Consider the following 56547-nt stretch of genomic DNA (forward strand, 5'->3'; position numbering starts at 1 on the left):
CGACGATATCTTGCCCCTCGTAATGCGCCGAAAGGGCCGCGTGGATGTCGCCCATCGAAGGCGTGCCAGTGAGGTCGGTAAGGTGCAATGGCACCTGTACGATCATGCCCTGGGCAAAGCGCCCGACAGAAGGCGCAAAGATCGGGCGCCGATCAAGCAGACCGTGCTGCTTCATCTCGGCGACGTGCTTGTGCATCAGCGGCAGCCCGTAGAGGAAATGTGGCGAGGCGATATGGTCGGGACGCGAGGCGTCCTCCATCTGGCCGATCATCTGCTTGCCGCCGCCGGTGTAGCCGGAGACGGCATTGACGCTCACCGGATAATCGGCGGGCAGGATGCCGGCTGCCACAAGTGGGCGGATCAGCGAGATCGCACCGGTGGGATAGCAGCCCGGGTTGGCGACGAGGCGCGCGTCTGCGATGCGCTTGCGCTGTGCAGCGTCCATTTCGGCGAATCCATAGGCCCAATCGGGATGAATACGATGCGCCGTCGACGTGTCGATGATGCGGGTAGAATTGTTGCCTTCGAGGATGCGCACCGCCTCTTTCGAGGCGTCGTCGGGCAGGCAGAGGATGGCGACGTCCGCCTCGTGCAGCCGCTCTGCTCTGAGGTCGAGGTTGCGGCGCTCGGCCTCGGGAATAGACAGGACCGCAAGATCGTCGCGGGCGGCGAGGCGCGTGCGGATCTGCAGGCCGGTGGTGCCGTGTTCGCCGTCGATGAAGATTTTCGGTTTCATGGTCTGTCGTTCCGTCGAAAGAATTGTCATTTCAGAAGCTTATGGCCGAATTCGGACTCAATCCGGCAAGTCGTGAAATCGGCGTCTCAGGCCTTTTCGCGCGCCTTCTTCTCGGCCAGCAGGCCGAGATATTGCATGGCGACGGTGGAGCCGGCGATAGCGGTAATATCGGCATGATCATAGGCCGGCGCAACCTCGACAATGTCGGCGCCGACAATATCGATCTGGGTCATCTGGCGCAGCAGCGAGAGAATCTTGGCAGAGGAGGGGCCGCCCGCCACCGGCGTTCCTGTCCCAGGCGCGTAGGCCGGGTCGAGGCAGTCGATGTCGAAGGTAACATAGGTCTTCTTGCCGCCGGTGCGCTCGGCAATCACATAGGCGATGTCGGCAGCACGCATCTCTTCGACCTCGTGCCCGTAGAGGATCTTGATGCCGAAATCTTCCGGCGCATGCGTGCGGATGCCGATCTGGATCGAGCGGTCGGGGTCGATGATCCCATCCTTGACCGCGCGCCCGACAAAAGAGCCGTGGTCGATGCGCTTGCCGTCGTCCGGCCAGGTGTCCTGGTGGGCGTCGAACTGGACCAGGGCCATTGGGCCGTGGATGGCCGCATGCGCTTTAAGTACCGGCCAGGTCACGTAATGGTCGCCCCCGAGTGTCAGCAGGAACGCGCCCGACTTGAGGATCTTTGCCGCCTCGCGTTCTATCGTCGCCGGCGTCTTCTGGTGATTGCCGCTGTCGAGCAGGCAGTCGCCATAGTCGACCACCGCGAGATCCTCGAACAGGTCGCGCTGGAACGGATACTGCGGGTCGCAATCGAAGATGGCCGACGCCCGGCGTATCGCCTGCGGGCCGAACCGCGCGCCAGGCCGATTGGTGACGGCCGCGTCGAAGGGAATGCCCCAGACCACAGCATCGGCGCCCGCAACGTTCTTCGAATATTTGCGGCGCATGAAGGACAATGCCCCTGCATAGGTCGGATCACCCGAGCGGCCGGTGTTTGTCCGTGCCGTAAAGGCGTGATCGATCGATGAAGCGGGCATGGGCAGTCTCCTCAGTCGGTCTATCGGAATTCGAGGCGCAAGAACTACAGAAACCGGCCTCAACATGCCAGCCCCGAAGTGCAGCGTGAGGACCGCCGAAATTCCGCGCGTTCATGCCCTTGTCATCCGTCTTACATTCCCCTGTCATCGCCGCCTCGTAACTCCCTGCCCATCCTCGGGCCATGGAGCGATTCCCATGCGGGCAGTTCTGGCAGGCGCAGTCCTCGCTTTCCTTCTTGGCGGCATTTCAGCCGGGCATGCGGGAACGCGGGCCGAGCAGATCCTGGAGCGTTTCGGAAATGCCAACAAATGGCGTGACCATGTGATGGTCGTGGCCCATCGCGGCGGGCTCGCCGCCGGCAAGACGCTGTATCCCGAAAACTCCATCGCTTCGGTGCGTGGCGTTATCGCTTTGGGCGCGGAGATGGTGGAAATCGACGTTCGTCGTTCCAGGGATGGCGAACTGGTCGTCATGCATGACAGCTGGCTCGATAGGACGACAAGTTGCAAGGGCGAGGTCATCGCACGCACACTGGAAGAATTGCGGCGCTGCTATCTCGTCGTCGAGGGAACCGGCAGGGTGACGAGCGAGCCTGTGCCGACCTTGCGCGAGATGCTTGGCGTCACCAAAGGCAGGATTCTGGTCAATCTCGACAACAAGCTCGAAACCGCCGATCTCGTAGACATGGTTGCCCTGGCGCGCGACATGGGCATGGAAGAGCAGGTCGTGGTCAAGGCGAACCTGTGGGATGCCGAACGTGCTGCCACCGTCAAGGAAACCATGCGGCAGGTCGGCGCGGGCTTCCAGTTCATGCCGATCATTGCCGACGATGCGGTGCGCGATGCCAGCTTCGTAGAGGCCGTAAGCCACAAGTTTTCCGCCAGCGCCGTCGAGATGATCGCATGGCGCGGCGATGCCAAGGCGATGACCGACACGGGTGGGCCGTTGTTCTCGGGAAAGATGAGGGCGGCCGCCATACGTGGAAACTGGCATATCTGGGTCGATACCCACGCCATCGTCAACAAGCCCGGCGGCTTTCTGTCGGGCGGCCGTGGCGACGAGCTTGCGGTAGCTGCTGGCTTTCCCGACGAGACCTTCGGTTTCTGGGCCGAGCGCGGAGCGACGATGATCCAGACCGACGAACCCGATGCGGCTATACAATGGCTGGCGGCCAATGGGTACCGCGCGCCCTATGCGGACGTGGACGAGGCGATAGCGTCGGTAACAGGGCAGGGCACGCCCGGACCTCACGAGCAGCCGACCAATTGAGCCACCCACTGTCAGTCGATCGTCTGCCTGAGGGACCTCTGCCGGTCCTTGATGTCGTATTTTGAGCCGCCGGCGCTCAATAGCTTCTTCGACAGTTTCTTGCAGTGGCTGTTAGCCTTCTTGGCTGCCTTCTTCGCATCGGTGCCTTTGGCAATGGCCTTGTCGGCCGTCCGTTTCCAGCAGCTGTCGTAGTAGCTGGCGCCCTTCTGATACTTGCTGTTCGGCGCCGCCTGAGCGGCCGCCGAGGAGGCGACGAAAATGGCCATCGCGATCGCAACAGGATTGCGGGACATGACGGTTCCCATCGTTGGTGCCATCCGACCGACTGCAGTGATTATACGACATTTGCGCAAAGCCACAAAAAGAAAGGGGCCGGTCTGGACCGGCCCCTTGTGATTTCGCGAAGACAGTCTCGGCGCTTAGCGCTTCGAGAACTGGAAGCTACGACGGGCCTTGGCCTTACCGTACTTCTTACGCTCGACGACACGGCTGTCGCGGGTCAGGAAGCCGCCCTTCTTGAGCACGCCGCGCAGCGTCGGCTCGTAGTAGGTCAGGGCCTTGGAGATGCCGTGACGAACAGCACCGGCCTGGCCCGAGAGACCGCCGCCGACGACGGTGGCGATGACATCGTACTGGCCGACGCGGTTAGCCGCGACGATTGGCTGGTTCAGGATCATCTGCAGCACCGGGCGCGCGAAGTAAGCCGCGAATTCCTTGCCGTTGACGATGATCTTGCCGGTGCCCGGCTTCACCCAGACGCGGGCGATGGCGTCCTTGCGCTTGCCGGTGGCATAGGCGCGGCCGCTCTTGTCGAGCTTCTGGACGTGGACCGGAGCTGCCGGCTGTGCGGCTGCAGCGACGGTGCCGAGTTCTGCGAGCGAGCTGAGATCAGCCATGATTACGAGGCCTTCTTGTTCTTGGCGTTCAGCGCGCCGACGTCGAGCGTAACGGGCTGCTGAGCGACATGCGGATGGTCGGCGCCTGCATAGACGCGGAGATTCTTCATCTGGCGACGGCCGAGCGGACCGCGCGGGATCATGCGCTCAACGGCCTTCTCGAGGACGCGCTCCGGGAAACGGCCTTCGAGCAGCTGGCGCGCAGTGCGCTCCTTGATGCCGCCGGGATGGCCGGTGTGCCAGTAGTACACCTTGTCGGTGAACTTCTTGCCGGTGAACACGACCTTGTCGGCATTGATGATGATGACATTGTCACCGTCGTCGACGTGAGGCGTGAAAGTGGGCTTGTTCTTGCCGCGGAGGATGTTGGCGACGATGGTGGCGAGACGGCCGACGACGAGACCTTCGGCGTCGATCAGCACCCACTTCTTCACCACGTCCGCAGGCTTCTGCGAAAAGGTTGTCATGGTTATATGCTTTCGGTTCGGACCTTCCGGAGAAGGCGTTTCTTGTTGCTTTTATTGGCTCCGGGCAGCAGCCTTGGCCAATAACAAAAGCGGCGACCGTTTCGGGTCGCTGCTTTGGATGGGCTTATAGGTGAGCGTTAACGACGCGTCAAGCGCACGGAGTTGGCGTCCAAGACGAAAAGGATAGTGAAAACAATACGATAATGAATAGGTATTATTTTACCACATCGCCGTTACGCTTAGGTGGGATCGAATAGGTACCCGTGGCGTGCGCAACGGTGTGCCGGTCAGGTCCAGCGACGATGTCGATGTCGAACACCATCAGGCTCCTGCCCAGCTTCAAGATGCGGCAGTGGCCGTCGATCGGCCCGGCTTCGGCCTTGCGCATGAAATTGATGTTGAGATTGGTCGTGACCGACAGCGCGTCGGGGCCGGCGTGGCTGAGCACGCAGACATAGCCGCCTATGTCGGCAAGCGTGAAAAGCGACGGACCGGAGACAGTTCCGCCCGGCCTTAGATGGCGCTCATCGGCATTGAGCCGCACTGTGCAGCCACCCGGAAACACCTCGGTCACCTGATAGAAGTCATAGTGCTCGTTGAGTTGCGGGTAGACCTCCTCCAGCAGTCGGTTGACCTCGGCGGCTGTCATCAGCGGCTTCAACCCATTCTGCTCTGGCATGTTCGATCATTTCCCCCGGGCCGGATGCTGCGTTCCGGAATCTGCTTCTCACCAGTCGTTACCAAGACATAGTTGGGAACTAAGGTTCAAGGCTGCGCGTATAAGCCTATGGTTCGACACAGGCGATTCTTTCGCCTCTCGAATCCAAAGAGGGACACTATGGCAGAAATCGTCGCTATCAAGCGCAGCGAACCGGAGGGGCCGGTCTGGTCCAGGCTTGAGAAGGGCGTCTTGCGCCTGACGCTCGCCAATCCGCCGGCCAATGCACTGTCGCTCGAGACCATGGCAGCGCTTCAATCGCAACTCGATGGCGCCCGCGACGACCAGGCGGTTCGGGTGATCGTGCTCGCCGCGACCGGCAAGGTGTTCTGCGCAGGGCACGATCTCAAGGAAATGACCGCGCATCGAGGTGACGCGGATCGCGGACGCGCCTTTTTCGAACTCACTCTGCAGCGTTGCTCGACGCTGGTGCAGTCAATCGTCCGACACCCCAAGCCGGTGATCGCCGAAGTCGATGGGCTGGCGACAGCGGCCGGCCTGCAACTGGTGGCCAGTTGCGATCTCGCGATCGCTTCGGATCAGTCCACCTTCTGCACCCCAGGCGTCAATATCGGCCTGTTCTGCTCGACGCCGATGGTCGCGTTGTCGCGGAACGTTTCGCGCAAGCAGGCGATGGAAATGCTTCTGACCGGCGAGACGATCGATGCCACGGCCGCGCGCGATTTCGGTCTGGTCAATCGCGTGGTGCCGCGGGAGTACCTGAATCATATTGTCGGGAAATACGTTCAAACCATTGTTTCGAAATCACCCTTGACGCTGAAGATCGGCAAGGAGGCGTTCTACGCCCAGGCCGAGATGGGATTGGCGCAAGCCTACGATCATGCCTCGCGGGTAATGGTCGAAAACATGCTGGCAAAGGATGCCGAGGAAGGAATCGGCGCTTTCATCGAAAAGCGCGAAGCGGAGTGGAAGGGGGAATAGGCGTGGAACAGCGGATTTCGCTTGTGACCCTGGGGGTCGACAACCTTGATCGTGCCATACGCTTTTACGAAGCGATGGGACTGCAGCGGAATACGACGATCACGGAAGGAGTTGCGTTCTTTCAGATGGGTGGGCTGGTGCTCGGTCTCTGGGGACGTGACCAACTGGCCACTGACGCGGGTGTTGTGGGTTCCAAAGGTAGTTTTTCAGGCATGTCGCTTGCCTACAACACGCGTTCCGAGGCCGAGGTGGACGAGGTTCTGGCCCATGCCGAGCGCGCCGGTGGGCGTATCGTAAAGCCGGCGCAGCGCGCGTTCTGGGGCGGCTGGTACGGCTATTTCGCCGACACCGAGGGCCATCTGTGGGAGGTGGCGCACAATCCCGATTTCCCGATCGCCGAGGACGGCAGTATCTCGTTACCGTGATGCGCGTCGCCTTTGCGTGGCCCGCTGAAAACCGGTATTCCAAACCGGCGAACGAGGACGGCCATGAACCACGACGCCTATGACAATGCCTATATCGCCGGCATCTTGAATTCGGTCCGCACGATAGCGGTGGTCGGGGCCTCGCCCAACGACGTCAGGCCGAGCTTTTTCGTCACCAAATATCTGATCGACAAGGGCTACGAGGTGTTTCCGGTCAATCCGGGTCATGCCGGCAAGGAGATTCTGGGTCGCACGGCATATGCCAGTCTCGCTGACATCCCCACCGCAATCGAGATGGTCGACATCTTCCGGGCGTCGGCTGCGGTGCCCGGCATCGTCGATGAGGTGCTCGATCTCGATCCACTGCCAAAGGTAATCTGGATGCAGCTGACCGTGCGCCATGACGAGGCGGCAGCGCGCGCCGAGGCGGCCGGCATCAGGGTCGTCATGAACCGCTGCCCCAAGATCGAATACGCCAGGCTTGCCGGGGAAATCGGCTGGACTGGCGTCAATTCAGGCGTGCTTTCGTCGAAACGGCCGATGATGCGCGAAGGTTTCCAAAGCTACGGCATTCGCGAAAAATAGTCGCAGCAATATCCGCTCTCGCCGCAGTGCAATAGAAAAACCGTGCGGCAAGTCAGGTGCGAGCTGGAATATTCGTCTTTGCTTTCTGGCACCGGCTCCGCCAAAGATAACCGCCGAATTCGACTGACATACCCTTGGAGGAACAAATGTCCCAGCGCGCTCCTGGTTTCAACACGCTTGCGGTCCACGCCGGCGCAAAGCCCGACCCGGCAACCGGCGCTCGCGCCACGCCGATCTACCAGACCACATCTTATGTGTTCGACGATGCCGATCACGCCGCTTCCCTGTTCGGGCTGAAGGCCTTCGGCAACATCTACACCCGCATCATGAACCCGACTCAGGCGGTGCTCGAAGAGCGTATTGCGGCCCTTGAAGGCGGCACCGCTGCCCTCGCGACCGCCTCGGGCCACGCTGCGCAGTTGCTCGTGTTCCACAACCTGATGCGCCCGGGCGACAATTTCGTCGCAGCAACCAGGCTCTACGGCGGTTCCATCAACCAGTTCGGCCATGCCTTCAAGAATTTCGGCTGGGAAGCCCGCTGGGCCGACACCAACGACATCTCGAGCTTCGACAAGCAGATCGACGGCAAGACCAAGGCCATTTTCATCGAGAGCCTGGCCAATCCCGGCGGCACTTTCGTCGACATCGAAAAGGTGGCCGACATCGCGCGCAAGCATGGCCTGCCGCTGATCGTCGACAACACGCTGGCGAGCCCGTATCTGATCCGCCCGATCGAGCATGGCGCCGACATCGTCGTTCATTCGCTTACCAAGTTCATCGGCGGCCACGGCAATTCGATCGGCGGCGTCATCGTCGATGGCGGTACCTTCGATTGGTCGAAATCGGGCAAGTATCCGATGCTGTCGGAGCCGCGCCCTGAATATGGCGGCGTCGTGCTGCATGAGACTTTCGGCAATTTCGCCTTCGCCATCGCCGCGCGCGTGCTCGGCCTGCGCGACCTTGGGCCGGCGATCTCGCCGTTCAACTCGTTCCTGATCCTGACCGGTCTCGAGACGCTTCCGCTGCGCATGCAGCGCCATTGCGACAACGCACTCACCGTCGCTGGCTGGCTCTCCGACCATCCCAAGGTCGAATGGGTGGCCTATCCCGGCCTCAAGAGCGACAAGAACCATGCGCTGATGAAGAAGTACTCGCCCAAGGGCGCCGGTGCCGTCTTCACCTTTGGTCTCAAGGGCGGCTACGAAGCCGGCGTCAAGTTCGTCGAGGGGCTTGAGCTGTTCTCGCACCTTGCCAATATCGGCGACACCAAGTCGCTCGTCATCCACCCGGCCTCGACCACCCATCGCCAGCTCTCCGATGAACAGAAGGTAGCTGCCGGTGCCGGACCGGATGTTGTTCGCCTCTCGGTCGGCATTGAGGATGTCAGCGACATCGTCGCAGACCTCGAACAGGCGCTGGCCAAGGTCTGAGCGGCCATGCAAGAATTGGCCCCGGCAGCGTTGCGCTGCCGGGGCCTTTTGCTGTTTGGGAGCTGGATATTGCCGAGATTTCTCACCATCGACGTTAGCGGTATCGAGCCGGAAAATGGCGCCCCTGCCGAAGGCCGATTGATTTCGGGCGATCCGAAATTTCGAACCTGGAATACCGAGGAAGCCGATGGCGGGCTTTATGCCGGCATATGGGAGTCGACGCCCGGCAAATGGCTCATCGAATATGACGAATGGGAATTCTGCCACATCCTGTCGGGTGTCTCGGTGATCTCCGAAGACGGCGGCGAGGCCCGCACGGTGCGGGCCGGCGACAGTTTCGTGCTGAGGCCTGGCTTCAAGGGAAGCTGGGAAGTGCTTGAAACGACTCGCAAGCAGTACGTGATCCGGCTCTGAGCTTCAGTTCTGTTCAGCGTCGAATTCTCCGGACGCTGCTACCAGTGCATCGATCTTGCTAGCGCATAGCTGCGACTTCAGCGCCTCGAATTTATCCGCCGGCCATTGGTAGACCTGCAGCGCGAGCAGTTTGTCGACCGTGGCTTGGGGAAAACGGGTCTTGATCGGGGTGGCCGGATTTCCCGCGACGATCGTGTAGGGCGCCACATCCTTCGTCACGATGGCGCCGGAAGCGACGATCGCGCCTTCGCCGATGTTCACACCGGGCATGATCATCGCACGCATGCCAATCCAGGCACCGTCGCCGATGATCGTGTCGCCCTTGCCGGCATAGGCATCAACGATGAACTCCGGGAAGGGATAGAGGCTGAACCAGTCAGTCCGGTGGGTGTGGTTGCCACCGAGCAGGATCACCGCCTCGGCGCCGATGCAGACATAGTCGCCGACATGCAACTGGTCGATCGGCCAAGCGGGTTCCCACGCTTTCAGGCTGTAGTCGTCGCCATAGAGATAGCGCACTACGCTTTGCTCGAACGAACCCGTCCAGGCATCGCTGTAGTAGCTGTGCGTCCCGCGAATATGGATGTTCGGATTTGTCACGGTCTCGTGGAGATATTCCACTTTGGACCAGTGCTTGCTGCTGTCTTGCTCGGCCATGCCAGGTTCCTGTCGATATGGAGTGCCCACGCTCCCGCGGTCAGGCGCTGCCATGTACCTGTGGGGGACGAACCCATCAACCCTCCTTACTCCAGCCTCCCAGCCAGGGAAGGCAGAGCATCCACGGTATTGTGCGAGTGCCACCTTCATTGCGGCTTGCAAACGACCTGCGGCCGGGTGGTGAGGTTTGGATGCTCGGCCAGGGATTCTGGTAGAAATGCCTGGTTGCGGTAGGACCAGTTCAGGATGTCGCGCCCAACGCCGGTGTCGACCACCAGAAGGCCATGATTTTTCAGGAACCTCGGGCCGTTTCGGCCTCTGTTGCGCGGCTCGCGGAAGGTAAGCAGCGACAGATCCAAGGCGTTTTCAGCGGTTTGAGGTCCCGATTGAATGCAATACGGACGACCGTTTGCGCTCCTTTGCGCCTCTTCGAGTACGACGGACGCGGTGAAGCCGGCGAGGGCAATCGAGGCGGTCGCCGCCAGTGCGACTACGACGCAGCTGACGCTATAGGGGTCTTCGGCCAGTGGCTTCGACGCACCGCGCCTGCGCCAAATCGCTTGCTGCAAAGACGCTACAGCGCAAGCCGTGAGCAGGACGAATACCACGTCTCCTCGCCAGCGATTGAAGATGCCGAGCCCAAACAGAAGCACCGGGATGGCTGGAGTTGTGGCAAGCAAAGCCAATAGTCGGTCACGGTGAGAGGTGGGTGCTTTGGCCGCGCGGAACAGAAGCAGCACCGACCCCGCAGCAAACATTGCTAGGAGTCCGAGCACCACAGCGCTGGCGGCAAGCGAGGCCAAGCCCAGGCGGTCATCTGCGGCAATTAGAGACCCATACAGCACTGCTGCGATCAGGCATGCGTTTAGCGTGAACATTGCGAAGGATATCGGCCACCTTGCAACTGCGAGACTGAAGGTCGTCAGCAGCAGAGGCACGTAGATGATCAGGAGTGTTGTGAAAATAATGTCGACATGCATGTTCCACCATTATCAGGTGCGCCATTTAAGTGTAGCTTCGAAAGAGTCTTGGAGATGTCTTCGCGCCGTGATTGTCTTGATGGCGGTTAGAACCGCATCTTTGGCGAAGTCTGCGATCGAGCCTGGTTCTTGCCGATCGGGCCAAAAGTTGCCGGCAACGGCGCAAGTACCAAACTAACGCATTGCTGGAACTGCAATCGAGCCGGGGGCAATCGCAGGCCGTCCTTGCCATCGAGCCAGCTGTAGCGCCGAAAGTTAGCGGAAGCTGAAATCATGCGTGCTTACCGGCCTTGCGCAATGGTGAGGCGGCATCCTATTTACAGGGCAAAGCCTCTGAACCGATTCTGCCCGTCCGGCGCCGGAATCCCATCACGATAAAGGGATAGTCGATGAAGAACCCCGTCGAAACATACATGAACCTCGTTCCGATGGTGGTCGAGCAGACCAACAGGGGCGAGCGCGCCTACGATATCTTCTCGCGCCTCCTCAAGGAGCGCATCATCTTCATCACCGGCCCGGTCGAGGATGGCATGGCAACGCTCGTCTGCGCGCAGTTGCTTTTCCTTGAAGCCGAAAACCCGAAAAAAGAGATCAACCTCTACATCAACTCGCCAGGCGGCGTGGTGACTTCGGGCATGGCGATCTACGACACCATGCAGTTCATCAAGCCGGCTGTTTCCACCCTGTGCATCGGTCAGGCGGCCTCGATGGGCTCGCTGCTGCTTTGCGCCGGTCACAAGGACATGCGCTTTGCCACGCCGAACGCCCGCATCATGGTGCACCAGCCTTCGGGCGGCTTCCAGGGCCAGGCCTCGGATATCGAGCGTCACGCCCAGGACATCATCAAGCTCAAGCGCCGTCTCAACGAGGTCTATGTCAAGCACACCGGCAAGGACTATGAGACCATTGAAAAGACGCTCGACCGCGACCATTTCATGACGGCTGATGAGGCACGCGACTTCGGCCTCATCGACAAAGTCATTGAAAGCCGCGACGCCGCTGAGGGTGCTACCGCTTCGTGATTGGGCCCTGCGACCTGCCAACGAGGTCACATCTCGCATTTTTGAGGTGCTCTGCGGCATTTCGGACACATTTTGCTGTTCCCTCGGCGAAAGCGGCAGCCTACGTTAAGGCTGCGTTGAGCTTCGACGGCTTAGCGTTGTTCAAGGGTGCCGCGACTCGTTGCAGCGACTTCTGGAATGTGAGTGATACGGAGCTCGTTGCGGCGGCCAGGGAATGGCGGTGGCGGCGTCCGTCGTTAGATTGCATATGCGCCCACGAGCCAGTCCATCGGCCGGGCGGCAGTGAAAGGACTTGGACAAGATGAGCAAGGTCAGCAACGGCGGCGGCGACTCCAAGAACACGCTCTATTGCTCGTTCTGCGGCAAGAGCCAGCATGAGGTACGCAAACTCATAGCCGGTCCGACCGTCTTCATCTGCGATGAATGCGTCGAACTGTGCATGGACATCATCCGCGAGGAAAACAAAACCTCGATGGTGAAGTCGCGCGAGGGCGTGCCGACACCGCAGGAAATTCTCAAGGTTCTGGACGACTACGTCATTGGTCAGCCCTACGCCAAGCGCGTGCTGTCGGTGGCCGTCCACAATCACTACAAGCGCCTGGCGCACGCCTCGAAGAGCAATGACGTCGAATTGGCGAAGTCCAACATCCTGCTGATCGGCCCGACGGGCTGCGGCAAGACGCTGCTTGCCCAGACGCTCGCCCGCATCATCGACGTGCCGTTCACCATGGCGGACGCCACGACGCTTACCGAAGCCGGCTATGTCGGTGAGGATGTCGAAAACATCATCCTCAAGCTCCTGCAGTCGGCCGACTACAATGTCGAACGCGCTCAGCGCGGCATCGTCTACATCGACGAAATCGACAAGATTTCGCGCAAGTCGGACAACCCGTCGATAACCCGCGACGTGTCGGGCGAGGGCGTGCAGCAGGCGCTTCTGAAGATCATGGAAGGCACTGTCGCTTCCGTGCCGCCCCAGGGTGGCCGCAAGCATCCGCAGCAGGAGTTCCTGCAGGTCGACACGGCCAACATCCTGTTCATCTGCGGCGGCGCCTTCGCAGGCCTAGACAAGATCATCTCGGATCGCGGCCGCAAGACCTCGATCGGCTTCGGTGCCACGGTCGCTTCGCCGGAGGATCGTCGCAGCGGTGAGGTGTTCCGCCTCGTCGAGCCCGAGGATTTGCTGAAGTTCGGCCTGATCCCCGAATTCGTCGGCCGTCTGCCTGTTCTGGCGACACTCGAAGACCTGGATGAGCCCGCGCTGATCCAGATCCTGACCGAGCCGAAGAACGCACTGGTCAAGCAGTACCAGCGTCTGTTCGAGATGGAAAATGTCGACCTGACCTTCCACGAGAACGCGCTGTCGGCGATCGCCAAGCGCGCCATCGAGCGCAAGACCGGCGCACGCGGCCTGCGTTCGATCATGGAAGCAATCCTGCTCGACACGATGTTTGAACTTCCCGCGCTCGAAGGCGTGCAGGAAGTGGTGATTTCGGAAGAGGTGGTGACCGGCAGTGCTCGGCCGCTCTACATCTATTCCGAGCAGTTGGAAAAGAAGGGCAACGTCAGCGCCTGAGGCCTGGCAGTCTCGCCTTGAACCGCTCCAGCGAACGGCGCCCCAGCGGCGCCGTTCGGCGTTTTGAGGTCCGCCAGGCAAGGTCTTGTACACGGCAGCGTGTTTGGCCTTGATGTTTACCCGGCGAAGCTCCAACTAACGGAGAAGAGGCGATGGGTGGGTTTTCGTGCTGTAATGCCGCGCGGTAATCGGCGGTAGGCGGAACCGTCCATGGTCGTTAATATGAGATTCGCGGTTGGCGCTCGCGCGGCTGCGAAATGAAAGGTTGGACAATGGCCAAAATATCCCGCTCTTCCAGCGAAGGTACCTTCGCGGTCCTGCCGTTGCGCGACATTGTCGTGTTCCCGCACATGATCGTCCCGCTTTTTGTGGGACGTGAAAAGTCGATCAAGGCTCTGGAAGAGGTGATGGGTCAGGAAAAGCAGATCCTGCTTGCGACCCAGATGAATGCCGCCGACGATGATCCCGAGCCGGACGCCATCTACGACATCGGCACGCTCGCCAATGTGCTGCAGCTGCTGAAGCTGCCGGACGGCACCGTCAAGGTGCTGGTCGAAGGCACGACGCGCGCCAAGATTCAGTCCTTCACCGACAAGTCCGACTTCCACGAGGCCCACGCTCTCATCCTGAGCGAGCCGGCGGAGGAAGAGGTCGAGGTCGAGGCGCTTGCCCGTTCGGTGGTTTCCGACTTCGAAAACTACGTCAAGCTGAACAAGAAGATTTCGCCCGAAGTGGTTGGTGCTGCCAGCCAGATCGAGGATTACTCCAAGCTCGCCGATACGGTGGCCTCGCATCTTGCCATCAAGATCACCGAGAAGCAGGAGATGCTCGGCACGCTGTCCGTCAAGGAACGGCTCGAGAAGGCCATGGGCTTCATGGAAGCCGAAATCTCCGTCCTGCAGGTGGAAAAGCGCATCCGTAGCCGCGTCAAGCGGCAGATGGAGAAGACCCAGCGCGAGTACTATCTCAACGAGCAGATGAAGGCGATCCAGAAGGAGCTCGGCGAAGGCGAGGACGGTCGCGACGAGGCTGCCGAGATCGAGGCGCGCATCAAGAAGACGAAGCTGACCAAGGAGGCCCGCGAGAAGGCGGATGCCGAGCTGAAGAAGCTGCGTTCAATGTCGCCTATGTCGGCCGAGGCCACCGTCGTGCGCAACTACCTCGACTGGATCCTGTCGATTCCGTGGGGCAAGAACTCCAAGGTCAAGCAGGACCTCAACTTTGCCCAGCAGGTGCTTGATACCGACCACTACGGCCTCGACAAGGTCAAGGACCGCATCGTCGAGTATCTGGCGGTGCAGAGCCGCCAGAAGAAGCTGAAGGGCCCGATCCTGTGCCTCGTTGGCCCTCCCGGCGTCGGCAAGACCTCGCTCGGCAAGTCGATCGCCAAGGCGACCGGCCGTGAGTTCGTGCGCATGGCGCTCGGTGGCGTCCGTGACGAGGCCGAGATCCGCGGTCACCGCCGCACCTATATCGGCTCGATGCCCGGCAAGGTCATCCAGTCGATGAAGAAGGCCAAGAAGTCCAACCCGCTCTTCCTGCTCGACGAGATCGACAAGATGGGCCAGGACTTCCGTGGCGACCCTTCGTCGGCGCTGCTTGAGGTGCTCGATCCGGAACAGAACGCAACGTTCATGGACCACTATCTGGAGGTCGAGTATGACCTTTCGAGCGTGATGTTCGTGACGACGGCGAATACGCTGAACATTCCTGCGCCCTTGATGGACCGAATGGAACTGATCCGCATCGCCGGCTACACCGAAGACGAGAAGGTCGAGATCGCCAAGCGGCACCTGATGCCGAAGGTGATCCGCGATCACGCGCTCCAGCCCAAGGAGTTCTCCGTCTCCGATGAAGCGATCCGCGCCATCATCCAGACCTACACGCGTGAAGCGGGTGTCCGTAGCCTCGAGCGCGAGCTGATGAAGCTCGGGCGCAAGGCGGTCACCGAGATCATCAAGACCAAGAAGAAGTCGGTGAAGGTCACCGCTGCAAACTTGGACGATTATCTCGGCGTGCAGCGCTATCGCTTTGGCCAGGTCGAAGCTGATGACCAGGTTGGCGTTGTGACCGGACTGGCTTGGACCGAGGTTGGTGGCGAATTGCTGACGATCGAAGGCGTGATGATGCCCGGCAAGGGCCGCATGACCGTCACCGGTAACCTGCGTGAGGTCATGAAGGAGTCGATCTCGGCGGCGGCATCTTATGTCCGCAGCCGCGCCATCGACTTCGGCATCGAGCCGCCGACATTCGACAAGCGCGACATCCACGTGCACGTGCCGGAAGGCGCTACGCCCAAGGACGGCCCCTCGGCCGGCGTCGGAATGGCGACCGCAATCGTCTCGGTGATGACCGGCATTCCGGTGAAGGCCGATGTCGCGATGACGGGCGAGATAACGCTCCGTGGTCGCGTGCTGCCGATTGGCGGGCTCAAGGAGAAGCTGCTTGCAGCGCTTCGCGGCGGCATCAAGAAGGTGCTGATCCCGGAAGAAAACGCCAAGGACCTGGCGGAAATTCCGGAGAACGTGAAGAGCGGCATGGAGATCATCCCTGTCAGCCGCATGGGCGAGGTGATCAAGCATGCTCTCGTGCGCATGCCCGAGCCGATCGAATGGACTGAGCCGGTCGATGTGCCTGCTGCCACGTCGGATGCGGGTGAGGACGCGGGCAAGAGTTTTGCTCATTAAGTCGCATCTAAAGTTGCACTGACAAACGGAAAAGCCGGGCTCAAGCCCGGCTTTTTCATGTGAAAAACCCCGGAATTCCGGGATTCTTGACCCTTTTCGACTTGGTTGTGCCAGAACTTTTTTCTAAAGTCCCTGTCCAACCGGCTGAGTCTAATGTCCCGGTTTTCTCATGGAAGGGAATTTGAATGAACAAGAACGAACTAGTGTCCGCCGTTGCCGAGGCTTCCAAGCTCTCGAAGGGTGACGCGCAGTCCGCTGTCGACGCTGTTTTTTCCGTCATCACCGGCGAACTGAAGAACGGCGGCGACGTCCGGCTTGTCGGTTTCGGAAATTTCACCGTGTCAAAACGTGCGGAGTCGACTGGCCGTAACCCGCAGACGGGTGCGGAAGTGAAGATCCCGGCGCGCACGGTGCCGAAGTTCTCGGCTGGCAAAGGCCTCAAGGACGCGGTCAACTGATCGCTCTGCAGCCGATGTAAATGATTGAAAAGCCGGGCACGCCCGGCTTTTCTTTTGCCCGCAATTTCGAGGGATCAGTGGACCTCGGTCTTTGACCTGCTGATGAAAAAGCCGTGGCCGTCGTTACGGTTGCAGCGCAGCCCGGTCTTTGTCGACGTGCAGCTGAACGGCCCCTTTTTCCAGCTGTTGCCGTATTCGAGTGTGTGCGAGCCGTCGCAGCAGCCGGTGTCGCCGACATTGTCGTAACGCTTGGCCTTGCCTGCCTTTCCTAGGATGAACCTGAGATAGGTCGGCTCGATGCGGTCACAGCCGAGTTCCGGGCCGCCGTCCTCGGGCATGTAGACGTCCGAACCGCCTGCGGGCGTGTATTGGCAGCCGACATTGCCTGAGGGCATGTTGAAATAGACGAGGCCGCCATCGGCCGGAAATGTCTGCTCCGCCGCATGCGCCTCGAGCGACACCAGCGCGACAACTGCCAAGAGAAATGAACGCACAACTCCCCCGCTGCAACCGCTGCCATTGTTCGCGACGATATCATTTGCGTCGGGAGGTTGAACAGTCGGCCGTTCATACCGCCGCGGTAAGGGGCAGCCGGCATTCGGGCACAAAAAAAGGGCCGCTGATGCGGCCCTTCATGTGAGGTGGCTGCTACAGGCTCAGGCCTTGACTACGAATGCCTCGCGCGGCAAGTCCGACAGCACTTCCGCACGATTGCCGCGCAGGATGACGATCTCCTCGAGGCGCAGGCCGAACCGGCCCTGCAGGTAGATACCCGGTTCGATCGAGAACACATTGCCTTCGGTAAGGATCGTCTCGGACGTTCCAGTGATGTAAGGCGGCTCGTGGATGTCGATGCCGAGGCCGTGGCCGGTCCGGTGCAGGAAGAAGTCGCCATATCCTGCGGCCGCGATGACATCGCGAGCGGCCTTGTCGACCTCCTTGGCGGCGACACCCGGCTTGGCTGCGGCAATCGCTGCCTGCACGGCGCGCTCCAGAACGCCATGAACCTCGTCGAAGCCTTCCGGCTTTTCGCCGAACACCCCGACGCGCGTCATGTCGGAGGGATAGCCGTCCTTGCGGCCGCCGATGTCGATCAACACGGCCTCGTTGGCCTTGAGCTTGCGGTCGCCGGTGTGATGGTGCGGGAAGGCGCCGTTCTCGCCGAAGCAGACGCTGGTGAACTCCGGCTTGGCGCCATTGGCGGCGTAGAAGTCGCGGATGGCCTGTGCAACTTCGAGCTCGGTCACGCCTTCCCTGAGGGCTGCGAAGCCAGCCCGCATGGCGGCGTCATTGAGCACGGCGTTCATCTTGAGCAGCGCGTATTCGGCCTCGTCCTTCTGGCCGCGCAGGAAGCTCACCGTATCGGTGAGGAAGCCACGCTTGGCACCGGGCAAGGCGTCGATGACCAGCAGCGCGAAATCGGCGCGCATGGTTTCGTCGAGCGCGATCTTGAGGTTGCCGCGCTCAGCGCCGCAATCCTTGAGCAGCTTGGAAAGTGCCGCGCCGGGGCCATCAGCGTCGGACCAGGGGTAGAACGGAAGCTTTGTGTAGGGGCGCTGGCTGTCGACATTGAGTGCCGGCATCAGGAAGCCGGCGTGATCTTTGGCGACAATCAGCAGCACTGGACGTTCGTCGCCATGCGGCGACATGCCTGCAAGCCAGACAAGGTGCGAAGAGGGGCCGACGACCACAAGGTCGGTCCCGGTTTCAGCCATGCGCTCGCGCAGCCGCGCCATCCGCTCTTCGTACATTGTCTCTGCCTTCTTGGAGTTGGGTAGGGGGAGGAATTGGGACCGCGCGCGAGGAGCGGTCCCGGTAGCTGTTTGTGTTCGTCAGTTCTTCTTGACGAGACGGTAGTAGACGAAGTCGGAGGTCGCCCCGTTGACGTAGCCTTCGACGTTCTTCGCCCGCGCCACCTGGGTCGCGGCCTGGAACATGATGACGATCGGCGACTTCTCCTGCACCTTCTTTTGAAGGTCGACATACATGGCATTGCGCTTTGCCTGGTCAGGCTCGGCAAGTGCCGCCTTGGTTGCCTTGTTCAGCTCCTCAGGAACGGCCCATCCATTCCGCCACGTGGTGGTCGACTGATAGTGGCCGTCGGAGTTGTCTTCGTTGTAGGCGAAGGCCTTGGCGTTGGAGTGCGGGTCCATGAAGTCCGGACCCCAGTAGAGCAGCATCGCCTCGTGGGTGCGGGCACGGTACTTGGTGATCACCTGCGAGCCGGTGCCCGGGATGATGTTGAAGTTGATGCCGGCCTCGGCGAAGCTTGCCTGCAGCGACTGCGCCATGTCGGTGAACGGCGTCGAGTTGATGACGTCGAGCGTGACGTTGATCGGCGTCTTGATGCCGGCATCGGCCAGGATCTGCTTGGCCTTGGCCGGATCGTAGGTGTAGGGCGTCTCGTCGAGCGAACCGGGGAAGCCCGACGGCCAGAATGCCTGATGCGTCTGCATCTGGCCCTTCAGGAATGTGTCGGTCATGCCCTTGTAGTTGACTAGGTAGCGCGCGGCATCCCACACCGCTTCCGGCTGCAGGGCTGCATCTTTCTGGTTGAAGCTCAGGAAGTGCACGGCGGCCTGCGGATACGTCTCGGTGACCAGCGTGTCCTTGCCGGCGATCGTTGCGATCTGGTCCGAGGTCAGGTTCTTGGCCATGTCGACGTCACCCGATTCCAGCAGCAATTGCTGGGTCGCGGCTTCTGCGACGTGGCGGATGATGACGCCCTTGATCTCAGGCGCGCCGTTGAAATAGTCCGGGTTGGCGGCGAGGTTGATGATCTCGCCCGGGCGGAACGCCTTGAGCACGAACGGGCCGGTGCCTGCCGAGTTGGACTTCAGCCAGCCATTGCCCATGTCGCCACTGGCCTCATTGGCCTGAAGCGTCACGGCGTCGACCACCGAAGCCGGGCGAGCGGCGAGAACGTTCAGAACGAAGGCAGAGGCGAAGTCGCCTTCATACTTGATCACGACCTTGTTGCCGTCGGCCTTGACCATGGAATCGAAGTTTTCCGGGGTCCAGCCGAGCTGGGTCAGGATGAAGGCGGGCGCCTTGTTGAGCACGATCACGCGCTTGAACGAATAGACCACGTCTTCGGCGCGCAGCGGGTTGCCGGAGGTGAACTTGACGCCGTCGCGCAGCGTGAATGTGATGGTCTTGTTGGCGTCGTCCGCAGTCCATTCCTTGGCCAGGCCAGCCGCCAGCGTCTTGGTGTCGGCCGCATCGTATTGCACCAGGCGATCATAGGTCTGGGCGACATACTCGCCCGACGAGAACTCATAAGCCTCTGCAGGGTCGATACTGACGATGTCGTCGATGTTTTGCGCCACCACGAGCACGCCCGCAGGCGTCGCCGCAAGGCTGATTCCAGGCGTCATCGGCATCGCCAGAGCCGCTGCGAGCAGCGCGGCCTTGAACAGTTTCATCATTTTGTCTCCTTTTTGGTTCCCGTTATCTTCTCTTCGGCCCTTGAACCGCGAAGGGCCGGATGCTCCGTGCGTGACCTGAACATCGGCAAGGTGCCGGTCCAGAGCATGCGCGCGAACTTGTCGGTGTCGTTGGACCATGAATGCGGACTATTGCCGCGGAAGTGCAGGCTGTCGCCGGCCGAAAGTTCCATCTCCTGGTCCTCGAGGCGCTGGGTAATCGAGCCCTCGAGAATGAACAGGATCTCTTCGCCCTCATGGCTGACCGTCTCGGAGCGATAGCCAGGTGGAACGTTGAGGATGAAGGAGGACAAGACGTTGCCGGTGAAGTCGGCGGCAATGCGCTCGTAGACGATCGAAGAGCCGTCGACGGAGAATCGATTGCGTTCGGCGGAACGGGTCAGTCCGTCCTCCATGCTCGGCGTGGCGATGAAGTAATCCACACCCACATCGAGGCTGCGCGCAATTTGTGCAAGCGTACCGAGCGAAGGGGTGGCATGATCGCGCTCGACCTGGCTGAGGTAACCGACCGAAATGCCCGCGGCGTCACACAATTCCTGCAAGGTCATCGACAACTGCCGGCGGCGCGCACGGATCAGCGCGCCCACCTTGGGCTGGCTCGACGCCGCGTTCTTGCTGGCCTCCGAGGACACGCTTTTTTGCTCCCATCAAAATTTTTTTGATCTAAGCAAAATTATTTGTATAGTCCAAGCGGAATTTTGAGCGACAGAAGACATCCGTGCCGCGTCGTCGGCGCGCCAGAGGTGGTGGGAACAAAAACCGCGTGGCATCAGAAACCGACTCCGCCGTACAGGCGCTTCCAACAGGGCCCGGCGGCCCGTCGCGAAATGCGCGCAACGCCTGGAAATCAGTGAAAGGCGTGCTGGGTTTCCTGGTCGCTATCGCGTTTACCTTCCTTGGCCTGCTTGCCATCACCTTCTTCATCGGCCGCGTCGTGCCGATCGATCCTGTGCTTGCCGTAGTCGGTGACCGCGCCCCGCGCGCCGTCTACGAGGCCGCGCGTATCGAGATGGGCCTCGACAAGCCCCTGATCGTCCAGTTCTTCCACTATGTCGGCAATGTTCTGACTGGCGACCTCGGCATGTCGGTCTCCACCGGCAAGCCGGTTGTCGAAGACCTCAAGCGGGTTTTCCCGGCAACGCTGGAGATGGCGACGCTTGGCATCATGATCGGTGTGCTGCTCGGCGTGCCGATGGGTGTCTATGCCGCCAGCCGCCAGGGCAGCCTGCTCGACCAGGTCATCCGCGTTGTCGGACTGCTCGGCTATTCGATCCCGGCTTTCTGGCTCGGACTGGTCGGCCTGGCGCTGTTTTACGCCAAGCTGCAGTGGGTTGGAGGTCCCGGACGTCTCGACATCTTCTATGACGGCATGGTCGATCCGGTCACCGGGCTTGTGCTGATCGACTCCCTGATCGCCGGGGAAACCGAGATCTTCTTCAACGCCTTGAGCCATATCGCGCTGCCCGCTGCCGTGCTCGGCTTCTTCAGCCTGGCCTATATCGCCCGCATGACGCGTTCCTTCATGCTCGACCAGCTGGCGCAGGAATATGTCACCACAGCTCGTGTCAAGGGCGTGTCAGAGCGGCTTGTGCTGTGGCGCCATGCCTTCCGGCCGATCCTCGTGCCGCTCATCACTGTCATCGGCCTGTCTTATGCCGGCCTGCTTGAAGGCTCGGTCATGATCGAGACCGTGTTCTCCTGGCCCGGCATCGGCAACTACCTGACCACCGCATTGCTCAACGCAGACATGAATGCCGTGCTGGGGGCAACGTTGGTGATCGGCGCCGTGTTCATCGGCATCAACAAGATTTCGGACGTGCTCTACCGCGTCCTCGACCCGAGGGCACGCTGATGGCGACGACACGCGACTGGCTTCTCGACGATTCCCCGTCCTCACGCCTGCAGGCACGGCTCGGCCGCAGCTATCGCCTGAGCCATGCCCTTGCGCGCAATCCCTTGGCCATGGTCGGCGCGATCATCGTGCTGACGCTCATCCTGGTGGCGCTGTTTGCGCCATGGATCGCGACCCATTCGCCGATCGGTCAGGATCTCGCCATGCGGCTCAAGCCACCGAGCTGGGACAACTGGATGGGGACCGACGAACTCGGCCGCGACATCTGGAGCCGTGTCGTCTACGGTGCGCGTATCACGCTGATGATCGTGGCGCTGGTGGCTGTGCTCGCGGCACCCGTCGGGCTGATCGTCGGTGCCGTTGCCGGCTATTTCGGCGGCTGGACAGACCGTATCCTGATGGGCATCACCGACATCTTCCTGTCGATGCCCAAGCTGATCCTGGCGCTGGCCTTCGTGGCTGCCCTCGGACCCGGCATCCAGAACGCCATCATCGCCATCGCGATTGCCACCTGGCCGGGTTATGCCCGCATTGCCAGGGCCGAGACGCTGACGATCCGCAATTCCGAGTTCGTAGCGGCGGTCGAGCTTCAAGGTGCCTCATCCTTCCGCGTCATCGTCAACCACATCCTACCGCTGTGCACGTCGTCGATGATCATCCGCGTCACCCTCGATATGGCTGGCATCATCCTGACCGCTGCGGGCCTCGGCTTCATCGGTCTTGGCGCACAGCCACCGTTGCCGGAGTGGGGCGCCATGATCTCGCGCGGCCGCTCGTTCATCCTCGACCAGTGGTGGGTTGCGACCATGCCTGGCTTTGCCATCGTCATCGTCAGCCTCGGCTTCTGCTTCCTCGGTGACGGACTGCGCGATGTGCTTGATCCCAAGCATGGAGATCGGCAATGAACGCGCTGCTTGAAATCCGCAATCTGAAGGTCACGTTCCCCACGGCGCGCGGCCCGGTCGACGTGGTCAAGGGCCTGTCGCTGACGCTTGGCCGCGAACGGCTTGGCATCGTCGGCGAAAGCGGCTCGGGCAAGTCGATGACTGGTCGCTCGATCCTGCGGCTTATCCGTTCGCCCGGCCAGGTCACTGCTGATGAAATGACCTTCAACGGCACCGATCTGCTGTCGCTGTCCGAAAGGCAGATGCGTGCCATCCGCGGCGCCCGCATCTCGATGGTCATGCAGGATCCGAAGTTCTCGCTGAACCCAGTCATGACCATCGGCGACCAGATCGCCGAGGCGCTCCTGACCCATCAGAAGCTTGCGCGCAGCGACATCCGCAGCCGTACGCTTGCCATGCTCGAAGCCGTGCGCATCAACGATCCGGAACGTGTGCTCGGGCTCTATCCGCACGAAGTGTCGGGCGGCATGGGTCAGCGCGTCATGATCGCCATGATGCTCATCCCCGAACCGGACCTCCTGATCGCCGATGAGCCGACCTCGGCGCTCGACGTCTCGGTCCAGGCCCAGGTGCTCGAGATCATCGACGATCTGGTCAAGCGCAAGGGCATGGGCCTGATCCTGATCAGCCACGACCTTGACCTCGTCTCGGCCTATTGCGACCGTATCCTGGTGATGCGCAGCGGCGAAGTGGTCGAGGAATGCGATGCCGGCGAGCTCAAGAACGCCAAGCATCCATATACGCGCGGCCTGCTCGCCTCGATCCCGCGCATCGACGAAAGCCGCGACGAACTTCCTGTCCTTGAACGTACTGGGGCTTCGACATGAACGCGCTGGCGATCGACAATCTCGACATCTCCTACGGCGACTCGAAGGTCACCCACGGCATCGGCTTCAATGTCGCCGAGGGCGAGAGCTTCGCTTTGGTCGGCGAGAGTGGTTCAGGCAAGACCACCGTGCTCAAGGCGATTGCCGGCATGGCCAAGAGCTGGACCGGCTCCATCTCGGTCTTCGGTGCGCCGCGCAGCCATGGCATCGACCGTGGTTTCGCCAAGCAGTGCCAGATGGTGTTCCAGGACCCTTACGGATCGCTGCATCCGCGCAAGACTGTCGACGCCACGCTCAGTGAGCCGCTTGCCATCCACGGCATTGGCGACAGCGGCGCGCGCGTCGACGAAGTCATGCAATCGGTCGGCCTCGACCGCCGCTTCCGCTTTCGTTTTCCGCACCAGCTCTCTGGCGGCCAGCGCCAGCGCGTAGCCATCGCGCGCGCCCTGATCCTCAAGCCCCAGATGCTTCTGCTCGACGAGCCGACCTCGGCGCTCGACGTGTCGGTGCAGGCGGAAATTCTCAACCTGCTCAAGCGCCTGCGCCGCGAGCAGGGGCTGACCTATCTGATGGTCACCCACAATCTGCCTGTCGTCTCGTTCCTGTGCGACCGTCTTGCCGTCATGCGCCATGGCCGTGTCGTCGAGATCGCCGACGTCGACCAGCTCAAGCGCGGCGCGCTTGTCGATCCCTATTCGCGCGAACTCACCAAGTTCAGCGCGGCTCATCTCCAGAACTGAAATAGAGGTAAGTCATGACAGAAACCAATTTCGCCGAGGCGCTCGCCGCCTTCGATGCCGCCATTGCGACCACCACCGAAGTCGAGGGCGTGTGGAAGGCGCTTCAGGCGCTGGCCGACGTCGTTGTCGGCGCCAAGCTGTTCACGGTCATGAAGCTCGATTGGGCCAATGAGCGCTCGGGCCGCACCTACACCAGCCACCCGGACGCATATCCGGTTTCCGGCACCAAGCCGATCAACCGCACGCATTGGTTTGACAAGATCCATGTCGAGCGCAAGCCCTTCGTCGCCAACACGATCAAGGACATTGCCGACGTGTTCCCAGATCATGAGACGATCTGGTCGCTCGGCTGTGGCTCGGTGCTCAACTGGCCGGTCTTCGTCGGCGACAAGCTCGTCGGCACCGTCAACATGCTGCACGAAGAGCATTTCTACACGCCGGCTCGCATTGAGGCGGCAAACCAGCTGTCGCTGGCAGCCAAGACCGCCTTCCTCGCTGTCGAGCACCTCGAGCGCGGCTAAGCACTTCAGGCCAAGGCCTGCCGCAGTCAGTGACTGCTCACCAGCGCGGGGATCGCAAGCCGCGCGCTGGTTTCGTCCAGGATCGAGAAGTTGTAGCGACCGAATTGGTCGCGGTCGACCGAATAGGTCAGCCGCTCAGCAATGCGGTTGTCCTTGTCGAAGGTCAGCACGCGCGGCTTGAGCGTGGTGATCTCGCTCTCGTTCACATAGACCGAATTGCAGATGATGACTTGGTCGCCGGCCTGGCAGGTGCGGGCGGCAGCGCCATTGAGGATGCAGCAGCGCGAACCGCGCTCGCCCAGGATCACATAGGTCGAAATCCGCGCGCCGGAACTTTTGTTCCAGATCTCGACGAACTCCATCGGTAGGATGCCGGCTTCCTCGCAATGGTCGGGGTCGAGCGTGATCGAGCCGTGATACTCGAGATTGGCTTCGGTGACGTGGATGCCATGCAGCTTGCCCGCGACAATCTTGCGCATTCGTTTCCTCCCGTTACGCCGGACGGCGTCGTATTCCTACATTCCAATCACCAGCGCCCCGCCGGTGAGGCCCGCGCCGGCGGCGGCCAGCAAGAGCTTTTCGCCCTGCTGGAACGGCCGAGCCGCATGCGCGACCGACAACGACAGAGGGATCGTCGCGGCTGACGAATTTCCGTAGTCGGCGATCGTCTTGACGATACGGTCGTCGGCGATGCCGAGCGACTTGCCGACGGCGTTGAAGATGCGGGCATTGGCCTGATGCGGCACGAAGCGGGCGATTTCAGCGGCGCTGACGTTCGCCGTCGCCAGAGCTTCCTCAGAACACCGGCTCATCATCTCGACGGCCTTGACGAAAACCTCGCGGCCATTGGCGATTGTCATGCGAGTCTCGGCGATGTCCAGTTCGTCGGCGAAGGGGCGGCTGCTGCCGCCGGCAGGGATCTGGATCAGTCCGTAGCCCGCACCCTCCGAAGCCACCGAAGCGCCGAGAATACCCTGAACGGGATCGTTCGAGGGACCCAGCATGACTGCACCCGCCGCGTCGGCGAACAGCACAGCGCTTGCTCGGTCGGCCGGGTTGATGCGGCGGCTCAGGATGTTGGCGGCAATGACGAGCGCCGGCTTGTTGTGCAGGCGCACGAAACCATCGGCGAAGGTCAGCGCATAGATGAAACCGGCGCAAGCGCCGGCAAGGTCAACACCGCCGGCAGCGGTGAGGGCAAGCCGGTGCGCCACAAGCGGCGCGCTCGGCGGCAAGAGATGGTCGGGGGTCGAGGTGGCGAGCAGCAAAAGACCAACTCCGCAACGGTCGATGCCGGCGGCTCGGAGCGCCATGTCGCCGGCCTTGGCCGCAAGTCCCGACAGCGTGTCCTGGGGCTCAGCCCAGTAACGCGAGCGGATACCCGTCCGTCCTTCGATCCAGCCGTCATCCAGTCCGAGACTGGTCTCGATCTCGGCGTTCGGTACCTTTCGCGAGGGAACGTGGTGGCCGAAACCGAGGATGCGCGCCGAACGATTCACGCCGGGCGTCCCACCAGTTCGGCTGCTTCGTCGACGGCGTCGTAGAGTCGGTCGAGTTCGCCGGAGGTCACGCAATAGGGCGGCAGCACATAGATGACATTGCCGAGTGGCCGGACCAGCAGGCCGCGTTCGAGGAAAAATGCCCGCAACTTCGGCCCGACTTCGGCGAGATAGCCCGCCTTGCCGACGCGCAGGTCTATAGCCGCAATGGTGCCGGTGCTGCGCACGTTTTCGAAGCGTGCATCGCCGTCGAAGCGCGCGATCTTCTCCGCCTGCATCCGCGACAGTTCTGTCACCCGCTCGGCCACCGGCTCGTCACGCCATATCGACACATTGGCAAGCGCCGCGGCGCAGGCGATGGGGTTCGCTGTGTAGGAACTGGAGTGGAAGAAAGTCTTGGCGCGGTCGGTCGAGAAATGCGCCTGGAAGATCGCGTCTGTCGCCAGGGTCGCCGCCAGCGGCACCGAACCGCCGGTCAGGCCCTTGGACGTGCACAAGATGTCGGGCGCAATGCCCGCTCGCTCGCAGGCGAACATCGTGCCGGTGCGGCCCCAGCCGGTCATCACTTCATCGGCGATGAGCAGCGTGCTTGAATTCTCGGCGATCCGCTTGAGTTCGGTCAGCACCCAGGCCGGATACATCAGCATGCCACCGGCGCCGAGTACCAGCGGTTCCAGTATCAGCGCCGCCGCCTTTCCATCTCGGGTCAGCGCCTCGAACCGGTTGAGCGTTTCCTGCTCGTGGCCAGGGGCCGGGAAGGGAATAGTGTCGACCTCAAACAGCAGCGGATCGTAGGCAGCGTTGAACACGCCGCGCGCACCGACGCTCATCGTGCCGATGGTGTCGCCGTGATAGCTGTGTTCCATGACGACGATGCGCGAGCGGGCAGCTCCGTTGTTGCGGTGGAAGCCGAGTGCCATCTTCAGTGCCACCTCGACGCTGGTCGAACCGCTGTCGGAATAGAATACCCAGTCGAGCCCCGCGGGCGCTATCTCGACGAGTGCCGAGGCCAACTGCTCGGCTGGCTCGTGCGTCAGCCCGGCGAAGATCACCTGATCGAGCGTTTCGGTGGCGGTGCGGATCGCCTCGACAATTCTGGGCGTGCGGTGTCCATGGGTGATGACCCACCAGGACGAGATCGCGTCGAGGATGCGCTTGCCTTCAGCCGTTTCGACATAAGCGCCGTCGGTGCGTGCTATGGTCGGCGGCACGGGTTCGGTAGCGTGCTGGGTAAATGGGTGCCAGACGGCGGAACGGCTCATGTCCTGGCCTCCAGGAAATAGGCAGTGTCGAATGACGCCTGCATGGCCCTAAGAAGCGAAGTCGACGTCAGCGGGTCGAGCCGGGGCAGGCGGCCGAGCACGCGCACCTCGCCCATTTCGGCGATGGTACGCTGGGTGTCGGCGTTTTCGTCGCCGATGAAGGCGACACCGAGCAGCGGTACTGAACGCCTGCGCAGCGCCTCGATGGAAAGCAAGGTGTGGTTGATCGTGCCGAGCCCGGTTCGGGCGCACAACACGACTGGCGCTCGCCACCGCGCAAAAATGTCGATGTAGAGCGTGCGCCGGTTGACCGGCACCATCAGCCCGCCGGCCCCCTCGACGACCAGCGGACGGTCGGTGGTGGGCAGGGTCAACGCGTCGGCATCGATCTCGACGCCGTCGAGTTCGGCGGCGCGGTGCGGCGACAAGGGCTCGTTCAGCAGCCAAGCTTCCGGCAGAACGCGTTCGGCCGGCAAGCCGGCGAGGCGGGTGACGATCGCGCTGTCGGTCTCTTCCTCGATGCCAGACTGCACCGGCTTCCAGTAAGTGCCGTCGAGCAGCACGGTAAGCCCCGCAGCAAACACTGTTTTGCCGATGCCGGTATCGGTGCCTGTAACGACGATGGCGTTGCTCATCGCTTCCATTCCTCTGCGAGCGCTTCGAACAGCGCCGAAACATCCGCTTCACCGACATTCAGCGTGAGCGAGATCCTTAGCCGCGCGGTGCCCTCGGGCACGGTCGGCGGGCGGATACCGCGTACGTCGAAGCCGCGTTGTTGAAGTGCTTCGGCCAGAGCCATGGCGCGGCCGTTGTCGCCGACGATGAGTGGCAGGATCTGGGTGCCGCTCGGCTTGAGGCCGATTGCCTCGGTCCCAGTTCCGGCCAATGTGACGAGCGCCGCGAGCTTTGCGCGGCGTTCAGGCTCGTCGGCGAGCATGTCGAGCGCCTCCATCGCCGCGACCGCCATCAGCGGCGAAGGTGCCGTGGCATAGATGAAGGGCCGGCAGCGGTTGACGATGTAGTCGGCGAGCGTTGCTGGCGCTGTGACCAGTGCGCCCGAACCGCCCAGTGCCTTGCCGCAAGTGTGCAGCACCACGACATTGTCGCGGCCTTGGAGGTAATGCGCCAACCCGCGCCCCTGAGGCCCGTAGACGCCGGTGGCATGCGCCTCGTCGACGAACAGGAAAGCGTCGTGCCGGTCGGCAACGGCCATCAACTCGGCCAGCGGGGCTCGGTCGCCATCCATGCTGTAGAGGCTTTCGGCAACGATCCATGCACGACCGATGCCGCCGCCGGCGCGCCAGGTCTTGATAGCGTCGTCCACCGCATCAGCATCATTATGCTTGACTTCCACCACCTCGGCACGGCCGGCGCGCGCGCCTTCATGGGCGCTGGCATGGATCAGTTCATCCAGAACGATCAGGTCGCCCTTTTGCGGCAAGGTGGTAAGCACGGCGAAATTGGCGACATAACCGCCACCGAAAAACAGCGCCCGCTCGGCACCGAAGAACCTAGCTGCCTTCTCCTCCAGCGCCTCGTGGTGTGGGTCATTGCCGCGTAGCAGGCGCGAGCCGGTGGCGCCGACAGGGGTTCCGTTGGCAAGCGCTGTCGCGACCGCTTCAGCCATGCGCCGGTTGCCCGCCAGGCCGAGATAGTCGTTCGAAGCGAAATCGAGCCCGGCGCGACCGCTGAGCGACCGCAGCCGGCTCTTGCGGGCCAGCCCGCGCAGGCTGGCCTCGTAGCGGTCGAGCAGGGCCCGGTCGCTCACTACTCGCCGCGCTCCATCGGCTGGATGCCGAGACGGCGGAACAGCGCTGTGTCCTTGTCTTCCCCGGGGTTTTCGGCAGTCAGAAGCGTGTCGCCGACGAAGATCGAGTTGGCGCCGGCAAAGAAGCACAACGCCTGCATCTCGTCGCTCATCGCCGTACGCCCGGCCGAAAGGCGCACATGCGACTTCGGCATCATGATGCGGGCAAGGGCGATGGTGCGGACGAATTCGATCGGCTCGATCGGCTCGGCTTCGCCCAGCGGTGTGCCCTCGATCGGGATCAGCATGTTGATCGGCACCGAGTCGGGATGCTCGGGCAGGTTCGCCAGCGTCACCAGCATGTCGACGCGGTCGGCCTTTTCCTCGCCCATGCCGACGATGCCGCCGCAGCAGACCTTGATGCCGCTGTCGCGGACATTGGCCAGCGTGTCCAGCCGGTCGGCGAAGGTGCGTGTGGTGATGATCTCGTTGTAGTAGCGCTCTGAGGTGTCGATGTTGTGGTTGTAGTAGTCGAGGCCGGCTTCTTTCAGCCGCTGCGCCTGGCCGAGATCGAGCATGCCGAGCGTCATGCAGGTCTCCATGCCCATGTCCTTGACGCCCTCGATCATGGCGACGACCGCATCCATGTCGCGTTCCTTGGGGCTGCGCCAGGCAGCACCCATGCAGTAGCGGGTAGCACCGGCGTCCTTGGCCTTCTTGGCCTCGGCCAGCACGCGCTGCACTTCCATCAGCTTCGAGGCCTTGAGGCCGGATTCATGGCGCGACGACTGGCTGCAATAGCCGCAATCCTCGGGGCAGCCGCCGGTCTTGATCGAAAGCAAGCGCGAAAGCTGGACGCGATTGGGCTCGAAATTCTGGCGATGGACCGTCTGGGCACGGAAGAGAAGGTCGTTGAAGGGCGAATCATAGATTGCTCGCGCCTCTTCAAGCGTCCAGGCCGAGCGCATGGCGTTGAACTGTTGCGAGGTGCCGTTCAAGTGCATTTCGGCGGTCATGCGATCTCCATGCCAACGTTGCTTCCCCACCCGGGGCGGGACCATTGCCTTGATCAGCCGACCGTGTCCAGCCCAATGTCCAGGATCGGAGCGCTGTGGGTCAGCCAGCCAATCGAAATCAGGTCGACACCTGTGGCGGCGATTGCCGGTGCGGTGGCTGGCGTAACACCGCCGGATGCCTCGGTGATGGCGCGCCCGCCGACCATTTTTACCGCGCGCGAAAGCTGTTCGGTGGTCATGTTGTCGAGCAGGACCGCGTCGACGCCGAGCGCCAGTGCTTCGGCCAACTGGTCCAGCGTATCGACCTCGACCTCGATCTTCACCAGATGACCGACGCCGGCCTTGGCGCGCTCGATCGCTGGGCGGACGCCACCTGCGATGGCGATGTGGTTGTCCTTGATCAGCACGGCGTCATCGAGGCCGAAGCGGTGATTGGAGCCACCGCCGCAGCGCACGGCATATTTTTCGAGCGCGCGCAGGCCAGGCGTGGTCTTGCGCGTGCACACGATGCTCGCCTTGTGATGGCGCGCGGCGTTGACAATTGCAGCCGTCGCGCTGGCGATGCCGCTGAGATGGCACAGGAAGTTGAGCGCGACGCGCTCGGCTGTCAGAAGCCCGCGTGCGGGGCCGCTCAACGTGGCGATTGTCTCGCCTGCGGCGATTGCTGAGCCGTCGGGTTTTGCAACTTTGATCTCAATGGCTGGATCGATCAGACGGAAGGCAAGGGCGGCAAGATCGAGCCCGGCAACGATGCCCGGCTGACGCGCCGCGAGCACAACTGTCGCGCGCAGGTCGGCTGGAACGATGGAATCGGTGGTCAGGTCGCCGGCGCGTCCGAGATCTTCGAGCAAGGCGGCACGAACCAGCGGTTCCAGCATGATCTGGGGCAGGGGGGGCAGGTTCATTTCAGGCGCTCCGGGCAAGCGGGGTGGCATCGAGTTCGGCAGCCGTTTCGAGGATAGAACCGAGGGTGACTTTCGACCGTCGTGCGACGACGTCGCGGAGCGGGAAATCCGTCCGGCAATGCGCGCCACGGCTCTCCTTGCGGTGAAGCGCCGAGACAACCATCATCAACCCCACTACTGCCGGATCCGCGGCAGCGGAACTTCCCGCAGCAAGCGGCCGGAAGGCGGCCGCCGCGTTTCGCAGGCCGTCGCCATCGCGCAGGATACCCATGGCATGCGAGACGATGTTGCGTGCAAGCGTTGGATCGGAACGCGCGGGCATAGTGGTTTCCGCTGGGATTTTCCGGCTGCCGGCGGTCGCGCCTCCTACGCTCTTTGCGGCCCAGCTTGCGGTTACCACGGCCTCGGTCAGGGAGTTGCTGGCAAGCCGGTTGGCACCGTGCAGCCCGGTCGAGGCGACTTCGCCGCAGGCCCACAGGCCAAACACCGAACTACGGCCCTCGGCATCCACGGCCACACCACCCATGTGGTAATGTGCAGCCGGGCGTACCGGAATGGGCTGGATCTCCGGGTCTATACCTGCTTCGCGGCAGAATGCTTCGATGGCCGGGAAGCGGCTCGCGAAGGCTTGGCCGATGCATTGCCTTGCATCAATAAAAACGCGATGCCCACGTGCGAGGTGGCGGAAAACGCCGCGCGCCACAGCATCGCGGGTGGCAAGTTCGGCACCTGGCAGGTCGGCGAGAAAACGTCGGCCGGCCTCGTCGATCAGCACAGCGCCTTCGCCGCGCACCGCCTCGCTGATCAAGGGCATCGGGCGCTGCGCTCCATCGAGCGCGGTCGGATGAAACTGCACGAATTCGAGGTCGGCGAGTTCAGCCCCGGCGCGTGCGGCAAGCGCCAGGCCCTGGCCGAAGCAGCCAAGCGGGTTGGTGGTATCTTGGAACAATTCGCCAACACCGCCTGTGGCGAGCACCACACTGGCGGTTGCCAGCGTGACATGTTCGGTGCGGCCTTCGGCGAGGACGCCTGCAATGGCTCCGTCCTCGACCACAAGCCGTCGCGCCTCGAACCCTTCGACAATCGTGATGGAAGGCGTGACGCGAACCGCAGCCATCAACGCGCGCATCAGCTCGCTTCCGGTCGCAGCACCCGCCGCATGGACGATGCGGCGGCGGCCGTGAGCTGCCTCCAGCCCGAGATGAAGCCGGCCACCGGGCGTTCTATCGAAGACAACGCCGAGGCGCTCCAGCTTCTCGATTGCCTCCGGCGCCGCTTCGACGATGCGCTTGACTACTGCTTCGTCGCACAGCCCGTCGCCGGCAGCCAGCGTATCGGCAACGTGCCGCGCGGGACTGTCGTCCAGTCCGACACTTGCGGCGAGCCCGCCCTGGGCGAGCGCACTCGATGCTCCGCTGCCCAGCGGAGCGGCAGACAATAGCACCACTGGCTCCGGCGCCAGTTCGAGTGCCGTCATCAGCCCCGCCACGCCGCCGCCGATGATGACAGGGCGACCCGCCAGGTCGCGGAGATCGCTCATACCGAGAGCATCCGCTCGACCGCCAGACGGGCGCGGGCGGCAATGGCAGGGTTGATGGTCACGGCGTGCTTGTCTAGTTCCAGAGCCTCCCGGATGTTGCCAAGCGTGATCCGCTTCATATGCGGGCACAGATTGCAGGGGCGGACGAACTCGACATCGGGGTGCTCGACCGCGACGTTGTCGCTCATCGAGCATTCGGTCACCAGCACGACCCGCGACGGTTTGTTCGCGCCGACATAGTCGGACATGGCAGCTGTCGATCCTGCGAAATCAGCCTCGGCAACGACGTCGGGCGGGCATTCGGGGTGAGCCAGCACGGTGACGCCGGGATGCGCCGCCCGCATTTCGCGGATGTCTTCGGGTGTGAAGCGCTCATGCACCTCGCAGTGGCCCTTCCAGGCGATGATCTCAACGTCGGTCTGGGTTGCGATGTTCTGCGCCAGATATTCGTCCGGCAGCATCAGCACGCGCGGCACGCCCAGCGATTCCACGACCGCCTTGGCATTGCCCGACGTGCAGCAGATATCCGATTCCGCCTTCACCGCGGCCGAGGTGTTGACGTAGGTAACGACGGGCACGCCGGGATAGCGCTGGCGCAGCAGGCGGATGTCCTCGGGCGTGATCGAATCGGCCAGCGAGCAGCCGGCGCCCATGTCGGGGATCAGCACCGTCTTGGACGGGTTCAGCAGTTTGGCGGTCTCGGCCATGAAATGCACGCCGGCGAGCACGATCACGTCGGCCTCGACCTCCATCGCCTTGCGGGCGAGTGCCAGGCTGTCGCCAACGATGTCGGCCACGCAGTGGAATATCTCGGGCGTCTGGTAGTTGTGCGCCAGGATGACCGCGTTGCGCTCACGTTTGAGCCTCAGGATAGCGTCGATGTCTTGGCAAAATGCCGGCCACTCGATTGCCGGGATGACGCGCTGGACACGGTTGTAGAGCGAGGCGGCGGAGAGAGAGATGCCGGACATTTGCCATCCTTATTATGCTCTGGATGAGTATAATAAGGATATATGCTTATCATGAGCATAAGGTCTGTCAAGCTCGATTTTGGCTATTTGGTTCCTGCGACAGTCCGCTCGTCGAGAACGGCGTGGCGGAAGCGGAACAGTTTCGCCGGCCGCCCCCCAGTGTCAGAGCTCATCTGGCCGGTCTCTTCAACCAGGTCCTGCTGCTCGATCAGGCGTCGAAAATTCTGCTTGTGGACGGTGAGCCCTGCAAGCGCCTCCACCGCACGCTGCAACTGCAGTAACGTAAATTCGGGTGGCATCAGTTCGAAAACCACGGGCCGGTATTTGATCTTGGTCCTGAGACGGGCGATGCCAGTGGCAAGGATGCGGCGGTGGTCGCCACTCATCGAGCGGCTCGGGACGGCAGACGCCTCGCCGGTGCCCTTCGCTCGAACGGCTTCTTCGACAAGATCGGCTTCGTAGAGCAATTCGTAGCGCTGGAGAACGAGCTCTTCGTTCCATTGACGGTCGTCGAAGCCAAAGGCGCTCGCGGCGCGCCGTAGGCGGTTTTGGCGCATGTCCTGCTGGCCGGCCCCGTCGGCCCATTGGCGTAGCCGCGGCACGATGATGTCCTGGATGATTTCAGGCGCGCCGGCGCGGTGGTCTTCCCATGGGAAGAACTCGTACCAGCTGCGCCAGCTGCCGGGCGGCGTGCCATGCGCCGGCTCCTCGCGCGTCAGGCCAAGATAGCTGATCGAGATTACTCGGTTGGCCATTTCGTCGCTGCTGCGGTCACGGTCGGCGAAAGTGTAGAGTTGCTCGATATAGCCGAGCGGATGGCCAGTCTGCTGTTCGACCCAGTCGCGCAGGCCCGATTGCAGAGACCTGTGGCCGAGTTCGAACGGCCCGGAGGGCAGGGCGGTCGCGTTCTTGATCGTCAGCACCATCGGGCTGCCATTCGGGGCAGCGACAAGTACCGCGATCAAGTCCGCGCTGATCGCATGACGCCCCGCCGGACTTTCTCTGCTCACCCCTGATGTATCCCGCATCTTGTCCTTGTTGGTTTCCGCTTGGCCTTATCGGATGACCAGATGGATCGAAGTTCAACATCCTATCGCCTGTCACCCGCCAAGACCATGCACAGTGGTTCGCAGCTTTTGGCCTGCAGCGACAAGAAAATCCACATACTGCACAAGGATGTGGAAGTGACGATAGGTAAGAGGATGTCTTGCATCAGTAAGCAGACGCCGACCATCGTCGGCAGCGCGTCCGACCGGACGATCGACGACAAACGTGCGCATCTGCGGGAGGATTATCAGGCAGGATCGGCGACGATGTAGTTTTGGTTGAGCCAGCGATCCAACTCGTCAACCATCTCCTCGGCGTCCTTGCCGAGTGTTTGTAGATGTAGCTCAGGCTGTTCCGGCGCCTCATAGGGCGAATCGAGACCGGTGAAGTTTTTGATCGCGCCATTGAGCGCTTGCGCATAGAGCCCCTTCGGATCGCGCCTTGCGCATTCCTCGAATGGCGTGTCGACGAATATTTCGACGAACTCGCCCTCTTGCATCCGTTCACGCGCCATCTGACGCTCGGCGCGGAATGGCGAAATGAAAGAAACGAGCACGATGAGCCCCGCGTCGGCCATCAGTCGGGCCACTTCGACCACGCGACGAATGTTTTCAACACGGTCCTCGTCGGTGAAACCCAGATCCCGGTTCAGTCCGTGGCGGATGTTGTCGCCGTCGAGCAGGTAGGTGTGGCGGCCTGCCGCATTCAGTTTTTTCTCGAGCAGGTTGGCAATTGTCGACTTGCCCGAACCCGACAGGCCGGTGAACCAGAGCACGACCGGCTTCTGATGCTTCTGAGCCGCGTGCTGGCGGCGGTCGACGTCGAGCTTCTGCCAGTGAATGTTGCGGGCCCGCCTCAAGGGGTGGCTGATCATGCCTGCGCCCACTGTGGCGTTGGTCATGCGGTCGACCAGGATGAACGCGCCGGTGACGCGATTGTCGCCGTAGCGGTCGAAAGCGATTGGCACCTGGGTCGACAGATCGCATACGCCGATCTCGTTCATGTCGAGGCATGCGGCGGCTTCCTTGGCGAAGCTCGCGACATTGATCCGGTGCTTGAGTGCGGTCACGGTCACCCCAGCCTGATCTGTCTCCGTGCGCAGGATGTACGGCCGGCCGGGCAACAGGGGCTTGTCGTCGAACCAGACGATCGTTGCCTGGAACTGGTCGGCGAGTTCGGGTCGGGCGTCGGCCGCTGACAGCACGTCGCCACGCGAGATCTCGATCTCGTCTTCCAGCAAGAGGGTCACTGACTGGCCGGCGACAGCAAGCGGACTATCGGTTGCACCAACGAGAACCCGTTTCACACGCGAGCGGCGTCCGGATTTGGTCGCGACCAATGTCTGGCCCGTGGTGACAAGCCCAGACGCGATGGTGCCCGAGAAACCGCGAAAATCCTGGTTGGGCCGGTTCACATACTGAACGGGGAGGCGGAACGGCTTGTCGGCTGTGTCGCAGTCTATCGCGGCCGCCTCGAGGTGTTCGAGCAGCGTAGGGCCCGGATACCAGCGCATGTCATCCGAGCGTCGGGTGACGTTGTCGCCATGGCGCGCCGACATCGGTATGGGCTCGACCGACGCGAAGCTGAGACCTGATGCAAAACCGAGATATTCGGCCGAAATACGTTCGAAAACCTGACGGTCAAAATCGACCAGGTCGATCTTGTTCACGGCAAGCGCGATGTGACGGATGCCGAGCAGGGAGGCAATGATCGAATGGCGGCGGGTCTGCTGCAAAATGCCTCGGCGCGCATCGACCAGTACAATGGCGAGGTCGGCTGTCGAAGCGCCGGTGGCCATGTTGCGGGTGTACTGCTCGTGGCCGGGCGTGTCGGCGACGATGAACTTGCGCTTCGGGGTCGAGAAGAAGCGATAGGCAACGTCGATGGTGATGCCTTGCTCGCGCTCGGCCTCCAGCCCATCGACCAGAAGCGCGAAGTCGATGTCGGCACCATTGGTTCCATGTTTGCTGGAATCCCTTTCCAGTGCTGCAAGCTGGTCCTCGAAAATCAGTTTGGTGTCGTAGAGCAGGCGGCCGATCAGCGTCGACTTGCCGTCATCGACTGAACCGCAGGTCAGGAACCTCAGCAACGATTTTTCGTTTTGGTCCGCTATGAAATCGCCATAGTCGAATAAAGCGGCGGAAACGGGAAGGTCGTGCCTCGTCATCAGAAGTAGCCCTCGCGCTTCTTCTTTTCCATGGAGCCGGCCTCATCCTTGTCGATGACACGGCCCTGTCGCTCGGAAGTCCGAGCGGTGAGCATTTCCCTGACGATCGCTTGAAGGTCGCAAGCATCCGATTCAATGGCGCCGGTCAGCGGATAGCAGCCGAGGGTTCGGAAGCGAACGAGGCGGTCCTCGACGGCCTCGCCTGGCAGCAATTCCATCCGCTCGTCGTCGCGCAGGATAAGCATGCCGGCACGCTCGACGACGGGACGCAACTTGGCGAAGTAGAGCGGCACAATCGGAATTTCTTCCAGCAGGATGTATTGCCAGATATCGAGCTCAGTCCAATTCGACAGCGGAAAGACGCGGATCGATTCACCTGCCGCGACGCGCGTGTTGTAGATTTTCCACATTTCCGGGCGCTGGTTCTTGGGGTCCCAGGCATGATTGGCGTTACGGAAGGAGAAGATGCGCTCCTTGGAGCGGGATTTTTCCTCGTCGCGCCGGGCACCGCCGAAAGCCGCATCAAAACCGTATTTGTCGAGCGCTTGTCTCAGCGCAACGGTCTTCATCACATGCGTATGGGTGTTGGAACCGTGAACGAAGGGGTTGATACCTTCGCGCACGCCATCTTCGTTGATGTGCACCAGAAGATCGAAGCCGTGAAGGGTCATCATGGCATCGCGGAAAGCGATCATTTCGCGAAACTTCCAAGTCGTGTCGACATGGAGGAACGGAAACGGTGGCTTGGCGGGGTAGAAGGCCTTCATCGCCAAATGCAGCAGGACCGAAGAATCCTTGCCCACCGAATAAAGCATCACTGGCTTCGAAAACGTCGCTGCGACTTCCCTGAAGATGTGGATGGCCTCGGCTTCCAAGCGGTCGAGATGGCTTTGTCTGATGTTGTGTTGGGATTGCGGCATGGTCGTGGGGGAGGGCTGCAAGTGGCTCATGACGACAGCCCGTTGTTACGTCCGGTGCTCTGCGACAGGATGAAACTCATCGTTTCAGAAGCAGACTTGGCGTCGCCTTCCAGCGCCGCCGATCGTAGGCGCTCGAAGCCTTCGTAGAGTACGGCCAGCGGTACCGGCGTCGGCACCGCTCCCATGACACCAGGGACGGGCGGGTTGACCCGCTTTTCGGTGACGTCAAAAAGCTCTTCGAACAGCTTTTCTCCTGGGCGGCAGCCAACGATCTGAATGTGCACGTCCTGATCGGGTACAAAGCCGGCCAGGCGGATCATCCGCCTGGCGATGTCGATGATCTTGATTGGCTCGCCCATGTCGAGAACGAAGATTTCGCCACTGCCGAGCTTCTTTTCGAGGCCATAGGCCGAAGCCTGAAGCGTCAGTTCGACGGCTTCGCGAATGGTCATGAAAAACCGCATCATCTCCGGGTGCGTGACAGTCAACGGCCCGCCATGCGCAAGTTGCCGCTTGAACAGCGGGATCAGCGATCCACTCGAACCAAGCACGTTGCCGAAGCGCACGGTCATGAAACGCGGTGCCGCCAGGTCGGCCGCTCCTTCCAGATCAAGTGACTGGCAGTAGAGTTCCGCAAGCCGTTTTGTGGACCCGAGTGATCTCGCGCACATGTCGCTCGACGCTGAAACGCGCACGTGCATTGCTGCGGGCCGTTTCGACGATGTGCCGCCGCATCGACGGCTCTCGAACAAGCTTCAAGCCCGCCTTGGCAAACTCATCGGGCTCGTCGGGGCGAACCAGCAACCCGGTTTCGCCATCTTCGATCGCTTCCGGATTGCCGCCCGAGTCAGCGGCGACGACCGGAGTGCCCAGCAGCATCGCTTCGACAATGGTCCTTCCCAACGGCTCATCCACGGCCGTCACCAAAAGCGCGTCAAGTGCCGCGACCCAAGGCTCGACGGGATAGCGAAAGCCCAGGAAGTGGATGTGTTCGGCGATACCGAGTGCTTCGGCACGCGATTTCGCCTGGTCGTCGAGGCCATTGAGCGAATTGCCGAGCAGCAAGCCTGCCAGCTTCATGTCGGGGGCCATTCGCTTCATTGCTGCTAGAGCCTCGACAAACAGAACCGGCCGTTTGCGCTCGACCAAAGTGCCGACGTAGCCGAAAAGCTGCGTCTCGGCTGGGACTCCAATTTCGGCAAGCACCTTGCTTCGGGCCTCCGACCGCTCCATCCCCGCCGACATGTTCACGTCGAAGGGGCTGTGAACGACGCTGCATTTGCCTGCGGCCGAAATCAGCGCAGGGCGAGGCGAGGCAAACTTCGATACCGCCACCACATGGTGGGAAAGCCAGGGTGCAACGCGGCGCAGGCCGAATGACGATGAGTCGTTGCGATGGTGCCAAAGATGCTTGGAGCCCGCGAATCGCGCCGCGAGCCCCCAGGCGATGTGGGTGCGGCCATCATTTGTGTGCACGATCGCCGCGTCGCGGGCCTTCAAGAACCGTGTAAAGGCTGGAAGTGTCCGGGCGACGGTGGCGACAGCTGCGCCGTCGCGCTTTTGTCCACGGGCCAGATGCGTCTGGGCGGGGGCGGTCTCGAACTGAACACCCTCTCGCCTGAAGATCTCGGCGACGGGCCCATCGGAAATCTGCAGTACAACGAGCGGAGAAAAACGCGAGTGGTCGAGGTTTTTGATCAAGCCAAGTGCTGAAAGGTGACTCCCACCAAAAAGGTCACCGATGAAGGGAAAGCAAACGGTGGTTGCCTTGGCGTTCATCTTCGATTTTCTGCATCATTTTTTGTCAGCAGTCCAGATTTAGGCCTGGTGTGACTTGCATCGCTGCGCCCGGTGCCGTCGGCGGCGTTTTCGGTCGACGCATGAACCCATGCAACGGCGCGGGGCGCCGCGACATAGCGCCAGAGCATGATCTCGGGAGGGAGGAGGGGATGGTGGGCGATGACGGGCTCGAACCGCCGACATCTTCGGTGTAAACGAAGCGCTCTACCAACTGAGCTAATCGCCCCAACCGCGCGGAGCAATAAGCGGTTCGTCTTCTCTCTGCAAGTTCAAATACATGCCGCAAGGGCAGGTGCGGCAGTGGATAAGCCGGGTTTTGGGCGCTTCGAAAAATAGACGACGAAGATTGTCGATTATCTTTTCGATGTCGCTTGACACTACCCATCGAACGCCGTAATTCACCGCCAACGACGCGGCGCCCAGCGCCAACGTCCAGAGCGCGGGTGTAGCTCAGTCGGTTAGAGTGCCGGCCTGTCACGCCGGAGGTCGCGGGTTCGAGCCCCGTCACTCGCGCCAGTTTTTCAAGGGCTTCGGTCCTTTTCGTAATCCTCCGAATTAATATGCTGGACAGCGCCTTCGAGCGCGGTTTCGACCACCGCCAAAGCATCAACTGCATACGCAGCGCCACGGTGCTCGTGGGCCGCTGCGCCGAATCAATGGCGATCGGCAGAATCAGTTTGGTGCGTGATTCATGAGCGCGAAGTCTCGTCGCGCGGCAAAGGCGAATCGGTCGGCGGTATCGATTGGCGAAACGTCGCGATTGTCGATTCGATGCGAGCTAGAGATACTGCCCTAGTTTTTTTCCGACCTTGATGAAGCGCAACGGGTCCACGGCTTCGCCGTCGCGACGCACTTCGTAGTGCAAATGTGGGCCGGTCGAGCGACCGCTGCTGCCGACTTCGCCGACCTCGTCGCCGACGACCACCTTTTGGTCCGGCGCCACCAGCACCTTGCTCAGATGTGCATAACGCGTCGTGAAGCCGCCACCATGGTCGATCTCGACCATGCGGCCATAACCACCGTTCCAGCCGGCCTTGGTGACCGTGCCGGCTGCGGTGGCACGCGCGGACGCGCCATAGGGGGCGCGGAAATCCATGCCTGAATGAAGCGCGGGCGCGCCGATCAGCGGATCGGTGCGGACGCCGAACGTGCTCGAGATCGAGCGGCCGGCGGCAGGATTGGCCAGCGGCAGCTTGCGCGCCTCGTTCTTGAGGCGGTCGAGTGTATCAAGCGCTTCGTCGAGCTCCCTGACCTTGCTGTCGAAAGCCTTTGGATTGTCCACGGGCACCAGCGGGCCGCCAACACCCGATTTGCCGAAATCGGCGGCAACAGGCAGCCCGGCATCCTCGAGTGCGTCCGTGATGGCCCCCGCGGTCTGGTAAGCGTTTTCGGCAAGCATGCCGATTCGTTCAACCTGGTCGTCCTCGATGCTGCGCAGCGATTTGTTGATCGTTACGAACAGCTTGTCGGCGCGATCGGCGCTGCTTTCACTGTCGGCTGTGGTCGATCTGGTCGACCAGAACGAAAAAGGGCGTGCAGCAGCCGAGTCCGCCGCGGCGTATGCGAGCGCGCCGGTTTGTTCGATCGTCTTGTTGGTAAGTTCGGCGCGTTCGTCGGCAGCTTTGCTGGGGGTAGAGGGTGCGGTCGCATTCGCGGCCGCGCGCTCAAGAATCGGTCCGAGGCGGCCGTGGCGCTGGCTAAGCTGTGACTGGCGCGCCAAAAGCTCCGTGACCTTGGTTTCCATCAATTGCTGGTCGAGCAACTGCCGGCTGGTGATGCGGTCGACCTGTGCGCGAAGGGCGGAAATGCGATCCTCATAAGCGTGCTGCATGCGCGCCTGGCGCGCCGTCGTCGCTCCGATCAGGTCATCGCGTAGTACAAGATAGGACGTGGCCAGGAGATAGCCAACGGCGACGGCGGCAAAGGCGGAACCGGCCGCCGCCGCTACCCACGGGCGTACGGTGAAATGGCGGATCTCGTTGCCGCGCGCGATGATGACGGTATGGGGTTCTTTGCGCCTGCCGAAAACAGGCGCCTGATTTGCAGCTTTCACCGGACCGAACTCTCATCACGAGACAGCGACGGGCCGATTACACATTATTAGGGTTAACAAAGCTTTGCGGCAGACGTCTGGCTTTGGGTGGCCGGGTGCCGGAAAGGCAAATCCCGCCGCGAAACAACGCAGCGGGATTGTTCGATCTGTCAAATATCGGCAAAGCGTACGTGAGAATGCTGAAGTTCAGCAGTTTCGGTATCTGGTAGTCGCCAGGTAATGGCGCCAGAGCATCGCCTTCGTCAGCGCAAGAACAACCAAAGAAGGATGATGATTGGAATAGGAATACCAATCATCCAAAGGATGAGGCTGCGGAACATGTTCGTTCTCCCGTTGAGTTCGTCTTTACTGAAACGCCGGGAAAAGGGATCGGTTCCGCAATTTGCAATTCTTGCCTAGAGCGCCTTCACCGCCTCCAGGACCTCGGCGGCATGGCCTGGAACCTTCACCTTGCGCCAGATCCGCACAATCTTGCCGTCGGCGCCGATCAGGAAGGTCGAGCGCTCGACGCCCATGTATTTGCGGCCATACATCGATTTTTCAGTCCACACGCCATAGGCTTCAAGCGCTTTTCGCTCCTCGTCGGCCACGAGATCGATGCCAATTTGGTGCTTGGCCTTGAATTTGTCGTGTTTCTTGGCGCTGTCGGGCGAGATGCCGATGACGACGGCACCGGCCTTCTCGAACTGTGGCTTGAGCTGGGTAAAGTCGATCGCCTGGGCGGTGCAGCCGCTCGTATCGTCCTTGGGATAAAAATAAAGGACAACCGGTTTGCCGGCAAAGTCGGAAAGCGTCAGAATGCCCCCGCCGTCGCGCGGCAGTGAGAATTGCGGGGCGGGTTGGCCAGTCTCGAGTTCAGACACATCGATGCCCTTGTTGGAAGTTACGGGTGAGCTCGCAAGGATATCAGGTTAGATAATGCCGGACTTGGATTCGTCCACGACCGAAACGACTACGGGACATCGCGTGGATCAGGAAGTGCCCCGGCACGAGAAAATCCGGTTCAGGCGCTGCGAGATCAGTGATCTCGGCGCCATGCCGTCGGCTGCCGGCCAGGAAGTGCCGCGGCGTCACATGGCCGCGCGCAGGCGCGCGGCCCATTGCGTGCTTGCGGCAGTCGCCGTGCTCGGCTCGCTGGCTCTGCTGGTAATCATCGCTATAGAGGCCTTGAGCTACACCGGTATCGGCCAGGACAGGTTGCGAACCGAGGCCGAGCACGCAATCGAAGGCCTCGCCGGCGTCGATGTCGACGTTTCCATGGGACAGGCACGACTGATGCTCGACGGCCTCAGGCTGATTGCCGTCGAAGTGCCCGACGTCAAGCTCAAGCGCGCCGACGGCACGGCCATGGCGGAAGCCGGCATGATGAGGTTCGGCATCAGGCTGCTGCCGCTGCTTTCCGGTGACGTGCGCCTCGGCGACGCCAAGATTTCCGACGCGCGGATCGTTGTCGAGGCCATGCCCGAAAGCGGAGGCTCCGACTGGAGCGCGGTGCTGAGAAGCCCGGATGGCCTGATCGACCCGGACAAACTAGTGAACGAAACGTTTCGTGGCATCCATCGCGGCTTCGATGCGGTCCAGTACGACGCCATGCGCGAGATCGCCTTGTCCAACGTAGATTTCGTTTTGCCGTCAGGTGGCGAGGTCAAGGTCGTTCGTGTCGTTCAATCCTCGCTGTCCAAGACCCGACTGGGCAAATTGCGCATTGGAGCCAATTTCGACGTCGACGGCCGCGACGTCGAACTTGCGGCCTCCGCCGTACGCGACGTCGGTGCCAACCGCATCTCTGCGCTCGACGCTACCGTGTCGATGACCGATCCGTTTGCCGGCATGACCAACATTCCAGCGGCCAAGGCCAGCCGCATCGGCTCGGCCGACCTCATCATCACTGGCCGCGAAGGTGGCGGCGGCGACAGTTCCGAACTGATCGCAAAGGGATCGATCGGCAAGTCGACGCTGGATCTCAAGGAGCGCGGCCAGCTTGTCGGCGACGTCGATGTCGACCTCAGGCTTGCAGCAGGTTCAAACAAGCTCGACGTGCGCCGGCTCCTGGTCAACACCGACCGCTCGACCTTCGACTTCACCGGGGCTGTCGGCCCGCGCCCTGCGACCGGCATGGCAAGCGACAATCCGGCCTACCGTTTCGACTTGATGAGCCGTGAGTCACGCCTGGCACCCAGCGAGTCGCCCGAGCCGGCGCTTACCTTCCTCGCGCGCGTCGCAGGTATCTACGACATCGTCACCAAGACGCTGACGGCCGAACAGATCGGGTTGAAGTCTGGGCCAGGGGGAGAAGCGCTCGGCAAGGCGTCGGTGCAGTTCGTCGAGGGCAAGGCGCCTGGCATTTTCGTGACTTTCAATGTCCATGACATGTCGGTAGCGCATGTAAAGCAGCTGTGGCCGTGGTTTTCGGCGCGCAATGCCCGACTTTGGGTGCTGCAGAACCTGTTTGGCGGCCGCGTCGTCGATGGAAACGTGACTTTTGACGTCAAACCGGATCGCCTGGGCAACGGTGTGCCGCTTACGTCGCAGGAGGTTTTCGGCCGGTTCGAGATCGACGGCTCGCGCTTCGACACGGCAGGCCGCATCCCGCCCATCCGCGACGCCAAGGGCGCCGTTGAGTTCCATGGCAACGATGTCGATGTCTCGCTTTCGGCAGGCACGGTTTTCATGCCGAGCGGGCGCACGGTGGCGGCCAGCAATGGCACGCTGAAAGTGGTCAAGGCCAACGTCTTGCCGGTCATCGGCGCGCTCGACATCGACGTCGCCGGAAGCGCGGACGCGGTGGCCGAACTTGCCTCCTACGAGCCGATCAACGCCATGCGCCATGTCGGCATCCTGCCGGAGGAGTTGACGGGTGATGTCACCGGCAACGTCAAGGCGGACATTCCGCTCACCAAGGGCATAGACACCGACAAGCTCGATTGGACAGTGGCGCTCGACTATGACGGACTGGCAGTTGACAAGCCAATCGATGGTCAGAAATTGTCGGAGGCGAAGGGCACGATCACCGTCACCCCCGACAAGGCTGTCATCTCAGCCTATGGCAAGCTCAATGGCGTGCCCGCGGAACTCGATATCGTCGAGCCGTTGCGCGACACAGGCCTCGACAAGCAGCGCAACGTCCAACTCGTACTCGACGACAAGATACGCAATGCGATGATGCCGGGCTTGTCCGACTTGTTGTCGGGCACGATCAAGGTCGACGTCGAACAATTGGCCGAAGGCAAGCGCAACATCGTGGCCGACCTGACCGCCGCCCGGCTGGATATTCCGTGGGTCGGTTGGAGCAAGGGCCCGGGCATCCCTGCCAAGGTCTCGTTCTTGATGAACAGCGATGGTTCGAACACGACGTTGTCCGATTTCGACCTGAGCGGTAAGACCTTCAGCATCAGCGGCGATTTGTCGTTTGCCGACAACAACCTGTCGTCAGCCAGTTTCGACGAAGTGAAGTTGAACCGCGACGACGATGTTGCGGTCAAGATCAAGCGGTCGGGCAAAGGTTTTGCGGTTCAGGTCAATGGCAATGCGCTCGATGCTCGGGCGCTGATCAAGCAGTTCATGGCCGATACCGACAAGGCCGGCAAATCTACAGGTGGCTCCTCCGTCTCGGTCAGCGCCAATGTCGGAACCCTTATCGGCTTCAGCGGCGAAAAGCTGTCTAATGTCACGCTCGAGTATTCAGGCGCCGGATCGAAGGTAGGCAGCCTGAAAGTCAACGCCACGGCGAGTTCGGGCGGATTGATCACCGTCAGCAACGCGCTGCAGGGAGGGGGCCGGCGTCTCGATGTCCGCTCCGCCGACGCGGGCGCGATCCTGCGGTTCCTCGATGTCTATGCCCGCATGCAGGGTGGCAGTCTGGCCCTTGCACTGGAATCGAAAGGCAACGGGCCTCTCAAGGGGCAGGTCGATGTGCGCGACTTCGTGGTGATCGACGAGCCGCGGCTCGCCTCGATCGTCTCCAGCAAGCCCGCCGGCGACGACCGCAGCCTCAACCAGGCGGTGCGCAAGGACATAGACACTTCGCGGGTCAAGTTCGAACGCGGGTTCGCGCAGATCGACAAGCGTGAAAAGTATCTGGCGCTGGAAAACGGCGTCTTGAGCGGGCCGCTGATCGGCACCACCTTCCAGGGCGTGCTCTATGACCAGCAGGGCCAGATGAGCATGACGGGCACTTTCATGCCTGCCTACGGGCTCAACCGCATCTTTGGCAAGGTGCCGCTGGTCGGGGGCATCCTCGGCAATGGCCGCGACGGTGGCCTGATCGGCGTCACCTACAAGCTGTCGGGCGACGCCAATGCGCCCAAGCTGCACGTCAACCCGTTGTCGGCGATCGCGCCTGGCATTTTCCGGACGATCTTCGAGTACTGAGGGCTGACCGGAGGGGCGAAGCCTGCCTCCAGATATGAAAATGGCCGGCAATACCGGCCATTTCTGTTTTCGTGGCGTGCGACCCGGTCAGGCCGGGCGCACCAGTATGTGCTTCTTCTTGCCGAGCGAGAGCTTGACCACGCCTTCGGGTGTGAGGTCGGCGATGGTCACCGCGCGGCGCTCGTCGTTGACCGGCTGGTCGTTCACCCGCACAGCGCCGCCCTGCACGTGCCTGCGCGCTTCGCCGTTCGAGGCCGCAAGCCCGGCTCGCACGACCAGGGACAGAAGGCCGATGCCGGCCTTCAGTTCGTCGCCAGCGACGTCCACGGATGGCAGCGTTTCGGCGAGCGCGCCTTCCTCGAAGGTCTTGCGCGCCGTCTCGGCGGACTGCTCCGCGGCGGCGCGGCCGTGCAGCATCGCCGTTACTTCGGTCGCCAGCACCTTCTTGGCATCGTTGATCTCCGAGCCGCCAAGGGCAGCCAGACGCGCGATCTCGTCGAGCGGCATGGCGGTATAGAGCTTGAGAAAACGCTCGACGTCGGCGTCCTCGGTGTTGCGCCAGTACTGCCAGAAGTCATACGGGCTGAGCATGTCCGCGTTGAGCCATACTGCGCCGTTCATCGACTTGCCCATCTTGGCGCCCGACGACGTGGTCAGAAGCGGTGAGGTCAACGCGTAGAGCTGCGGCGCGCCGAGGCGATGGCCAAGGTCGATGCCGTTGACGATGTTGCCCCACTGGTCGGAGCCACCCATCTGCAGGCGCAGGCCGTAGCGCTTGTTGAGCTCGACGAAGTCATAGGCCTGCAGGATCATGTAGTTGAATTCGAGGAACGACAGCGACTGCTCGCGGTCGAGGCGCTGCTTGACGGAATCGAAGCTCAGCATGCGGTTGACCGAGAAATGCTGGCCGACATCGCGCAGGAATTCGAGATAGTTCAGCGGCAACAGCCACTCGGCGTTGTTGACCATCATCGCATCCTGAGGGCCGTCGCCGAAGGTCAGGTAGTTGGAAAACACCTGCTTGATGCCGTCGATGTTGGACTGGATGATTTCCGGCGTCATCAGCTTGCGCGCTTCGTCCTTGAAGGACGGGTCGCCGACCATGCCGGTGCCGCCGCCCATCAGGGGGACGGGGCGATGGCCGGTCTTCTGCATCCAGTACAGCATCATGATCTGGATCAGGCCGCCGGCATGCAGGCTCGATGCCGTCGGATCGAAGCCGATATAGGCCGACACGGTTTCCTTGCAAAACAGGTCGTCGAGGCCGGCGTCATCGGAAGTCTGGTGGATGAAGCCACGCTCGGAAAGGGTGCGCAGGAAGTCGGACTTGAAGGCGGACATTGTTGTTTCTCTCGGCGGACAATTGGTACGGCGCCGATCATGCGTTTGACCGGCGCCGCGAGCGCTTTAGCATCTGAGGCGCAGGAATCACAAGGATGGTGCGCCTGATGCGGCTTTTCATGAGGGGGGGAATGCCTGGCGACCGTGCCAAAGTTCGCGGTGGGCGGCAAGATGGTTGAAGAGACTGTCTTGGAAACGCAGCGTTTGTTGCTGCGCACCTGGCGCGAAGAGGACCTGGACGATCTCGTTTGGCTTCATTCGCAGGTGGAAGCCTCGCGCTTTCTCTCGCGCGACGGCGGGCCGTGGACGCGCGAGCAAGCAGCCGGGCGCATGGCCGGTTGGGTCGAGGAGTACCGTCAGCACGGTCTCACCAAATTCAGATTGCTGCGTCGGGAAGACGGACGCTTCATCGGCCGTGCCGGCTTTTCGCTGTTTGCCGCCACCGGCCAGTTCGAGCTCGGTTATGCGATTGCGCCGGAATTCTGGGGGCAGGGCTATGCCACGGAGATTGCCAGAGCCTTGGCCGACCACTTCCTTGACCGCAACGTCCGCGACCACTTCATTGCCTTTGCCCACGTAGACAATGGCGCTTCATTGAAGGTGTTGGAAAAGATCGGCATGCGCTATCAGCATACGGATCTGATGAACGGGCTTCTGGCCCGCGTCTACACAATGAACAACTCCGACAGGATTGCGTCAGCGGCTGCCGGTTCGCGCACCTAGCCCTGATCGGGGACTTCATCAAAGTTTCATCGTCGCGTCACCCGCCCGACATGGGGTGGACCTAGCTGGAGGACGTTCCTTCAACCAATCGGGGTCCATCATGCGACGCTCTCTCTATCTGGCTGCGGCCGTTCTCGCGCTGTCCACCGCATCTGCCTTCGCAGACGAGACGGAATTCAAGGCAACGCTTGCGGGACACGCGATCCTGCCGGCAAACACGATCATCGCCGCGCCGGAAAATGCGCCGGAACACCTCAGCACATCAGGCAAGTTCACCACCGCCGACCGCAAGCGCGCAGAAGGCCTCGGCACAGTTCCGGGCAAGGATGGAGTTCGCCCCACGGGCCTTTCGCTGCCGTTCGAGGGTCAGCCGGTACAGGGATTTTCGGGCATCAAGTCGATGGGCGACGGCACCTTCTGGTCGCTGTCAGACAACGGTTTCGGCAACAAGCTGAACTCCACCGACGCGGCCCTCATGCTGCATCACATCTCTTTCGATTGGGACAAAGGCACGGTCGAGCGCCAGAAGACGGTCTTCCTGACCGATCCCGACCGCAAGGCGCCGTTCCCCATCGTGCTGGAAGGCTCCGACACGCGCTTTCTCACCGGCGCCGATTTCGACGTCGAATCCATCCAGCCGGTCGCCGATGGCTTCTGGGTTGGCGAGGAGTTCGGGCCCTACCTGCTCAAGTTCGATCTCGACGGCAAGCTGACCAACGTCTTTGCAACCACAGTCGATGGTGAGCCGGTGCTTTCGCCCGACAATCCGACGCTGACCTTGCCTGGAAACCCGACGGCCAAGAACCCGATGTTCAACCTCAAGCGCTCGGGAGGCTATGAGGGCCTGGCAATGTCGAAGGACGAAGCCAAGCTGTACGGACTGCTCGAGGGCCCACGCTACATGGCCGACGGCGAGGTAGAGAAGGTCGATGGCAAGACCGCTCTTCGTGTCATCGAATTCGACGTCGCCAAGAAGGAGTGGACTGGCCGCAGCTGGCTCTATCCGCTGGCCGACGGTGGCGAGGCCATCGGCGATTTCAACATGATCAGCGAAACCGAAGCACTGGTCATCGAGCGCGACAATGGTGCTGGCACGGCCGACAAGGCCTGCGCCGATGCCAACGATCCCAAGCCCGACTGCTTTGCTCGTCCGGCCAAGCTCAAGCGCATCTACAAGATCGAGATGAACGACGACAACGTCGGCAAGGCCGTGCGCAAGGTCGGCTACATCGACTTGATGAAGATCGCCGATCCCGACAACAAGAAACGCCAGGGCGGCGGCGAGGGCTTCTACGACATGCCTTTCGTCACCATCGAAAATGTCGATCTGGTCGATGACAGCCACATCGTCGTCGGCAACGACAATAACCTGCCGTTCTCGGCCGGCCGCGCCATCGACAAGGCCGACGACAACGAGTTCGTGCTGCTCGAAGTCGGCGAACTGTTGAAGGCCAAATAAGGCCGCGCGGGCGACCGCAGGTCGCCGCGATCATGACCAGAAAGGCTCCGGCTGGGCTGGAGCCTTTCTTCAACCGGAATGAAATCAGTTCCATGCGGGCCGCGACTTCATGCGGGCCGCGACAAAACGCGCCTTTGACCTTCCATTGAGTGGAGGCTGCATCACGCGAGCCTGGCAGATCACCACGCGCAGGAAGTGATAAGCATGCTCAATCCCATGACTGACGACATAAGACCGCTGGCCGCCTATGCGGCCGCGTTCGGTTTCATACTGATGATGGTATTTGCGGCGGTCACTTTTGGCGATTCCGAGATCGTACTTCCGGAAATCGCAGCGATGGCAGTGGCGCTGTGGGCCTGGCGGGAGAAGGGATGGCTCAGGCAGCCCGAAAAGATCTTCTTCGTTCCATCCATCACGGCCATCATCGGTTTTGCCGTCAACCTCTCGGATCTGTCCTTCACCGTGAAGATCCTGCTGGTGTTGTGCCTGATGCTGATCGCCATGCGGGCTATCGGCAGCAACCTGGCGCCGGCACTTGCGACTGGGTTCCTGCCAGTCGTCACCAACGCCACGCACTACTCCTTCCTAATCGCTATCTTCGTCACCACCTTTGCATTGATGCTTGGCGTCATGCTGTTCAAGCTCAATCGCGGTGTTCCGCGCGATGCTCCGGTGAAATACAAGTACATGCTGGTCTATCTGGCGATTCATCTCGTTTGGATCGCAATCACCGTTCTGGCCGGCTATCCGCACATGGCGATCATTCCGCCGATTACCGTCGTCGTCTACGAATCCCTGCAGATGCCGATGTATATGCGCAAGATGGCGCTCAAGCAGACGGCTGTGCTCACCTTGTCGGCCCTGATTGGTACCGTGCTGTTTCTCGCAGTTGAAAATACGCTTCTCGTCGCCGTCATCGATCTGGCGCTGATCTATGGCTTGCTGCATCTCTTTGAAGCGCGCATTCCTGCGGCCTATGCGTTTCCGTTCCTGCCATTTGTCTTTCCGGCCGAGTTCGTGCCGCAATTGCCGGTCGGTGCCTTTGTCGTTTCCGTTTTCTTCTTCTCATTGGTATTGGCCTACAAGACCTATGAAAGAAAACAGATGGCAAATGTACCGGCCATGGCGTGAGCCGGAGTTGCCTGCCGTACTCGGTCGCGGCTGACTCCTTTTCTCAGATATCAGCGCTAAGTAGCCTGCGATAATGCAGGAATCCTTCGTCCGCGTCTTCGGCATGGCGGGTAAAACCACAACGCTCGACGCAGGCAATGGAGGCGAAATTGTCGTCTTCGATATGGCCGTCGATGTGCGCGTAGAGGTGGCGGATATGTTCGGCGAAGGCTGCCAACACCAGCTTGCCAAACCCCTGGCCGCGCCGTGCCGGATCAACGGCAATCAGAAGATTGATGCCAAGGTCGGGCTCGTCGTCATATTGCAGAACCGCAATTGGTGTCTGGTCGTGCAAGGCCACGACGGCATGCGCGATGCCAAGGGGTGACATGACGTAGTCGACCCATGCCTGGTCGGGGAAGCTGACGCGCCGCGCCACTTCCTCATCCTTGAACCACCCGGCATATGCGGCAAGGTCGGTGCGATCGAACGGACGAAAGCTTACGGGTGCACGTGACGTCATCGCAGTAAGCCGATCTTAGACGTCATGCGGCGAGGGCTACTCGCCCGTCAGGCCGCCATATTGGCGGACCAGCCGAGCCATTTCGGCTTTCTCGGCGGATTTCTCATCTGCCGCGATGCCTTCGGCGACGCCGATGCGGTCGCCGACCGGCCTGTTCTGGCTGACCTTCCACTTGCCATCGATGCTGGCTATGTCGATCTCAAGCCCGATAATGCCCTTGATCTGCGCCTCGATATAGGCGTCCGGTGCGTCGGTCACCTGCCATGGCTCAGGCCGGCCGGCTTCTTGTGTGGTGGTGAGTTCGGCAATCTGGCCCGCGAGCCAGGCCTTGTCGTCGATCACTCGCGCCTTGCCGCGCACCTGCACGGTCGCGTAGTTCCAGGTCGGCACGACCTTGCCGGTCTCGCGCTTGGTCTCGTACCATGACGGCGTGACGTAGCTGTCGGCGCCCTGAAACACCACCAGCACCGGCATCTCGGGCGTATCGGCCAGCAGACGCCATTGCGGGTTGGCCCGCGCCAGATGGGCGCGCAGCCTGCCATTCGGCCCGACGTCGGCGTCAAGAAGGAATGGAAGTGGATTGGCCACAGGGCCTTCCGATCCGTTGCAGATCAGAAGGCCAAGCGGATGGTTGCGGATCAGCGCATGCAAAGCCTCCAGCCGCGTCTCGCGAAACAGCGGGGGCTGGTACATGCGCGGAACTCCTCTTAGCGCAGGCGCTTGGGACGCGGGTCCGAAAGCTCGCCGGCGAGACGACGGTCGAGATAGTCGGCGCATTCTTCGATCACCAGCTCGGGATCGTTGCCGAAGAAGTGGTTGGCACCCGTCAGTGTCTTCTGGGTGATGGTGATGCCCTTTTGCGTGTGCAGCTTGTCGACCAGCCCTTGCACGTCCTTGGGCGGCGCCACCTTGTCGGCATCGCCATGGATGATCAGGCCCGACGAAGGGCAGGGCGCCAGGAACGAGAAGTCGTAGGTGTTGGGCTGCGGTGCCACCGAGATGAAGCCCTCGATTTCCGGACGGCGCATCAAGAGCTGCATGCCGATCCACGCGCCGAACGAATAGCCGGCGACCCAGCAGCTCTTTGAGTCGGGATGCAGCGACTGCACCCAGTCGAGCGCCGCAGCCGCATCCGACAACTCGCCGGTGCCGTGGTCGAATTCGCCCTGGCTGCGGCCGATGCCGCGGAAATTGAAGCGCAATGTGGTAAAGTCGCGCTTCTGGAACATGTAAAAGAGGTCGTACACGATCTTGTTGTTCATCGTGCCGCCGAACTGCGGATGCGGGTGCAGTATGATGGCGATCGGCGCGTTCTTTTCCTTGGACGGCTGATAGCGACCTTCCAGGCGACCCGCCGGACCGGTGAAAATGACCTCTGGCATAGAATACTCCACTTGACGCAAAGCCGATCAAACAATCCTGTGGCCAGCCTTGACGCGAGAGGCGCGTCTTCATAGAAGCTAGTTTAGAACTGTTCAAAACTGGGCGGCGAAACCGCTCGTTTGGCAAAGCGGGTAGATAGGACGGCTCGCCTTGGAATTTCAAGGAAATTGCGCGTCCCTACACCCAAACGTGATTTGACAGGGCAAATTGAAGCGAAATGGACGGACCTCGCGCCTATCTTGACCACAATGCCAGCGCGCCGCTGCTTCCCGCAGCGCGTGAGGCCGTGGTTGCGGCGCTTGATGTCGTGGCCAATCCGTCTTCCGTGCACAACGAGGGCAGGGCCGCCCGCAAGGCCATCGAAGATGCCAGGCGCAATGTCGCCGCGCTTGCAGGGGCCAAGCCCGAGCATGTCGTATTCACCTCAGGTGCCACGGAAGCTGCGACCACGTTGCTTTCGCCGGACTGGCGCTTGGGCCGGGGTGCTGTACGCATGTCGCGTCTCTACGTCACCGAGGCCGATCATCCTTGCGTGTTGAACGGTGGGCGTTTCCCTGCCGATCGCATCACGCGGCTTGGCGTCGACAGCAACGGCGTTGTCGATCTCGCCTTGCTGGAAATGGTTCTTGCCGCTCACGACAAGTCGGAAGGCCTGCCTCTCGTGGCGATCCACTCCGCCAACAACGAGACCGGAGTCATCCAGCCTTTCCATGACATCGCCAGGCTGGTGAAGGCTGCAGGGGGCGTTCTGGTGGCTGACGCGGTCCAGGCTGCGGGGCGTATTCCTCTCGATATGTCAGATGCTTATGCCGATTACCTGATTCTGTCTTCGCACAAGATCGGCGGCCCCAAGGGGGGCGGTGCCATCGTGGCACAAGCCGACCTGATGATGCCTGCGCCTCTGGTGTCAGGCGGCGGACAGGAAAAGGGTCATCGCGGCGGCACCGAAAACCTTCCGGCCATCGCGGGATTTGGCGCGGCCGCGCGCGAAGCCCTGGCCGCGCTATCGGAGATGGACCAGGTGCGTGCCTTGCGCGATCGCATCGAAGGCACCGTCATGCGGCTTGTTCCCGATGCTGAAATCTTCGGAAAGCGTACTGAGCGGCTTGCCAACACGACATTCTTCGCTATTCCGGGCATCAAGGCCGAGACGGCACAGATTGCCTTCGATCTCGCGGGCGTTGCGCTCTCGGCGGGTTCTGCATGTTCGTCGGGCAAGGTCGGTCCCAGCCATGTGCTGAAGGCGATGGGCTTTGCCGAAAATCTCGGTGCGCTGCGGGTCTCGATAGGCCGGCAGACGTCCGAAGCTGACGTTGAAAAGTTCGAATCGGCTCTCGCAGCGCTTCTGGCGCGGCGCACGGACCGTACGAAGGCCGCCTGATAGGCGGGAAATTTGGCCCAAGGGCCAGTGAACGGGTGTGTCAGGGCGCCGCGAGGCGGCCTTCCGGGTGAATTCCTGGAAAGAATGCACTATATGGAACTTACGCCGCGCCAGCGGTGCCATAGTTTGAAAACTGTCGGGCCTTGACCCCGGCGTGGATGGAGAACGCTTATGCCTGCTGTGCAGGAAACGATCGAGCAGGTCCGCAAGATCGATGTCGACCAATACAAGTACGGCTTCGAATCGTTCATCGAGATGGACAAGGCCCCCAAGGGCCTGAGCGAGGACATTGTCCGCTTCATCTCGGCAAAGAAGGGCGAACCGGAATGGATGCTCGAATGGCGCCTCGGCGCCTATCGCCGCTGGCTGACGCTTGAGGAGCCGAACTGGGCGCGCGTCGATTATCCCAAGATCGACTTCCAGGACATCTATTATTACGCGGCGCCCAAGAGCACGCCTGGACCGACCTCACTAGACGAAGTCGATCCCGAGATCCTGAAGGTCTATGAAAAGCTTGGCATTCCGCTCCGCGAGCAGGAAATCCTCGCGGGCGTGCACAAGACCGTCGATCCGGACCTCGAAGAGGTCGGCGACAATGTCTACAAGTCGGGCCGTGTCGCGGTCGACGCCGTGTTCGACTCGGTTTCGGTCGTCACCACCTTCAAGGACGAACTGGCCAAGGCCGGCGTGATCTTCTGTTCGATCTCGGAAGCCATCCGCGAGCACCCCGAGCTGGTGAAGAAGTATCTTGGTACGGTCGTTCCGACGTCCGACAACTACTATGCGACGCTGAATTCTGCCGTCTTCACCGACGGTTCGTTCGTGTTCGTGCCCAAGGGCGTCCGCTGCCCGATGGAATTGTCGACCTACTTCCGCATCAACGAGAAGAACACCGGACAGTTCGAGCGTACGCTCATCATCGCCGAGGAAGGGGCCTATGTCTCCTATCTCGAAGGCTGCACCGCACCCCAGCGCGACGAGAACCAGCTTCACGCCGCAGTGGTCGAACTGGTTGCGCTCGACGACGCCGAGATCAAGTATTCGACCGTCCAGAACTGGTACCCGGGCGACGCCCAGGGCAAGGGTGGCATCTACAACTTCGTCACCAAGCGTGGCGACTGCCGTGGCGACCGTTCGAAGATCTCATGGACCCAGGTCGAAACCGGTTCGGCCATCACCTGGAAGTACCCGTCCTGCATCCTGCGCGGCGACGACAGCCGCGGCGAGTTCTATTCGATCGCCGTTTCGAACGGCTACCAGCAGGTCGATAGCGGCACCAAGATGATCCATCTCGGCAAGAACACGTCGAGCCGCATCATCTCCAAGGGTATTGCCGCCGGCTTCTCGCAGAACACCTATCGCGGCCAGGTCTCGGCGCACCGCAAGGCGACCAATGCCCGCAACTTCACCCAGTGCGACTCCTTGCTGATCGGCAACCAGTGCGGCGCGCATACCGTGCCCTATATCGAAGCCAAGAACGCAACCGCGCAGTTCGAGCACGAGGCCACAACCTCGAAAATCTCCGACGACCAGAAGTTCTACGTCATGCAGCGCGGCATTCCCGAGGAGGAGGCGATCGCGCTGATCGTCAACGGCTTCGTCAAGGAAGTGATTCAGGAACTGCCGATGGAGTTCGCCGTCGAGGCGCAGAAGCTCATCGGCATCAGCCTTGAGGGCTCGGTCGGCTGACCGGCGATAGAGATTTAGAAAGAAAAAAGATGCTTGAGATCAAGAACCTGCATGCCCGTATCGCCGAAAGCGGCGTCGAGATCATCCGCGGCCTGAACCTGACCGTGAAGGCAGGCGAAGTCGCCGCCATCATGGGCCCCAACGGCTCGGGCAAGTCGACGCTGTCCTACATCCTTGCCGGTCGCGACGACTACGAGGTGACCGAGGGCGACATCCTCTACAACGGCGAGTCGATCCTGGAGATGGATCCGGCCGAGCGCGCAGCCAAGGGCCTGTTTTTGGCGTTCCAGTATCCGATGGAGATACCCGGCGTCGCCACCATGGAATTCCTCAAGGTCGCGATGAACTCGCAGCGCAAGGCGCGTGGCGAAGAGCCGCTCAAGGTTCCTGATTTCATCAAGCGCGTGAAGGACGCCGCCGGCACGCTTGAGATGGATTTCAACATGCTCAAGCGCCCGGTCAATGTCGGCTTCTCCGGTGGCGAAAAGAAGCGCGCCGAGATCCTGCAGATGAAGCTTCTCGAGCCGAAGCTGTGCGTGCTGGACGAGACCGACTCCGGCCTCGACATCGACGCGCTCAAGATCGTCTCGGACGGTGTCAACGCGCTGCGTTCGCCCGACCGTGCCATCATCGTGATCACCCACTACCAGCGCCTGCTCGACCATATCGTGCCGGATACCGTCCACGTGCTCTACAAGGGCCAGGTGATCAAGTCGGGCGACAAGTCGCTGGCGCTGGAACTCGAGGAAAACGGCTACGCCGGGATCATCGAAGAGGCTGCTTGAGGTGCCGGACATGAACATGCTTGCAACAGTCCAGCGGACCCCGGCGGAGGAGGCGATCATCGACGCCTTCGGCGAGCGGCTATCGCTCCTGCCCGGCGACGGTACGGTCATGGTCGAGCGCGACAATGCGATCGAGCAGATCAAGGCTGGCCTGCCGACCCGCCGTGTCGAATCCTGGCACTACACCGACCTGCGTCGCCTTCTCGCTTCGGTGCCGGCCTTCGACGCCAGTGCAGCGGGCAAGGCAATTGCGCCGCT

General features: G+C 61.7%; 55 protein-coding genes, 2 tRNA genes and 1 pseudogene (2 of these 58 cut by a window edge). 25 read left to right on the forward strand and 33 right to left on the reverse strand.

The window, feature by feature from the left end:
* Positions 1–736 carry the 5' portion of an N-acetyl-gamma-glutamyl-phosphate reductase gene (argC, locus tag C8K44_RS16430; protein ID WP_109576998.1) on the reverse strand. 203 nt of this gene lie to the left of the window's left edge, so only the first 736 of its 939 coding nucleotides appear in the window; its start codon is at positions 734–736; its stop codon lies beyond the left edge, outside the window.
* Positions 737–822: 86 nt separating this feature from the next.
* Positions 823–1779, reverse strand: coding sequence for an agmatinase (gene speB / locus C8K44_RS16435; protein ID WP_109576885.1), 957 nt, complete (start codon positions 1777–1779; stop codon positions 823–825).
* A gap of 196 nt (positions 1780–1975) precedes the next feature.
* Here speB and C8K44_RS16440 point away from each other — a divergent pair, with 196 nt between their 5' ends.
* Complete coding sequence (locus C8K44_RS16440; protein ID WP_109576886.1) at positions 1976–3049, forward strand: glycerophosphodiester phosphodiesterase family protein; 1074 nt, start codon at positions 1976–1978, stop codon at positions 3047–3049.
* An 11-nt stretch (positions 3050–3060) separates the two neighbouring features.
* Here C8K44_RS16440 and C8K44_RS16445 read toward each other — a convergent pair whose 3' ends face one another.
* From C8K44_RS16445 to C8K44_RS16460, 4 genes are all read right to left on the reverse strand, one after another.
* Positions 3061–3342, reverse strand: a complete 282-nt coding sequence (locus tag C8K44_RS16445) for a hypothetical protein (protein ID WP_146203949.1) — start codon at positions 3340–3342, stop codon at positions 3061–3063.
* A gap of 126 nt (positions 3343–3468) precedes the next feature.
* Positions 3469–3945 carry a 30S ribosomal protein S9 gene (gene rpsI / locus C8K44_RS16450; RefSeq protein ID WP_109576888.1) on the reverse strand — a complete coding sequence of 159 codons (477 nt, stop codon included), beginning with the start codon at positions 3943–3945 and terminating at the stop codon, positions 3469–3471.
* Positions 3946–3947: 2 nt separating this feature from the next.
* Positions 3948–4412 (reverse strand): 50S ribosomal protein L13, encoded by a 465-nt coding sequence (gene rplM, locus C8K44_RS16455; protein ID WP_109576889.1) that lies wholly within the window; start codon positions 4410–4412, stop codon positions 3948–3950.
* Between the two features lie 214 nt (positions 4413–4626).
* Positions 4627–5091, reverse strand: a complete 465-nt coding sequence (locus tag C8K44_RS16460; protein ID WP_109576890.1) for a PaaI family thioesterase — start codon at positions 5089–5091, stop codon at positions 4627–4629.
* A 159-nt stretch (positions 5092–5250) separates the two neighbouring features.
* Between C8K44_RS16460 and C8K44_RS16465 the strand changes: the two genes are divergently transcribed.
* The 5 genes from C8K44_RS16465 (at position 5251) to C8K44_RS16485 (ending at position 8926) form a co-directional block, all read left to right on the forward strand.
* Positions 5251–6072, forward strand: coding sequence for an enoyl-CoA hydratase (locus C8K44_RS16465; protein ID WP_109576891.1), 822 nt, complete (start codon positions 5251–5253; stop codon positions 6070–6072).
* A 2-nt stretch (positions 6073–6074) separates the two neighbouring features.
* On the forward strand, positions 6075–6497 hold the full coding sequence (locus tag C8K44_RS16470; protein WP_109576892.1) for a VOC family protein: 423 nt from the start codon (positions 6075–6077) through the stop codon (positions 6495–6497).
* A 63-nt stretch (positions 6498–6560) separates the two neighbouring features.
* A complete protein-coding gene (locus C8K44_RS16475) occupies positions 6561–7082 on the forward strand; it encodes a CoA-binding protein (RefSeq protein ID WP_109576893.1) in 522 nt (173 codons plus the stop codon).
* Positions 7083–7228: 146 nt separating this feature from the next.
* Positions 7229–8512, forward strand: coding sequence for an O-acetylhomoserine aminocarboxypropyltransferase (locus tag C8K44_RS16480; RefSeq protein WP_109576894.1), 1284 nt, complete (start codon positions 7229–7231; stop codon positions 8510–8512).
* A gap of 69 nt (positions 8513–8581) precedes the next feature.
* A complete protein-coding gene (locus tag C8K44_RS16485) occupies positions 8582–8926 on the forward strand; it encodes a cupin domain-containing protein (protein ID WP_199227116.1) in 345 nt (114 codons plus the stop codon).
* Positions 8927–8929: 3 nt separating this feature from the next.
* On the opposite strand, the gene C8K44_RS16490 is transcribed toward C8K44_RS16485, so the two are convergent.
* Both C8K44_RS16490 and C8K44_RS16495 read right to left on the reverse strand, forming a co-directional pair.
* On the reverse strand, positions 8930–9583 hold the full coding sequence (locus tag C8K44_RS16490; RefSeq protein ID WP_109576895.1) for a CatB-related O-acetyltransferase: 654 nt from the start codon (positions 9581–9583) through the stop codon (positions 8930–8932).
* A 146-nt stretch (positions 9584–9729) separates the two neighbouring features.
* Positions 9730–10563, reverse strand: coding sequence for a hypothetical protein (locus C8K44_RS16495; RefSeq protein WP_109576896.1), 834 nt, complete (start codon positions 10561–10563; stop codon positions 9730–9732).
* Positions 10564–10952: 389 nt separating this feature from the next.
* Between C8K44_RS16495 and clpP the strand changes: the two genes are divergently transcribed.
* The 4 genes from clpP (at position 10953) to C8K44_RS16515 (ending at position 16306) form a co-directional block, all read left to right on the forward strand.
* Positions 10953–11585: an ATP-dependent Clp endopeptidase proteolytic subunit ClpP gene (gene clpP, locus C8K44_RS16500; protein WP_109576897.1), complete on the forward strand. Its 633-nt coding sequence runs from the start codon at positions 10953–10955 to the stop codon at positions 11583–11585.
* 301 nt (positions 11586–11886) lie between these two features.
* Positions 11887–13161, forward strand: coding sequence for an ATP-dependent Clp protease ATP-binding subunit ClpX (gene clpX, locus C8K44_RS16505; protein WP_109577000.1), 1275 nt, complete (start codon positions 11887–11889; stop codon positions 13159–13161).
* A 272-nt stretch (positions 13162–13433) separates the two neighbouring features.
* A complete protein-coding gene (lon, locus tag C8K44_RS16510) occupies positions 13434–15848 on the forward strand; it encodes an endopeptidase La (protein ID WP_109576898.1) in 2415 nt (804 codons plus the stop codon).
* 185 nt (positions 15849–16033) lie between these two features.
* The gene (locus C8K44_RS16515) at positions 16034–16306 is read left to right on the forward strand and encodes an HU family DNA-binding protein (protein ID WP_018427423.1); all 273 of its coding nucleotides are present in this window, start codon (positions 16034–16036) and stop codon (positions 16304–16306) included.
* Positions 16307–16380: 74 nt separating this feature from the next.
* On the opposite strand, the gene C8K44_RS16520 is transcribed toward C8K44_RS16515, so the two are convergent.
* The 4 genes from C8K44_RS16520 to C8K44_RS16535 all read right to left on the reverse strand — a co-directional run bounded on the left by C8K44_RS16520 (position 16381) and on the right by C8K44_RS16535 (position 20384).
* Positions 16381–16800 carry a DUF6636 domain-containing protein gene (locus tag C8K44_RS16520; RefSeq protein WP_245417513.1) on the reverse strand — a complete coding sequence of 140 codons (420 nt, stop codon included), beginning with the start codon at positions 16798–16800 and terminating at the stop codon, positions 16381–16383.
* A 162-nt stretch (positions 16801–16962) separates the two neighbouring features.
* Positions 16963–18057, reverse strand: a complete 1095-nt coding sequence (locus C8K44_RS16525; protein ID WP_109576899.1) for a Xaa-Pro peptidase family protein — start codon at positions 18055–18057, stop codon at positions 16963–16965.
* Positions 18058–18138: 81 nt separating this feature from the next.
* Positions 18139–19731, reverse strand: a complete 1593-nt coding sequence (locus C8K44_RS16530) for an ABC transporter substrate-binding protein (RefSeq protein ID WP_109576900.1) — start codon at positions 19729–19731, stop codon at positions 18139–18141.
* The gene (locus C8K44_RS16535; protein WP_109576901.1) at positions 19731–20384 is read right to left on the reverse strand and encodes an XRE family transcriptional regulator; all 654 of its coding nucleotides are present in this window, start codon (positions 20382–20384) and stop codon (positions 19731–19733) included. The genes C8K44_RS16530 and C8K44_RS16535 overlap by 1 nt, the downstream gene beginning before the upstream one ends.
* A gap of 218 nt (positions 20385–20602) precedes the next feature.
* Between C8K44_RS16535 and C8K44_RS16540 the strand changes: the two genes are divergently transcribed.
* From C8K44_RS16540 to C8K44_RS16560, 5 genes are read left to right on the forward strand one after another with little or no spacing between them, the layout of a single operon-like run.
* Positions 20603–21604, forward strand: coding sequence for an ABC transporter permease (locus C8K44_RS16540; protein WP_245417518.1), 1002 nt, complete (start codon positions 20603–20605; stop codon positions 21602–21604).
* Positions 21604–22509, forward strand: a complete 906-nt coding sequence (locus tag C8K44_RS16545) for an ABC transporter permease (RefSeq protein WP_109576902.1) — start codon at positions 21604–21606, stop codon at positions 22507–22509. Before C8K44_RS16540 ends, C8K44_RS16545 begins: the two co-directional genes overlap by 1 nt.
* Positions 22506–23336 carry an ABC transporter ATP-binding protein gene (locus C8K44_RS16550; RefSeq protein ID WP_109576903.1) on the forward strand — a complete coding sequence of 277 codons (831 nt, stop codon included), beginning with the start codon at positions 22506–22508 and terminating at the stop codon, positions 23334–23336. The genes C8K44_RS16545 and C8K44_RS16550 overlap by 4 nt, the downstream gene beginning before the upstream one ends.
* Positions 23333–24076 carry an ABC transporter ATP-binding protein gene (locus tag C8K44_RS16555; RefSeq protein ID WP_109576904.1) on the forward strand — a complete coding sequence of 248 codons (744 nt, stop codon included), beginning with the start codon at positions 23333–23335 and terminating at the stop codon, positions 24074–24076. Before C8K44_RS16550 ends, C8K44_RS16555 begins: the two co-directional genes overlap by 4 nt.
* Before the next feature lie 14 nt (positions 24077–24090).
* The gene (locus tag C8K44_RS16560) at positions 24091–24597 is read left to right on the forward strand and encodes a GAF domain-containing protein (protein ID WP_109576905.1); all 507 of its coding nucleotides are present in this window, start codon (positions 24091–24093) and stop codon (positions 24595–24597) included.
* A gap of 26 nt (positions 24598–24623) precedes the next feature.
* Here C8K44_RS16560 and panD read toward each other — a convergent pair whose 3' ends face one another.
* From panD to C8K44_RS16610, 10 genes are all read right to left on the reverse strand, one after another.
* A complete protein-coding gene (gene panD, locus C8K44_RS16565; protein ID WP_109576906.1) occupies positions 24624–25076 on the reverse strand; it encodes an aspartate 1-decarboxylase in 453 nt (150 codons plus the stop codon).
* Between the two features lie 36 nt (positions 25077–25112).
* Complete coding sequence (locus C8K44_RS16570; RefSeq protein ID WP_109576907.1) at positions 25113–26096, reverse strand: beta-ketoacyl-ACP synthase III; 984 nt, start codon at positions 26094–26096, stop codon at positions 25113–25115.
* Positions 26093–27358: an adenosylmethionine--8-amino-7-oxononanoate transaminase gene (locus C8K44_RS16575; protein WP_109576908.1), complete on the reverse strand. Its 1266-nt coding sequence runs from the start codon at positions 27356–27358 to the stop codon at positions 26093–26095. Before C8K44_RS16575 ends, C8K44_RS16570 begins: the two co-directional genes overlap by 4 nt.
* Positions 27355–27993, reverse strand: coding sequence for a dethiobiotin synthase (gene bioD, locus C8K44_RS16580; protein ID WP_109576909.1), 639 nt, complete (start codon positions 27991–27993; stop codon positions 27355–27357). The genes C8K44_RS16575 and bioD overlap by 4 nt, the downstream gene beginning before the upstream one ends.
* Positions 27990–29126 (reverse strand): 8-amino-7-oxononanoate synthase, encoded by a 1137-nt coding sequence (locus tag C8K44_RS16585; protein WP_109576910.1) that lies wholly within the window; start codon positions 29124–29126, stop codon positions 27990–27992. Before C8K44_RS16585 ends, bioD begins: the two co-directional genes overlap by 4 nt.
* A complete protein-coding gene (bioB, locus tag C8K44_RS16590; protein WP_109576911.1) occupies positions 29126–30121 on the reverse strand; it encodes a biotin synthase BioB in 996 nt (331 codons plus the stop codon). The genes C8K44_RS16585 and bioB overlap by 1 nt, the downstream gene beginning before the upstream one ends.
* Positions 30122–30174: 53 nt before the next feature.
* Entirely contained in the window at positions 30175–31026 is an 852-nt protein-coding gene (gene nadC / locus C8K44_RS16595) for a carboxylating nicotinate-nucleotide diphosphorylase (protein WP_109576912.1), read from the reverse strand.
* A 1-nt stretch (position 31027) separates the two neighbouring features.
* Positions 31028–32566 (reverse strand): L-aspartate oxidase, encoded by a 1539-nt coding sequence (locus C8K44_RS16600; protein ID WP_109576913.1) that lies wholly within the window; start codon positions 32564–32566, stop codon positions 31028–31030.
* Positions 32563–33537, reverse strand: coding sequence for a quinolinate synthase NadA (nadA, locus tag C8K44_RS16605; protein WP_109576914.1), 975 nt, complete (start codon positions 33535–33537; stop codon positions 32563–32565). Before nadA ends, C8K44_RS16600 begins: the two co-directional genes overlap by 4 nt.
* 83 nt (positions 33538–33620) lie before the next feature.
* Complete coding sequence (locus C8K44_RS16610; protein ID WP_109576915.1) at positions 33621–34565, reverse strand: hypothetical protein; 945 nt, start codon at positions 34563–34565, stop codon at positions 33621–33623.
* 42 nt (positions 34566–34607) lie between these two features.
* Here C8K44_RS16610 and C8K44_RS16615 point away from each other — a divergent pair, with 42 nt between their 5' ends.
* The gene (locus tag C8K44_RS16615; protein WP_146203950.1) at positions 34608–34856 is read left to right on the forward strand and encodes a hypothetical protein; all 249 of its coding nucleotides are present in this window, start codon (positions 34608–34610) and stop codon (positions 34854–34856) included.
* On the opposite strand, the gene cysN is transcribed toward C8K44_RS16615, so the two are convergent.
* The 5 genes and pseudogenes from cysN to C8K44_RS16640 form a co-directional block, all read right to left on the reverse strand.
* The gene (gene cysN / locus C8K44_RS16620; protein WP_109576917.1) at positions 34832–36751 is read right to left on the reverse strand and encodes a sulfate adenylyltransferase subunit CysN; all 1920 of its coding nucleotides are present in this window, start codon (positions 36749–36751) and stop codon (positions 34832–34834) included. The genes C8K44_RS16615 and cysN overlap by 25 nt on opposite strands.
* Positions 36751–37671, reverse strand: a complete 921-nt coding sequence (gene cysD, locus C8K44_RS16625; RefSeq protein ID WP_245417519.1) for a sulfate adenylyltransferase subunit CysD — start codon at positions 37669–37671, stop codon at positions 36751–36753. Before cysD ends, cysN begins: the two co-directional genes overlap by 1 nt.
* A 122-nt stretch (positions 37672–37793) precedes the next feature.
* Positions 37794–38327 (reverse strand): annotated as a pseudogene (locus C8K44_RS16630) (polysaccharide biosynthesis protein); the annotation flags it as partial.
* The gene (locus C8K44_RS16635; RefSeq protein WP_109576919.1) at positions 38281–39450 is read right to left on the reverse strand and encodes a glycosyltransferase family 4 protein; all 1170 of its coding nucleotides are present in this window, start codon (positions 39448–39450) and stop codon (positions 38281–38283) included. The pseudogene C8K44_RS16630 and the gene C8K44_RS16635, both read right to left, overlap by 47 nt.
* 171 nt (positions 39451–39621) lie before the next feature.
* A tRNA-Val gene (locus C8K44_RS16640) sits at positions 39622–39697 on the reverse strand.
* A 213-nt stretch (positions 39698–39910) separates the two neighbouring features.
* On the opposite strand from C8K44_RS16640, the gene C8K44_RS16645 reads away from it, so the two are divergent.
* A tRNA-Asp gene (locus C8K44_RS16645) sits at positions 39911–39987 on the forward strand.
* A 262-nt stretch (positions 39988–40249) separates the two neighbouring features.
* On the opposite strand, the gene C8K44_RS16650 is transcribed toward C8K44_RS16645, so the two are convergent.
* Both C8K44_RS16650 and bcp read right to left on the reverse strand, forming a co-directional pair.
* Positions 40250–41524: a M23 family metallopeptidase gene (locus C8K44_RS16650; RefSeq protein WP_109576920.1), complete on the reverse strand. Its 1275-nt coding sequence runs from the start codon at positions 41522–41524 to the stop codon at positions 40250–40252.
* A gap of 395 nt (positions 41525–41919) precedes the next feature.
* The gene (bcp, locus tag C8K44_RS16655) at positions 41920–42387 is read right to left on the reverse strand and encodes a thioredoxin-dependent thiol peroxidase (protein ID WP_109576921.1); all 468 of its coding nucleotides are present in this window, start codon (positions 42385–42387) and stop codon (positions 41920–41922) included.
* A gap of 103 nt (positions 42388–42490) precedes the next feature.
* Here bcp and C8K44_RS16660 point away from each other — a divergent pair, with 103 nt between their 5' ends.
* A complete protein-coding gene (locus C8K44_RS16660; RefSeq protein ID WP_109576922.1) occupies positions 42491–45895 on the forward strand; it encodes a DUF3971 domain-containing protein in 3405 nt (1134 codons plus the stop codon).
* An 87-nt stretch (positions 45896–45982) separates the two neighbouring features.
* Here the strand turns inward: C8K44_RS16660 and tyrS are convergent, their stop codons facing one another.
* Positions 45983–47236, reverse strand: coding sequence for a tyrosine--tRNA ligase (gene tyrS / locus C8K44_RS16665; protein ID WP_109576923.1), 1254 nt, complete (start codon positions 47234–47236; stop codon positions 45983–45985).
* A 189-nt stretch (positions 47237–47425) separates the two neighbouring features.
* Between tyrS and C8K44_RS16670 the strand changes: the two genes are divergently transcribed.
* The 3 genes from C8K44_RS16670 (at position 47426) to C8K44_RS16680 (ending at position 50549) form a co-directional block, all read left to right on the forward strand.
* Positions 47426–47959, forward strand: a complete 534-nt coding sequence (locus tag C8K44_RS16670) for a GNAT family N-acetyltransferase (protein WP_245417514.1) — start codon at positions 47426–47428, stop codon at positions 47957–47959.
* 100 nt (positions 47960–48059) lie between these two features.
* A complete protein-coding gene (locus C8K44_RS16675) occupies positions 48060–49418 on the forward strand; it encodes an esterase-like activity of phytase family protein (protein WP_109576924.1) in 1359 nt (452 codons plus the stop codon).
* Positions 49419–49622: 204 nt separating this feature from the next.
* Positions 49623–50549 (forward strand): hypothetical protein, encoded by a 927-nt coding sequence (locus tag C8K44_RS16680; RefSeq protein WP_199227117.1) that lies wholly within the window; start codon positions 49623–49625, stop codon positions 50547–50549.
* Between the two features lie 43 nt (positions 50550–50592).
* On the opposite strand, the gene C8K44_RS16685 is transcribed toward C8K44_RS16680, so the two are convergent.
* From C8K44_RS16685 to C8K44_RS16695, 3 genes are read right to left on the reverse strand one after another with little or no spacing between them, the layout of a single operon-like run.
* The gene (locus C8K44_RS16685; protein WP_109576925.1) at positions 50593–51051 is read right to left on the reverse strand and encodes a GNAT family N-acetyltransferase; all 459 of its coding nucleotides are present in this window, start codon (positions 51049–51051) and stop codon (positions 50593–50595) included.
* Between the two features lie 36 nt (positions 51052–51087).
* Entirely contained in the window at positions 51088–51744 is a 657-nt protein-coding gene (locus C8K44_RS16690; RefSeq protein ID WP_109576926.1) for an FMN-binding negative transcriptional regulator, read from the reverse strand.
* Between the two features lie 14 nt (positions 51745–51758).
* Positions 51759–52433, reverse strand: a complete 675-nt coding sequence (locus C8K44_RS16695) for an alpha/beta hydrolase (RefSeq protein ID WP_109576927.1) — start codon at positions 52431–52433, stop codon at positions 51759–51761.
* Positions 52434–52651: 218 nt separating this feature from the next.
* Here C8K44_RS16695 and C8K44_RS16700 point away from each other — a divergent pair, with 218 nt between their 5' ends.
* The 4 genes from C8K44_RS16700 to sufD all read left to right on the forward strand — a co-directional run.
* The gene (locus C8K44_RS16700) at positions 52652–53815 is read left to right on the forward strand and encodes a cysteine desulfurase family protein (RefSeq protein WP_109576928.1); all 1164 of its coding nucleotides are present in this window, start codon (positions 52652–52654) and stop codon (positions 53813–53815) included.
* A 171-nt stretch (positions 53816–53986) separates the two neighbouring features.
* Positions 53987–55504: a Fe-S cluster assembly protein SufB gene (sufB, locus tag C8K44_RS16705; RefSeq protein WP_109576929.1), complete on the forward strand. Its 1518-nt coding sequence runs from the start codon at positions 53987–53989 to the stop codon at positions 55502–55504.
* A 29-nt stretch (positions 55505–55533) separates the two neighbouring features.
* A complete protein-coding gene (sufC, locus tag C8K44_RS16710) occupies positions 55534–56289 on the forward strand; it encodes a Fe-S cluster assembly ATPase SufC (protein ID WP_109576930.1) in 756 nt (251 codons plus the stop codon).
* Between the two features lie 10 nt (positions 56290–56299).
* Positions 56300–56547, forward strand: partial view of a Fe-S cluster assembly protein SufD gene (sufD, locus tag C8K44_RS16715; protein ID WP_109576931.1) — the beginning only. 1018 nt of this gene lie beyond the right edge of the window; only the first 248 of its 1266 coding nucleotides appear in the window; the start codon lies at positions 56300–56302; its stop codon lies off the right edge, out of view.

It is taken from the genome of Aminobacter sp. AP02 (genome assembly GCF_003148805.1).
GTDB lineage: Bacteria > Pseudomonadota > Alphaproteobacteria > Rhizobiales > Rhizobiaceae > Aminobacter.

Bases quoted from the DNA above. Each gene is read 5' to 3' on its own strand.
- speB (WP_109576885.1), bottom strand. From the start codon at position 1,779: ATGCCCGCTTCATCGATCGATCACGCCTTTACGGCACGGACAAACACC.
- C8K44_RS16440 (WP_109576886.1), top strand. From the start codon at position 1,976: ATGCGGGCAGTTCTGGCAGGCGCAGTCCTCGCTTTCCTTCTTGGCGGC.
- C8K44_RS16445 (WP_146203949.1), bottom strand. From the start codon at position 3,342: ATGTCCCGCAATCCTGTTGCGATCGCGATGGCCATTTTCGTCGCCTCC.
- rpsI (WP_109576888.1), bottom strand. From the start codon at position 3,945: ATGGCTGATCTCAGCTCGCTCGCAGAACTCGGCACCGTCGCTGCAGCC.
- rplM (WP_109576889.1), bottom strand. From the start codon at position 4,412: ATGACAACCTTTTCGCAGAAGCCTGCGGACGTGGTGAAGAAGTGGGTG.
- C8K44_RS16460 (WP_109576890.1), bottom strand. From the start codon at position 5,091: ATGCCAGAGCAGAATGGGTTGAAGCCGCTGATGACAGCCGCCGAGGTC.
- C8K44_RS16465 (WP_109576891.1), top strand. From the start codon at position 5,251: ATGGCAGAAATCGTCGCTATCAAGCGCAGCGAACCGGAGGGGCCGGTC.
- C8K44_RS16475 (WP_109576893.1), top strand. From the start codon at position 6,561: ATGAACCACGACGCCTATGACAATGCCTATATCGCCGGCATCTTGAAT.
- C8K44_RS16480 (WP_109576894.1), top strand. From the start codon at position 7,229: ATGTCCCAGCGCGCTCCTGGTTTCAACACGCTTGCGGTCCACGCCGGC.
- C8K44_RS16490 (WP_109576895.1), bottom strand. From the start codon at position 9,583: ATGGCCGAGCAAGACAGCAGCAAGCACTGGTCCAAAGTGGAATATCTC.
- C8K44_RS16495 (WP_109576896.1), bottom strand. From the start codon at position 10,563: ATGCATGTCGACATTATTTTCACAACACTCCTGATCATCTACGTGCCT.
- clpP (WP_109576897.1), top strand. From the start codon at position 10,953: ATGAAGAACCCCGTCGAAACATACATGAACCTCGTTCCGATGGTGGTC.
- clpX (WP_109577000.1), top strand. From the start codon at position 11,887: ATGAGCAAGGTCAGCAACGGCGGCGGCGACTCCAAGAACACGCTCTAT.
- lon (WP_109576898.1), top strand. From the start codon at position 13,434: ATGGCCAAAATATCCCGCTCTTCCAGCGAAGGTACCTTCGCGGTCCTG.
- C8K44_RS16515 (WP_018427423.1), top strand. From the start codon at position 16,034: ATGAACAAGAACGAACTAGTGTCCGCCGTTGCCGAGGCTTCCAAGCTC.
- C8K44_RS16525 (WP_109576899.1), bottom strand. From the start codon at position 18,057: ATGTACGAAGAGCGGATGGCGCGGCTGCGCGAGCGCATGGCTGAAACC.
- C8K44_RS16530 (WP_109576900.1), bottom strand. From the start codon at position 19,731: ATGAAACTGTTCAAGGCCGCGCTGCTCGCAGCGGCTCTGGCGATGCCG.
- C8K44_RS16545 (WP_109576902.1), top strand. From the start codon at position 21,604: ATGGCGACGACACGCGACTGGCTTCTCGACGATTCCCCGTCCTCACGC.
- C8K44_RS16550 (WP_109576903.1), top strand. From the start codon at position 22,506: ATGAACGCGCTGCTTGAAATCCGCAATCTGAAGGTCACGTTCCCCACG.
- C8K44_RS16555 (WP_109576904.1), top strand. From the start codon at position 23,333: ATGAACGCGCTGGCGATCGACAATCTCGACATCTCCTACGGCGACTCG.
- C8K44_RS16560 (WP_109576905.1), top strand. From the start codon at position 24,091: ATGACAGAAACCAATTTCGCCGAGGCGCTCGCCGCCTTCGATGCCGCC.
- panD (WP_109576906.1), bottom strand. From the start codon at position 25,076: ATGCGCAAGATTGTCGCGGGCAAGCTGCATGGCATCCACGTCACCGAA.
- C8K44_RS16575 (WP_109576908.1), bottom strand. From the start codon at position 27,358: ATGAGCCGTTCCGCCGTCTGGCACCCATTTACCCAGCACGCTACCGAA.
- bioD (WP_109576909.1), bottom strand. From the start codon at position 27,993: ATGAGCAACGCCATCGTCGTTACAGGCACCGATACCGGCATCGGCAAA.
- bioB (WP_109576911.1), bottom strand. From the start codon at position 30,121: ATGACCGCCGAAATGCACTTGAACGGCACCTCGCAACAGTTCAACGCC.
- nadC (WP_109576912.1), bottom strand. From the start codon at position 31,026: ATGAACCTGCCCCCCCTGCCCCAGATCATGCTGGAACCGCTGGTTCGT.
- C8K44_RS16600 (WP_109576913.1), bottom strand. From the start codon at position 32,566: ATGAGCGATCTCCGCGACCTGGCGGGTCGCCCTGTCATCATCGGCGGC.
- nadA (WP_109576914.1), bottom strand. From the start codon at position 33,537: ATGTCCGGCATCTCTCTCTCCGCCGCCTCGCTCTACAACCGTGTCCAG.
- C8K44_RS16610 (WP_109576915.1), bottom strand. From the start codon at position 34,565: ATGCGGGATACATCAGGGGTGAGCAGAGAAAGTCCGGCGGGGCGTCAT.
- C8K44_RS16615 (WP_146203950.1), top strand. From the start codon at position 34,608: ATGGATCGAAGTTCAACATCCTATCGCCTGTCACCCGCCAAGACCATG.
- cysN (WP_109576917.1), bottom strand. From the start codon at position 36,751: ATGACGAGGCACGACCTTCCCGTTTCCGCCGCTTTATTCGACTATGGC.
- cysD (WP_245417519.1), bottom strand. From the start codon at position 37,671: ATGCCGCAATCCCAACACAACATCAGACAAAGCCATCTCGACCGCTTG.
- C8K44_RS16635 (WP_109576919.1), bottom strand. From the start codon at position 39,450: ATGAACGCCAAGGCAACCACCGTTTGCTTTCCCTTCATCGGTGACCTT.
- tyrS (WP_109576923.1), bottom strand. From the start codon at position 47,236: ATGTCCGCCTTCAAGTCCGACTTCCTGCGCACCCTTTCCGAGCGTGGC.
- C8K44_RS16675 (WP_109576924.1), top strand. From the start codon at position 48,060: ATGCGACGCTCTCTCTATCTGGCTGCGGCCGTTCTCGCGCTGTCCACC.
- C8K44_RS16680 (WP_199227117.1), top strand. From the start codon at position 49,623: ATGCTCAATCCCATGACTGACGACATAAGACCGCTGGCCGCCTATGCG.
- C8K44_RS16685 (WP_109576925.1), bottom strand. From the start codon at position 51,051: ATGACGTCACGTGCACCCGTAAGCTTTCGTCCGTTCGATCGCACCGAC.
- C8K44_RS16690 (WP_109576926.1), bottom strand. From the start codon at position 51,744: ATGTACCAGCCCCCGCTGTTTCGCGAGACGCGGCTGGAGGCTTTGCAT.
- C8K44_RS16695 (WP_109576927.1), bottom strand. From the start codon at position 52,433: ATGCCAGAGGTCATTTTCACCGGTCCGGCGGGTCGCCTGGAAGGTCGC.
- C8K44_RS16700 (WP_109576928.1), top strand. From the start codon at position 52,652: ATGGACGGACCTCGCGCCTATCTTGACCACAATGCCAGCGCGCCGCTG.
- sufB (WP_109576929.1), top strand. From the start codon at position 53,987: ATGCCTGCTGTGCAGGAAACGATCGAGCAGGTCCGCAAGATCGATGTC.
- sufC (WP_109576930.1), top strand. From the start codon at position 55,534: ATGCTTGAGATCAAGAACCTGCATGCCCGTATCGCCGAAAGCGGCGTC.